This is a genomic window from Eubacterium sp. AF36-5BH (assembly GCF_003460505.1).
Classification (GTDB): Bacteria; Bacillota; Clostridia; order Lachnospirales; family Lachnospiraceae; genus Eubacterium_G.
The window spans coordinates 230,686-271,471 of the sequence record NZ_QTVG01000003.1 but is presented as its reverse complement, the minus strand read 5'-3'; the positions used below and the strand labels follow the sequence as shown (position 1 = coordinate 271,471).

At 32.1% G+C, this 40,786-nt stretch carries 40 protein-coding genes; all 40 read left to right on the top strand.

Features of this window, described 5'->3' with window-relative positions:
• Positions 1-465 precede the first annotated feature (465 nt).
• Positions 466-777: a hypothetical protein gene (locus tag DW006_RS04165; protein WP_117999174.1), complete on the top strand. Its 312-nt coding sequence runs from the start codon at positions 466-468 to the stop codon at positions 775-777.
• Positions 778-908: 131 nt separating this feature from the next.
• Positions 909-2,054: an aldo/keto reductase gene (locus DW006_RS04160; RefSeq protein WP_117999173.1), complete on the top strand. Its 1,146-nt coding sequence runs from the start codon at positions 909-911 to the stop codon at positions 2,052-2,054.
• Positions 2,055-2,086: 32 nt separating this feature from the next.
• A complete protein-coding gene (locus tag DW006_RS04155) occupies positions 2,087-2,845 on the top strand; it encodes an arginase family protein (RefSeq protein WP_117999172.1) in 759 nt (252 codons plus the stop codon).
• A 178-nt stretch (positions 2,846-3,023) separates the two neighbouring features.
• Positions 3,024-3,518, top strand: coding sequence for an N-acetyltransferase (locus DW006_RS04150; RefSeq protein WP_117999171.1), 495 nt, complete (start codon positions 3,024-3,026; stop codon positions 3,516-3,518).
• Between the two features lie 122 nt (positions 3,519-3,640).
• Positions 3,641-3,913, top strand: a complete 273-nt coding sequence (locus DW006_RS12410; RefSeq protein WP_117999170.1) for a hypothetical protein — start codon at positions 3,641-3,643, stop codon at positions 3,911-3,913.
• 245 nt (positions 3,914-4,158) lie between these two features.
• Positions 4,159-5,286 carry a tetratricopeptide repeat protein gene (locus DW006_RS04140; RefSeq protein ID WP_158561063.1) on the top strand — a complete coding sequence of 376 codons (1,128 nt, stop codon included), beginning with the start codon at positions 4,159-4,161 and terminating at the stop codon, positions 5,284-5,286.
• Positions 5,287-5,290: 4 nt separating this feature from the next.
• Entirely contained in the window at positions 5,291-6,394 is a 1,104-nt protein-coding gene (locus DW006_RS04135) for a hypothetical protein (protein ID WP_117999224.1), read from the top strand.
• Positions 6,395-6,499: 105 nt separating this feature from the next.
• Positions 6,500-8,035: a serine/threonine-protein kinase gene (locus DW006_RS04130; protein ID WP_117999168.1), complete on the top strand. Its 1,536-nt coding sequence runs from the start codon at positions 6,500-6,502 to the stop codon at positions 8,033-8,035.
• Positions 8,036-8,080: 45 nt separating this feature from the next.
• Positions 8,081-8,263, top strand: coding sequence for a hypothetical protein (locus tag DW006_RS04125; RefSeq protein WP_117999167.1), 183 nt, complete (start codon positions 8,081-8,083; stop codon positions 8,261-8,263).
• A gap of 379 nt (positions 8,264-8,642) precedes the next feature.
• A complete protein-coding gene (locus DW006_RS04120; RefSeq protein WP_117999166.1) occupies positions 8,643-9,719 on the top strand; it encodes an ATP-dependent 6-phosphofructokinase in 1,077 nt (358 codons plus the stop codon).
• A 53-nt stretch (positions 9,720-9,772) separates the two neighbouring features.
• Positions 9,773-11,848 (top strand): polyphosphate kinase 1, encoded by a 2,076-nt coding sequence (gene ppk1 / locus DW006_RS04115; RefSeq protein WP_243002574.1) that lies wholly within the window; start codon positions 9,773-9,775, stop codon positions 11,846-11,848.
• A gap of 397 nt (positions 11,849-12,245) precedes the next feature.
• Positions 12,246-12,800, top strand: a complete 555-nt coding sequence (locus DW006_RS04110; RefSeq protein WP_117999164.1) for a sigma-70 family RNA polymerase sigma factor — start codon at positions 12,246-12,248, stop codon at positions 12,798-12,800.
• Positions 12,797-13,780, top strand: coding sequence for a hypothetical protein (locus DW006_RS04105; protein WP_117999163.1), 984 nt, complete (start codon positions 12,797-12,799; stop codon positions 13,778-13,780). Before DW006_RS04110 ends, DW006_RS04105 begins: the two co-directional genes overlap by 4 nt.
• A gap of 146 nt (positions 13,781-13,926) precedes the next feature.
• On the top strand, positions 13,927-14,157 hold the full coding sequence (locus tag DW006_RS04100) for a hypothetical protein (RefSeq protein WP_022165933.1): 231 nt from the start codon (positions 13,927-13,929) through the stop codon (positions 14,155-14,157).
• Positions 14,158-14,241: 84 nt separating this feature from the next.
• The gene (locus DW006_RS04095; protein ID WP_147337634.1) at positions 14,242-14,505 is read left to right on the top strand and encodes a hypothetical protein; all 264 of its coding nucleotides are present in this window, start codon (positions 14,242-14,244) and stop codon (positions 14,503-14,505) included.
• Positions 14,506-14,546: 41 nt separating this feature from the next.
• A complete protein-coding gene (locus DW006_RS04090) occupies positions 14,547-15,347 on the top strand; it encodes an SDR family oxidoreductase (protein WP_117999161.1) in 801 nt (266 codons plus the stop codon).
• A gap of 148 nt (positions 15,348-15,495) precedes the next feature.
• Positions 15,496-16,356, top strand: coding sequence for a hypothetical protein (locus DW006_RS04085; protein ID WP_117999160.1), 861 nt, complete (start codon positions 15,496-15,498; stop codon positions 16,354-16,356).
• Between the two features lie 40 nt (positions 16,357-16,396).
• Positions 16,397-17,818, top strand: a complete 1,422-nt coding sequence (locus DW006_RS04080) for an MBOAT family protein (RefSeq protein ID WP_117999159.1) — start codon at positions 16,397-16,399, stop codon at positions 17,816-17,818.
• 11 nt (positions 17,819-17,829) lie between these two features.
• Positions 17,830-19,233 carry a hypothetical protein gene (locus tag DW006_RS04075; protein ID WP_117999158.1) on the top strand — a complete coding sequence of 468 codons (1,404 nt, stop codon included), beginning with the start codon at positions 17,830-17,832 and terminating at the stop codon, positions 19,231-19,233.
• An 84-nt stretch (positions 19,234-19,317) separates the two neighbouring features.
• Positions 19,318-19,872: a hypothetical protein gene (locus tag DW006_RS04070; protein WP_117999157.1), complete on the top strand. Its 555-nt coding sequence runs from the start codon at positions 19,318-19,320 to the stop codon at positions 19,870-19,872.
• Positions 19,873-20,172: 300 nt separating this feature from the next.
• Positions 20,173-20,541, top strand: coding sequence for a GntR family transcriptional regulator (locus DW006_RS04065; protein WP_117999156.1), 369 nt, complete (start codon positions 20,173-20,175; stop codon positions 20,539-20,541).
• Between the two features lie 36 nt (positions 20,542-20,577).
• On the top strand, positions 20,578-21,474 hold the full coding sequence (locus tag DW006_RS04060; RefSeq protein ID WP_117999155.1) for an ABC transporter ATP-binding protein: 897 nt from the start codon (positions 20,578-20,580) through the stop codon (positions 21,472-21,474).
• A complete protein-coding gene (locus tag DW006_RS04055) occupies positions 21,462-22,760 on the top strand; it encodes a hypothetical protein (RefSeq protein ID WP_117999154.1) in 1,299 nt (432 codons plus the stop codon). The genes DW006_RS04060 and DW006_RS04055 overlap by 13 nt, the downstream gene beginning before the upstream one ends.
• Positions 22,761-22,877: 117 nt before the next feature.
• Positions 22,878-24,215, top strand: coding sequence for an N-acetylmuramoyl-L-alanine amidase (locus tag DW006_RS04050; RefSeq protein ID WP_117999153.1), 1,338 nt, complete (start codon positions 22,878-22,880; stop codon positions 24,213-24,215).
• Positions 24,216-24,228: 13 nt separating this feature from the next.
• Positions 24,229-25,044, top strand: coding sequence for a Cof-type HAD-IIB family hydrolase (locus tag DW006_RS04045; protein ID WP_117999152.1), 816 nt, complete (start codon positions 24,229-24,231; stop codon positions 25,042-25,044).
• A 238-nt stretch (positions 25,045-25,282) separates the two neighbouring features.
• Positions 25,283-26,389, top strand: coding sequence for an SEC-C metal-binding domain-containing protein (locus DW006_RS04040; RefSeq protein WP_117999151.1), 1,107 nt, complete (start codon positions 25,283-25,285; stop codon positions 26,387-26,389).
• Between the two features lie 134 nt (positions 26,390-26,523).
• Positions 26,524-27,693 (top strand): FprA family A-type flavoprotein, encoded by a 1,170-nt coding sequence (locus DW006_RS04035; protein WP_117999150.1) that lies wholly within the window; start codon positions 26,524-26,526, stop codon positions 27,691-27,693.
• A complete protein-coding gene (locus DW006_RS04030) occupies positions 27,668-28,246 on the top strand; it encodes an NUDIX domain-containing protein (RefSeq protein ID WP_347475043.1) in 579 nt (192 codons plus the stop codon). The genes DW006_RS04035 and DW006_RS04030 overlap by 26 nt, the downstream gene beginning before the upstream one ends.
• Positions 28,247-28,356: 110 nt before the next feature.
• Positions 28,357-29,109, top strand: a complete 753-nt coding sequence (locus tag DW006_RS04025) for a tRNA threonylcarbamoyladenosine dehydratase (RefSeq protein ID WP_117999149.1) — start codon at positions 28,357-28,359, stop codon at positions 29,107-29,109.
• A 148-nt stretch (positions 29,110-29,257) separates the two neighbouring features.
• A complete protein-coding gene (locus tag DW006_RS04020; protein WP_022165427.1) occupies positions 29,258-30,385 on the top strand; it encodes an ATP-binding protein in 1,128 nt (375 codons plus the stop codon).
• Between the two features lie 172 nt (positions 30,386-30,557).
• Entirely contained in the window at positions 30,558-31,460 is a 903-nt protein-coding gene (locus DW006_RS04010) for a LysR family transcriptional regulator (protein WP_117999222.1), read from the top strand.
• A gap of 269 nt (positions 31,461-31,729) precedes the next feature.
• On the top strand, positions 31,730-32,845 hold the full coding sequence (locus DW006_RS04005; RefSeq protein ID WP_117999147.1) for a 5-methyltetrahydropteroyltriglutamate--homocysteine S-methyltransferase: 1,116 nt from the start codon (positions 31,730-31,732) through the stop codon (positions 32,843-32,845).
• A gap of 243 nt (positions 32,846-33,088) precedes the next feature.
• A complete protein-coding gene (locus DW006_RS04000; protein ID WP_022165423.1) occupies positions 33,089-33,418 on the top strand; it encodes a helix-turn-helix transcriptional regulator in 330 nt (109 codons plus the stop codon).
• A gap of 130 nt (positions 33,419-33,548) precedes the next feature.
• Positions 33,549-34,289 carry a response regulator gene (locus DW006_RS03995; RefSeq protein ID WP_022165422.1) on the top strand — a complete coding sequence of 247 codons (741 nt, stop codon included), beginning with the start codon at positions 33,549-33,551 and terminating at the stop codon, positions 34,287-34,289.
• A gap of 73 nt (positions 34,290-34,362) precedes the next feature.
• Complete coding sequence (locus DW006_RS03990) at positions 34,363-35,004, top strand: HAD family phosphatase (RefSeq protein ID WP_022165421.1); 642 nt, start codon at positions 34,363-34,365, stop codon at positions 35,002-35,004.
• 113 nt (positions 35,005-35,117) lie between these two features.
• The gene (trkA, locus tag DW006_RS03985; RefSeq protein ID WP_117999146.1) at positions 35,118-36,476 is read left to right on the top strand and encodes a Trk system potassium transporter TrkA; all 1,359 of its coding nucleotides are present in this window, start codon (positions 35,118-35,120) and stop codon (positions 36,474-36,476) included.
• 13 nt (positions 36,477-36,489) lie between these two features.
• Positions 36,490-37,947, top strand: a complete 1,458-nt coding sequence (locus tag DW006_RS03980; RefSeq protein ID WP_117999145.1) for a TrkH family potassium uptake protein — start codon at positions 36,490-36,492, stop codon at positions 37,945-37,947.
• Position 37,948: 1 nt separating this feature from the next.
• Positions 37,949-39,289: a potassium transporter TrkG gene (locus DW006_RS03975; protein WP_117999144.1), complete on the top strand. Its 1,341-nt coding sequence runs from the start codon at positions 37,949-37,951 to the stop codon at positions 39,287-39,289.
• Between the two features lie 114 nt (positions 39,290-39,403).
• Positions 39,404-40,051, top strand: a complete 648-nt coding sequence (locus tag DW006_RS03970; RefSeq protein ID WP_117999143.1) for a TrkA family potassium uptake protein — start codon at positions 39,404-39,406, stop codon at positions 40,049-40,051.
• A gap of 18 nt (positions 40,052-40,069) precedes the next feature.
• Entirely contained in the window at positions 40,070-40,675 is a 606-nt protein-coding gene (locus tag DW006_RS03965; protein ID WP_117999142.1) for a phosphoribosylanthranilate isomerase, read from the top strand.
• Positions 40,676-40,786: the final 111 nt, after the last annotated feature.

Below are 40,786 nucleotides of genomic sequence, written 5' to 3'. Positions count from 1 at the left end.
TGAAATTGAAAAAATAAAGATGATTCTCCAAAAGTACACCCCTTTTAGCAAAAAACAAGCAAAAGGGATGTATTTTTCCAAGCAGAAAATTGAAAAAATAAAGATAATTCCCCAAAAGTACACCCCTTTTAGCAAAAAACAAGCAAAAGGGATGTATTTTTCCAAGTATGAAATTAACAAAACAAAGATAATTCCCCAAAAGTACACCCCTTTTAGCAAAAAATAAGCAAAAGGGATGTATTTTTCCAAGTATGAAATTAACAAAACAAAGATAATTCCCCAAAAGTACACCCCTTTTAGCAAAAAACAAGCAAAAGGGATGTATTTTCCCAAGTATGAAATTAACAAAACTAAGATGATTCCTCATAATACATCCCTTTTGACAAAAAATAGGTCAAAGGGATGTATTTTTCCATAATAATAAATATAGAACAGAAGATGTATTGAATAATAAGCATAAGTCCATTGACAGAAACTAACAAACCACTTCAGGAACATGGAAAAATTAAGACAAAAGATGTGGATATGGCATCTACTTCTTTTGCGATGACTGTGCATTCTATGATGGATTATCAATTAGATTGTGCCGGAATGGAACAAATAAAGAATTCGGCAGAAGATGTTAGTCAGAATTATGATGAAGTTAAATATGCTAGAGAACAAAAAATGTGTGGCATGTTAGAAAATTATATAAAGTGGTTTTGCAGTGAATTTGGAGGAGATGGAAATGAAAAGAAAATCTCACATACAAAACAAGATTATCACTGCACAATATAAATTACGCAACTAACACAGTCTCCAAACAAAGTTGACGATTAATTCTTTCTAATGTAAATTAACTATAGGATTAAGTATTACATATTAACGTGAAGACAAATTTCAATTTATATGAAAGTGAGAGTGATAAAATGAAAACACGTAAGTTAGGTAAGACAGGACTTGACGTAAGTGAAATCGGGTTTGGTGGTGAATGGTTAGAACGACACCCAGAAGAAGAGGGAATCGGATTAATTAAATATGCATCTTCTAAAGGAATTAATATTCTTGACTGCTGGATGGCAGATCCAAAATCAAGAGACATTATTGGAAAAGGTATCAAGGATAATAGAAGTGATTGGTTTATTCAGGGACATATTGGTTCTACCTGGAAAGATGAACAGTATTTTAGAACAAGAGACATGAAATATGTTCGACCAGCTTTTGAAGATTTACTTAAAAGACTTCAAACAGATTATATTGATATTGGCATGATACATTACATAGATTCAGAAGAAGAATGGGAACAGATTCAGCATTCAGATTATATGGATTATGTAATGGAGTTAAAAGAAAAGAACATAATACATCACATTGGCATGAGTTCCCATAACCCAAAAGTTGCCATAAAAGCAGCACAGTCAGGGTATGTTGAGATGATTTTATTTAGTATAAATCCGGCATTTGACATGTTACCTGCAAGCGAAGATATTGACACAATGTTTGCAGAAAAATTTGATAACAACCTTAAAGGAATTGACCCTGAGCGTGCAAAGTTATACAAAATATGTGAACAGAATAATGTTGGAATCACAGTTATGAAAGGTTACGCAGGCGGTAGACTATTTGACGAAAAACGTTCTCCTTTTGGAGTAAGTTTAACACCTGTTCAGTGTATTCATTATGCATTAACCAGACCTGCAACAGCATCTATTATGTGCGGCTATGACACAAAAGAACAGGTAGATGATGCTTTGGCATATGAAACAGCTACAGAGCAGGAAAAAGACTATGCATCAGTAATCGCCAATGCTCCGTTCCATTCATACAAAGGAGAATGTACATACTGTGGACATTGCAAGCCTTGTGTGGCGAATTTAGATATTGCAATGATTAACAAATTCTATGATTTGGCGACAATGCAACCTGAGGTGCCTGCAACAGTACAATCACATTATGAACTTCTTGAACATAAAGCATCTGAATGTATTGCTTGTCATGCTTGTGAAGTACGTTGTCCATTTGGAGTAAAAATCGCAGAAAGAATGGAGAAAACAGCAAAACTATTTGGTTGCTAGAATCACATTTGCTTGTAAGGGGGCGTTTAACATTGATTAGAAGCAAAAATTACATTTTAGATTTTACACATGTATATATTGATGAGGACATACAACAAGAAAGTGGTATAAGCCTAATTGATTGTTCGGACATTGAAGGCTGTGACCTTTATTGCTCCAAGGCTGCTGAAATAGAAATAAAGAAAAGAACAGAGCAGTATGGAATTCATGGGATACATTTTATTGATTCAGGTAATTTTCATTACATAACAAAAATAAATATAGACAGAATAATGAAGCCCTTTTCATTAGTTCTATATGATCATCATACCGATATGCAGGAACCGATGATTAACAAAATGACCAGTTGTGGAGACTGGGCAGCGCAGATTATTAATGAAAATAAAAATCTTGTTCAATTGATTTTGATAGGTGCAACTGAAAATGACATAGAGCAAATTCATATTAAGAATCGCGAGAAACTTATAACTTTTTCAGCAGAAGAACTTAGGAGCGGCATAGGAAAAGATAAGCTTAGCAAAATAATGACAGATGTACCTTTTTACATTTCAATTGATAAAGATATTCTGGATAAAAATTATATTGAAACAAATTGGAGTCAGGGCCACATGCCACTTGATATGCTTGAGCATCTTTTACAGTTTTTTATTAAAGACAAAAAGATTATTGGAATTGATATATGTGGAGAATGCCAGAGCGGGTTGCCTTTTCCTGAATACATAGAGGCAGAGGAGAAAAATTCAAAAACTAATATCGAGCTATACGAATACATTAGAAAATATAGAAAATAAAACTTATTTGATATGTCGCAATTAAAGTGGTAAAACAGTTGAAAATAATAATTAAAATTTAGGTTGGAGAAAAACTGTATTATATATTTTGATAAAATGAGCAGAAAAGCTTGCAACATAGATTGTGACTTAAGAGTTAAAAATGATGACATTCATTTTGAGTTAGGAGGCAGAACAAATGAACATACTCATAAGAGAATATAATCAGAATGATTTAGAAGCAATGATTGAAATTTGGAATCAGGTTGTAGAAGATGGAATTGCATTTCCACAGGAAGAATTATTAAATAACGATACAGGAAAAGAATTTTTTGACTTGCAGACTTACAGTGCAGTGGCTGAGGATAAGGATACAGGAAAAGTGTATGGCTTGTATATTTTGCATCCTAATAATGTGGGACGTTGTGGACATATCTGTAATGCCAGCTATGCTGTTAGTAAAGAATCAAGAGGGCTACATATAGGGGAAAAGCTGGTGCTTGATTGTTTGAAGCAGGGTAAGAATAAGGGCTATGGAGTGTTACAGTTTAACGCTGTTGTTGCAACTAATACCCATGCAAGACATTTATATGAAAGACTTGGTTTTACTCAGTTAGGTATAATACCAAAAGGTTTTAGAATGAAGGATGGACATTACGAGGATATTTGCCCATATTATCACGAACTTGTTTAGATAATTTAATGAAAAATTACAGTTAGTTGCTAAATGCAAAGAATGTACATGGACTGAGAAAATATTGCAATATAGCAATATTGGTTATGTTAGAAATTAGGAGAAATATATAGGTATGGTATATGTTAAAGATTTACTTCAGTTGGAATCTTTATGGTAAGAACAATGTTTCTGTCTGTAGCATTATGTGGAATAGCAGACTATTTTCAGGTAGCATGTTTAATGTGGTATTTGACTATGTGTTTATGTTCCCTATGAATTTAGGCTTTACGGGAGTTGCGTTAGCAACGGCACTTAGCCCGATTGTTACCATGAGTATATGCACAACACATTATTTAGGAAAAAGTAATCAGGTAGAATTTTTTATGGTTTGGCCCAGGGCAGTCAGCCGTTAATTAGTCAGTGTTACGGTAGAAAAGAAACTAAAATATTAAACAACTTTTGAAATGGAGTGTGGATATCATTTCTGTCATCAGAAGTGATTACATTTACAGCGGTTATGATTGTGGCAAAGACTAACTTGAAATTCCGTAAATAAAGGTCAGTTTGTGAAAAAAAGCAATAAGTGCATGTGTTATAATACTTTAGAATTGCTGGTAGTATGTCAATAAATATTTGCATAAAGATAAGAGGAAGCAATATGGAATTTCAATATCTTCTAGAACAGAAAACAATGGATTATATTCAAAATAAAAACTTAGAATTAGTGGAAAAAAGTATGTGGAATAGTGGTGCTATTGTATATACTGTAAAGAAATCCGGCGATAACTTTGCCGGATTCTATTCACTGATAGCTATTTATTTGGAAGAAAAAGATTTTAAATTACAGGCAGAAATTTATAATTTATATAATGATAGCAGATTTAATGAAGATTTAATTCAGTGTGAAACAATTGAAGAAGAAATAGTTGATAATGGGAAATTAATCTATATAATTACAGAGAATGTTAATTCAATTATTGACATGATTTTAGATGGAAAAATAATTCTTTCTAACAAGACAGAAGAACAGAAAAAGATATGTTTATTTAATTTGCTTGCTGACATTTGCGATACCATAGTGTATGTGAAAAATAAATACAGCAATTTAAATATATACATCAATAATGAAGAATTATGTATTAACGAAAACGGTAAAGGAAAGCTCTTGTTATTTGATTTGGTAAAAAATCAAATGGCAACTAATAATGAAGCTTATGAACTTGCATATATTGGAAAAAATATTGCAAAAGGTTTAAATATTGATGTTAATATTCCGTTATTGGAAGAAAATATAGAAATGTTTAGACAGTTTTGTCTAAGGGAAATTAAATCTTGTGAAAAAGAAGAAGAAAAAAATAAAAACAAATATGAGAATAATTTAAAGAAAGCCAAAAAGGGTGATAAAAAGGCGCAATATATTGTTGGCTATATGTACGAACATGGAAAAGCTGTACCAAGAAGTATGAGTAAAGCAAAATACTGGTATGAAAAATCAGCCACAAAAAAATATACGAAAGCACTTAATAATATGGCGTATTTTTATCAAAAGGGAATACAGGTAGATAAGAGTATTGAAAAGGCAGAAGAACTTTTGAAAATCTCAGCAAAACAAAAAGATAGTGTGGCATGCTTAAATCTTGCAATAATGTACCAAACAGGAAAAAAAGGCAAAGTCGATATAGAACAGGCATTGTATTGGTATAAAAAAGCTATGAAATACGGGGATAAAGTAGCAGAAAGAATGTACAAACGTTTAATTATGCAAAAAGCAAATGAAAAAGGGTGACAAAATGGAACATATAAATACTACTGAGATGTACTATAAAGTTATAAATTGTGAAGAAGTAGATGAGTTAAAAGAAATATTAAATGCATACAGTCCATACTATTCAAAATGGAGAGATTATATAAATAATATAATGTTATCAAGGGGATTGTCTTATGAAAAGTTAGGAAAAAAATGTGGCTTTAGTAAAAATACAATAAAATCCTGGATAAAAAATAATAAAGTGCCAAAATCAAGGGAAAGCTTCATAAAACTTGGCATGGGGTTAAGGTTTAATTTACAGGAAATTAATTATATGTTACAGCGATATGGAAAATATCCTAGACTATATTCAAAATCATTAGAAGATGCTATATGTATTTATGTAATTTCACACTATCCAAAAGAAGAGAGAATTAATCCCTATGAATATTGCACTACGCTTAAGGGAAAATTTTTAGATATTTTAAAAACAAAAAACAGAAGAAAGTATTTGGCTAATTCTCAAAATGAAACCTTTGAAGTAGAAGAAAAATTAGTAAGTCTGAAAAATGAGAATGAGCTGGTCTCATTTATAAGGGAAAATGAAGTTGAATATATTAACAGTTATTACAAGTTGGTGGACTACATTGAAGCATATATAAAGGCTGAAAATTTTGGCGGTTCCTATCATAGCCTTGTAAAAGCCGAAAATCTGGATAAGGGATTTGAAAAAATGATTTCTAATTTGAAGAATTGGGGGGAAGTACCTAACAGACAAAGGTTAATTGCATTAGGAATAAAACTTAATATGTCTTATGTTGAAATCAATCAGTTACTTGATTATGCAAATATGGAAAAACTATGCCCAAAGGACAAGATAGAGTGTATAATACTTTATGTACTATCTAACATAGATATTTCTAATCCTGAATATCAGACAAATCATATGTCGTTAGTTACCAGTTACAGCAATAACCCACAAATTAAGGAACAGTGTTCACATCTTTTAAAAGAATTAACAGGGTTAAAAAATTCAGATGAAATTGAAAAAGATATGCAGTATTACATAAGTGATACTTTAAGAAACCTTGAAATGGATAAGGAAGATTATGGAATTTTAAAATTGTTTATTGGTAAAGACAATTAAAATTTATATGGAAATTAATAAGGTATTTTGTGATTAGAATATTTATAAATAAAAAATATGAGATAGTACAGCAATTACGATAAAAAATAAAAATGGGAGACAATAATGGATTCTATTTTAGGCAGAACAATATTAGGATACAATGTAATAGAAAAAATAGGTTCAGGTGGATTTGGCGATGTATATAAAGTTGAGAGAAGCAACATTGTAGGAAAGACTACAAGAGCTTTAAAAGTAATTACATTACCAAAAGATGATGAATACCTTGAAATATTAAACTCCATGGGTGGAGACAAAAACAAGACAAATGCATATTTTGAAAAAGAACTTAATCGTGTAGTTAATGAGATAAGAGTTTTTTCACTTATATCGGAGAAGGACAATCATAATATCGTTTCATATTATGAAAACGACGTAGAACAAATAGGTGAGTATAGGTATAACATATATATTTTAATGGAACTTCTTACACCGCTTAATAAATGGCTACAGCAAAATAATATTACTGTAGAGGATGGACTTAATATTGGGATTGGTATAGCAAACGGACTTGCTATTTGTCATAAGAACAATATTGTTCACAGGGATATTAAGCTAAGTAACATATTTGTTTCTAAGGATGGAGCGTTTAAACTAGGTGATTTTGGGGTATCAAAAAACATTACTAACACAACAATGGCACATACCATAAAAGGAACACCTAATTATATTGCTCCTGAAATTTATATTGGCAAAAGTAAATATGACAATACTGTAGATATATATTCGTTAGGAATTTTAATGTATTATCTATTTAACAAAAAGCGTTTTCCATATTATCCTGAGTACCCAAAGGAATATACAAGGGAAGATGAAGATAAGGCGTTTTACAAAAGAATGCAGTATGATAAACTCCCAAATCCATTGGAGGCTCCGGATAGCATTGCAAAGATAATAAAAAAAGCTGTTTCAAAATCTGACGAAAGATATCAAAGTGCAGTTGCCATTGAAAAGGACTTAATTGTGGCAAAATCAAAATTAAGCGAAAAACAGTTGAGTAGACAAATTGGTTTTGAGCCGGTTTTTGCTGATAATAACAAAATCGAAAACGAAAAGGAACATCTGTTAGTTCAGAACTTAATGGGAAAAGACTATAACAGCATCAGTTTTCAGGAGCAGGGCTTAACCATGGATGAAAGCGTTATAATATCTAAAAAGAATAACAAAAGAAAATGGTTAATTATAGCTGGTGTTATCGGTGTGGCAATATTGTTGTTTTTAATTGTGTATCTTAGCAGTTGTACAAATTCTAAAAATACTTCTGAGAAAAATATAGCCATAACAACTACTGAGAAATCAATAGTAATAAAAGAGAGTATAGTTATGGAATCTTCTGCAAAAGATACAGAATCAAATACTGAGACTACAAAAGTAAGCCAGACAACAGAAGTACAGAAAACTACTAAGAAAAAACGAAAGAAGAAAAGTCAGGTAGCTTCAGAGAAGACAACACAAGAAGTAACAACCTTGCCTTCAACAAAATCAAATAATGCATACATAAATAAGTCAGCGCAACCGTCATCAAAGAAAGTTAATACAACAAATAAACCAGCCGGTCAGAAAAAAGACAGTGCAATTGACTTTGAAAATGTGGTAGAGTAAAGATATTATTTATGATTTAGATTACTCTGAATTAGGAGGGTTACAATGAAGAAAAGTTTAACAATAGTAATTATGATAGCATTAGCCATGGCTTTAATATGGGCAGTTGTTTTTGCAATTGTTTTAAAAAGTTTAATTGTGGGATTAGCCTTCGGTTTGGCATTTGGTTGCTCAATGGCAATTGTAGCTTATGCTATAGTTAGCTCAAGTAGGAAAAATGATAAGTAATAAGTAAGGTATGTTTTTGCAGACAAGAACATATACATAATAAAAAACGATAACTCGTAAGCGATATATGCGTCGGGGTATCGTTTTTTTTAGTGTAATAGGAAATTCTTTCAGAATTTCCTATTACATTTAAAACGTTCCACCAGGGATGCACACTCGCGCAAAAGGAAAAATGTTGCTAAAGCAACATGCACTTGGTGCGTAGAATGTAATTATTTTAGAATGTTTATTAATAATATGAATAGAATAATCAATAGACAGTTTACACTTAACGTGAAATTTACTTTAAATGACACAAATATTTACAGAGAAAAAATACAATTAAAACAATGTATTAATAATACAAAATATTTGTGAAAAGAAATATTAAGGAGGAGAAGTGATGAGGGTAGGAATACTTACAAGTGGTGGTGATTGCCAGGGCTTAAATGGTGCAATGTATGGCTTGGTAAAAGCTCTTAATTTCAATTGCAAGGAGAAATTAGAGATATACGGAATTTTAGAAGGCTATACAGGCTTGATTAATGGTGATTACAAAAAAATGAAACATGAGGAATTTGAAGGAATTCTTAATATGGGTGGGTCCATACTTGGCAACTCAAGACAGCCATTTAAAAGAATAAATGATGCAGATGAAAATGGCGTTACAAAGGTACAGTCCATGATTAAAAATTATAAAAATATGGATTTAGATTGCCTTGTTGTGTTAGGTGGAAATGGTTCCCACAAAACAGCAAATCTTTTAAGTGAGCAGGGGTTAAACGTGGTGACTTTACCAAAAACAATTGATAATGACATTAACGGGACAGAAATGACTTTTGGTTTTCAGTCAGCAATTGATATAGCAACCAGAACGCTTGAAGAACTGCATACAACAGCCAAGTCACACAAGAGAATTATCATTGACGAAATAATGGGAAACAAAGCAGGCTTTTTAACTCTTTATTCAGGAATTGCCGGGGAAGCAGACATTATTTTGATACCTGAGATTCCTTATTCAATTGATAAAATAGTTGATTTTATCAATAAGAAATTAGACGAGGGAAGACGCCACATTATTATTGCGGCAGCAGAGGGAATTATATCAAAAGAAGAAAGTAAACTAACTAAGAAAGAGTTGAAGCAGAAACGTGCTACAGAGAACTATACATCAGCAGCAGTATATTTGGAGAAAAAATTAAGTGAAAAAGTCCACAGAGAAATTAGAGCAGTAGTTCCCGGTCACATTCAAAGAGGTGGCAGTCCATGTGCCTATGACAAAGTTCTAACATCAAGACTAGGGGCAAAGGGCGCAGAACTTATTTTAAATAAAGAATACGGAAGAATGGTAGCTGTTGTAAATAATGAAATTTCCAGTGTGCCATTAAGTGTAGCTGTGGAAAAGCCGAAGAGAGTTAATCCAAATGATGAAATTGTAAAACAAGTGAGAATGATGGGAATATGCTTAGGAGATTAATTGAAAAAAATTTCAAAATAAAAATTATTATAAAAAGTGAAAGAAGAAGTAATATGAAAGAAAACAAGAATACAGTGCTTCCATGTTATGACAATAGAGAGTTATCATGGTTAAAATTCAACGAAAGAGTTTTAGAGGAAGCAGAAGATGAAAGAGTACCTTTATGTGAAAGATTAACTTTTGTTAATATATTTTCAACTAACCTGGATGAGTTTTTCAGAGTAAGAGTTGGCTCAATTTATGATCAGATGCTAATTTCTGACAAGAAAAGAGAAAACAAAACTTACATGACCTCCAGTGAACAATTAGAAAGTATTTATAAAAATACAAAAGAACTTTTAAAGAAAAAGGATAGAGTTTACGATAAGCTTATTGATAAATTAAAACTATATAATATTCAGATTGTAGGTTTTGATAAGTTAAGAAAAGAAGAAACACAGTATATGGAATACTATTTTAGAACTAATGTAATGCCTTTACTTTCTCCACAAATAATCGGAAAGAAACATCCTTTTCCTTTTTTAAATAATCAGGAGATTTACGCAGTAGCCTTAGTTTCAAACAAAAACAGAGAAAAAATATGTATTGTACCATGTGGTGGTTCAATGTTTAGCAGATTAATACAGGTGTTCCCAAACAAAAACAAATACATGCTAATAGAAGAAGTTATTCTGCACTTTATGCCACAGATTTTCGAAAACTATAATGTGGAAAGTAAGTCTTTAATAAGAATAACAAGAAACGCAGATATTGATATTGATATTGATGAAATTTTTGCAGACGAAGACATTAGTTATAGAGAGTCAATGGAAGAATTAATTAGGATGAGAAAGAAACTTTGTCCTATAAGAATGGAATATTCAAGAGTTTTAGATGAAAAGGTTATTAAAAGTCTGTGTAAGGAATTAGGCTTAAACAAAAAGCAGACATTTTATTCCAAGGCACCACTTGATTTATCTTTTGTATTTAAAATACAGGATATTCTCAGAAATAATCGTGAACTGTTTTTCAAAAGAAGAGTGCCACAGATTTCTAAAAACATAGATGAAAATAAGTCGATGATGGAACAAATTGAAAACAAGGACATTCTTTTAAGTTATCCCTTTGAGAGTATGACATCTTTTATTAATTTGCTAAAAGAGGTTGCCCATAACGAAAATGTAGCTTCCATCAAAATGACATTATACAGAGTGGCTAAAAACTCACAGGTAGTAGAAGCACTGATTGATGCCGCAGAACATGGCAAAGAAGTTGTTGTAATGGTTGAGTTGCGAGCAAGATTTGATGAGCAAAACAACATAGAGTGGTCAAGAAGAATGGAGGATGCAGGTTGTCGAATTATCTATGGAATTGACCACACAAAAGTACATTCAAAAATATGCCTGATTACTTACACAAAAGACAACAAGGTAAAACATATTAGTCAGATTGGAACAGGCAATTATAACGAAAAAACTTCAAAACTTTATACAGATTTATCATTAATGACAGCCAATGAAGAAATAGCAAAAGAAGTTGGCAAAGTGTTTAACAAAATCTGTATGGAAGAGGTTATGGAAAAAACAAAACATCTTCTTGTATCTCCTAAATGCATGCAAAATAAAATTGCAGATTTAATTGATGGAGAAATTAAAAAAGTTGAAGAGGGCAAAACCGGATATATTGGCATGAAGTTTAATTCCTTAACAGACAAAGTTCTGATTGAAAAGTTAATTGAAGCATCACAGAAAGGTGTAAAAATCGACTTGGTTATTAGAGGCATCTGTTGCTTAATTGCAGGAGTTAAGGAATATACAGAAAATGTAACTGTAAAAAGTATTGTTGGCAGATACTTAGAACATTCAAGAATATATATTTTTGGAACTGAAGATGACAGAAAAATATACATTTCATCAGCAGACTTAATGACAAGAAACACTGTCAGACGTGTTGAAGTGGCAGCTCCAATTTATGATGAAAACATAAAAAAGAGAGTTAGCAAAATGTTTGACATAATGCTTCAGGACAATATTAAAGGCAGATATATGAAATCTGATGGTAAATACTATAGACCTGAAATCGCAGAAGGTGAAACATTAATAGATTCTCAAGAGTATTTCTTTGAGGAAGCTTATGGTAAAATAGAATAATTTTTTGAAATATTATATTTTTTAATTATTATATTGTTTTTTATTATATAAATAATTTTGTGATTAAGTAAAGCAAATAGTTTTGAACAAAAATGTAGCTGTGTTATAAGAATTCACAAAAAAGTTAGAACAAAAAATTTAGCTTTTTTGGGGGGATGAAGTTGTAACATGGCTATATTTTTTTTTGAAAAATTCTATTATACAAGGAACGTAAACCTGTTAAGTTGTTGATTCAAAGAGAGAAACATTATATCAAAATATGCAAATATGGAAAAATTATATAATAAGTTTTATGTTATAATTGACAATTAGAAATCCAATACCAATGGTATAATATTTTAAAATCAAGTGTAATAATACAGATCAATTTCGTAGTATAAGGTGAAGGAGGTAAAAAGTGAAAGATGAAAGAATAATTAAAGAGCTTTTTAACAGGTCAGAAGATGTTTTAAAAGTTCTAAAGGAAAAATACGAGAAGCCTTGTATGAACATTGCTATGAAATTAGTAAGTAAAGAAGATGCAGAAGAATGCGTTAATGATACCTTTCTTGCAGTGTGGAATCAGATTCCACCAAACAAGCCGGATCCTTTATGCGCATATATTTTTAGAATTACAAAAAATCTTGCCCTGAAAAAATATCACACTAATACAGCAAAAAAAAGAAATAATTATTATGATTTGGTGTTAGATGAGTTAGCAATGTGTATTCCTGACAAGGCAAATGTGGAAAGCGAGATTTTAGCAAAAGAACTGGAAAAATACATAAACAGTTTTATTGAAAGTTTAGCTGATATCGATAGGGTGATATTTGTAAAGCGATATTATTTCCTAAAGGAAATACCTGAAATTGCAATGGAAACAGGTAGAAGCAAAAATTACGTTACAGTTCATTTGCACAGACTAAGGACAAGGTTAAAGAAATATTTGTCTGAGAAAGGATGGATATTATGAGAAAAGAAGATGAAAAATTAATAAGAAAAAAACAAATGGCAGAGCACATGCTTAATTCTATTGATGCTAAATATATTAAGCAGGCAGCAGACTACAGGCCTAAAAATAATAGGAACACTGAAAGTGTTAGAAAGGTAGGAAAAACTGAAAGTGTCGGTAATGCCGAAAGCATAGGAATTGTTAAAAGTGTTAGATATGCCGGAATTGCAAAAGTAGCAATTGCAGCCTGCATAATTGTCGCATTAGTTTTATTTATAGGAAGAAATAATTTTAACAACAATAAAAATAATAATAGTTATAATGAAGTGGCACAAAGCCAATCAGTGGAAATTAAGGAAAACAACAGACTTCATTTATCAGTAGGTAAAAATGAAGAAAAGCTGCTAACAAAAGGCATGAAAGTAAATGTTGGGAAATATGAATTTTCAGTAGAATCAAGTCAGCCGGGAATTCCCATCATAGCAACTGATTCGCAGAATGGAAATTCCAAAATAACTGTAAAGTCAGACAGTGGAATTATAAGAGTGGAAAAAGATGGTGCTTACGAGACTATAGAAAAACAAACTACAATAACAAGTGGGCAGACAATTTTCTGGAGTCCAAGTCCTGGAAATGAAACAACAGCCGAGGTTGTTATATGCTTGTTTGAAAATGAAAAAATAGTTAGTGGTGTAGTTGTAAACATAATACCCTATAAAAACTCCACTTACATTGTTAAATATGTTGATGATGTGGATATTATTAATCAATATGAAGAGGTAAAAGGAAAGCTGGAAGCAGTTAAAGCATCCCAGTATGATATTGAAAAAGATTTACAAAGAGGTGCTGTGCCTGAAAACAAAATAAAGGCGGCGAAGAGTAAAAACAATAAATACAAAGGGTTTATTAAGAAGTATGAAAAGAAAATAAATGAAATGAAAAACAATCAAAAACTAGTTGATGAGTTTTTGGAAGACTACAATAAAATTACAGAAAAATAAAGAAATTTTGGAATCGTTTTCTTCTTTTACAGGATAAAGTAAAAAAGAAAACGATTTTATGTTATATATGTGCTTATATTACATTTACAGACGGGAAAAAGGAGAGTATACTGTAGCAGTAGGAATTAAAGAAGAAGGAAGGACTTATGGCAGGATATTTAATTAAAGATACAACAAAGGAAGAGAGAAGAAAAATTGTAGAGGAATCTCTTGGTAACATTGAGGCTAATTGCGATGGCTGTATGTCAGGGTTGGCTGAAATGTATGAGGATTACATTGATGGAAAAAGAGAAATAAGAGATATTAACATGGAATTTAACAGTAGATATGTTAAAGGAAATATGGATAGAGAAGATAGTAGAAGCTGTCCAATGTAAATAAATCGAGCAGTCTCAGGAAAATGTAATCATATTAATAATGAAAACAAAAGAATTTGAGTATAACAAGTAATTTGAGAAAAATTGAAAGGAGAGATAGCATTTATTGCTATTGTGAGTATTATGAACCCATTAGAAATGATGAAAATGAAAAATAAAATGACTGAATTCACAAACAGACATCCTATGTTGCCTAAATTTTTTAACAGAGCAGCTATGGAAATTAAAGAGGATACAGTTATAGACCTTGTAATAACACCAAAAGATGGAACGCCTATTAAGACTAACATCAAAGTTACAAAAGAAGATTTAGAGTTGTTAGAAACTTTAAAGAATATGAAGAATTAGTCAATAAATGATATTTATTTCAAAAGAGAGGAGATGTTAATATGGGATTTTTTAAAGACAAGACAGTAATTATTACAGGTGGTGGAAGAGCTGTTTTAAGTGATGGCAGTTGTGGATCAATTGGTTATGGCATAGCTACAGCCTATGCAAAAGAAGGTGCAAATCTTGTACTTACTGGTCGTAATGTTAAAAAGCTTGAAGATGCAAAGGAAGAGTTAGAGCGTTTATATAGTATAAAAGTTCTACCGGTTCAGGCGGACATAAGTGCATCAGCAGATAATGAGGCGGTGGTAAAGAGCGTGGTTGATAAAGCAATTAAAGAATTTGGACATATAGATGTTTTAATAAATAATGCTCAGGCTTCAGCATCAGGCGTAACATTGGCAGATCACACAAAGGACCAGTTTGACTTGGCAGTTTACTCAGGCTTATATGCAGCATTTTATTACATGAAGGAATGTTATCCTTACTTAAAAGAAACAAAAGGTTCTGTAATTAATTTTGCATCAGGTGCAGGTCTTTTTGGTAATTATGGTCAGTGTGCTTATGCAGCAGCCAAGGAAGGAATTCGTGGACTTACAAGAGTTGCAGCTACTGAATGGGGACCTGACGGCATTAATGTAAATGTTGTTTGTCCTTTAGCTTGGACAGCACAGTTAGAGAATTTTGAAAAAGCATATCCTGACGCATTTAAGGCAAACGTTAAGATGCCACCAATGGGACATTATGGAAATGTTGAAACAGAAATCGGTAGAGTCTGCATACAGCTGGCATCGCCTGATTTTAAATTTATGACAGGTGAAACAATAACTCTTGAAGGTGGACTTGGACAGAGACCATAGAGGGTTTTAAATAATATAATTATAAATACAGAAAAGGAAGAAGTATGTGGCATTTCTACTATACATCATATGCAAGAATGCTGGGAGTATATTCTGTATATAACAGGTATCCTGTTTTATAAATAAATTGAAAGGAAAAAAGGAAAAAATGAAAGGAAAAATGAAAGGAAAAAAACAAATTGCACTATTAATGTCTTTATGCCTGAGCATTGGCATGTTGAACATTACATTGGCTAACGTAAAAAATAATAATGCAGGTGTAGTAACAAAAAACGTTCAGACTTTAAGTGCAAACAAAAAAACAAAGGCTAAAAAAGTAAGCAAAAAGAAAAAAGGAAAAACAGGTTTTGTAACAAAAGAAGGTAAGAAGTATTATCTAAAATCAGGTAAAAAGCTAAAAAGCATAATTCTTGAAACAAAGAAGTACAAATATTTACTTGATAAAAACGGTGTGGTAGTTACCGGCTGGAAACAGTACAAAGGAAAATACTATTATTTTGACAGAACAAGTGGCAAAATGGCAATTAAGAAAAAAATAGATGGTATTTCTTTGGACAAGTATGGAAGGGCAAAGAAAAACAAATTAAATGCTGCCAAAATTAACACAATGATAAAGGCAAGAAAAACTGTAAACAAAGTTTGCAAAGTAAGTGACACAAAAGATCAGAAGTTAAGAAAATGTTTTGACTATATTGCAAAGGTCCCTTACAGAAGATACAGATTTTTAAAACCTATTTATCACAAAAAAGGTTGGGAGTCTACATTTGCAGATGACGTTTTTGACAAGGGTAGCGGCTGTTGTGTATCAATGTCAGCAGCATTAGCTTTTATGCTTCATGAGTGTGGTTATAGCACAGTTTATGTTGTACATGATTCAGAACACGCCTGGGTGGAATTAAACGGCAGAGTGTATGATGCTCTTTTTGCAAGAGCAAAAGATTATAATAAATATTATAATTTGTCATATGGCAATTTTAGTTGCCATCCTGTAGATAAAAGAAAAATTTAATAAATTACAAAAATAGATAAAATACAGACGGGAGAAAATTATGGTTTTTAGTTCGGCAATTTTTCTTTTTGTATTTTTACCGGTTGTATGTGCGTTGTATTTTATACTACCGGGTATGAAAACAAAAAATATATTGCTGATTATAGCAAGTTTAATATTCTATGCTTTTGGAGAGCCGGTTTATGTATTGCTTATGATTGCCTCAATCATATTTAATTATATATTTGGGCTTTTTGAAGGAAAGTTTAGTGACAGTGGAAGTATTGTTGGAAAAAGAATAGTTTTAGTGTTAGCAGTAATTGTTAATATTGGTATGTTGTGTGTGTTTAAATACACATCATTTATATTAGAGAATGTTAATTACATAGGTAACTTAAAAATCAAAATTCCTGCAATTGCACTTCCAATTGGTATATCATTTTTTACATTTCAGGCTTTATCGTATGTAATTGATGTATACAGAAATCCTGAATTAATGCAGAAGAATTTATTTAATCTAATGCTGTATGTTTCATTTTTTCCACAGCTTATTGCAGGTCCCATTATCAGATATAATGAAATTGCAAATCAGATTAATAAGCGTGAAAGTACAATTGACAAAACAGCAGAGGGGATTAGAAGATTTATCATAGGTTTAACAAAGAAACTTATTATTGCCAACGCGACAGGTTATGTTGCAGATGCAATCTTTAAACTAGATATCAGTGATTATAATTTTATTGTGGCATGGGTAGGAGCAATTACCTATACACTTCAGATTTACTATGATTTTAGTGGTTATTCTGACATGGCAATAGGTATGGCAAAAATCTTCGGTTTTGAATTTAGGGAAAACTTTAATCACCCTTATTCAGCCAAGGGTATAAAAGACTTTTGGAGAAGATGGCATATTTCCTTATCAACCTGGTTTAAAGAATATGTATATATACCTTTAGGCGGTAACAGAAAAGGTAAGTTTAGAACTGAATTAAACAAAATGATAGTATTCTTTTTAACAGGTATATGGCATGGAGCAAATTGGACATTTGTAATATGGGGCTTAATTCATGGTGTTGCAAATGTAATTGAAGATACAATTGGACAGGTAATCAAAATCAAAAACAAAATAGTAAGCAACATTATTACGTGGATTGTTGTAATTTGTGCCTTTGTTATGTTTAGGGCAGATAGTGTTATGATTGGTCTTAAGATGTTAAAGACAATGTTTACAGGATTTAATATGGGGCTAAAATCAATAAGCTATGTTGGTCAGTTACTAAGTCCATATTATGTATTTATAATATTGTTAGCAATTGCTTTTGCTTATCCCTTAAGAGAAAAAATTGTTAATGTAATCAAAAATAAATGTGGTGAGAATACATCAGGAACATTAATCTATGTTGCAGACATTTTATTTTTACTAATATGTGTTGTGGCACTTGCAACAGCAACCTACAATCCATTTATTTATTTTAGATTTTAACAGGAGAGAACATGAAGAAAAAGATATTTATAGCAATATTTTTTATTATGATATGTTTACCATCACTTGGAATGTTCTTTTATAAAACTGATATAAGTGCAGAAAAAAGAGAAGTTCAGACTTTCCCAAAAGTAAAAGAAAATGGAAAAGTAAATATGGATTTCTTTAATCAGTTAAGTGATTATTTTTCGGATAATTTCGCATTTCGTCAACAACTTATTGAGACTGATGCAGTAATAAAAAAGAATGTTTTCAAGGAGTCAGGAAACAGTGAAGTAATAGTGGGAAATAAAGGTTATTTGTTTTTTAGCGAAACCCTTAATGATTATTTAGGTCAGAACGTGTTGTCCCACAGACAAATATATGCCTGTGGAAGAGTTTTATCTCTGTTACAGGAGCATGTAGAAAACAATAATGGTAAATTTTTGTTTGTGGTAGCACCTAATAAGAATTCATTATATCCTGAATTTATGCCTGGCAGATTTGCAAAGATATCAGATAAAAACAACTATTATTACCTAAAGAAACAGCTTAAGGAACAGAAAATTAATACTGTTGATTTAAAAGGAAAATTCCTTAAATCGGGTAAGAAAGTATATCATAAACTTGACAGCCATTGGAATAATGAAGGTGCATCAATGGCGTGTGATTTTATGCTTAATAATTTAGGAAAGAAGCATTATAATTATTCAGATGAAAAGTACAGCGTAACAAAAGATTTTTCGGGAGATTTGTATGAAATGCTGTTTCCTAAAGGTAGTGAGAAGGATTACAATGTTAAGTATGATAAAAAGCATACTTATGAAGTAACATCTCACTTTAAGAAAGTAACAGATATATCAATGGCAACTGAAAACAAGGAAAAGAAAGGCTCTATTGTTATGTATAGAGATTCTTTTGGAAATGCGTTAATTCCGTTTGTAGCTGATGAATATGGAAGTGGCTATTTTACAAAGGCTGTTCCTTATGACATAAATTTGCAAAGTGAAAATAATGCTGAGGCAGTTGTAATTGAGTTAGTCGAAAGACATATACCTTCATTAATTGAGGAAGCTCCATACATGGCAGCCCCTACAAGAATTTTAAATGGAGAAGTTGTAGAAAAAGAAAATTCAGGTACTGTAAATATTGGTGACATGGAAGATTATCTCCCAATAAGCGGTCAGGTTGACGAGAAGTACATTGATGACAATGGCAAGATTTTGATTAGACTTAAGAGCAATGATAAACAGTATGTTTTTGAAGCTTTTCCTGCACCAATTAACAGTAAAATAAAAAATAAAGGTTATAATTATGGTATGTATTTGGACACTTCTTTAATAGATGGTGGCACATACGATATTGATGTTATAACTACAAAGAACAATCAGTATTATAGTTCAGGTGTGAAAACACAGCTAGAACTTGAGGAGTAAAATAACAGATTTATTTACCTCTAAGGGGAGTTTGTAATATGAGTTTGTGTAAATAAAAACTAAAGATTTAAGAGGAGAGAGAAAATGAGAAAAATTTGTGCAATGGTAACAGTAATTGCCACAATGGTATTTATGACTGCATGTGGAGGGAACAAAGAAGAAGCTACAACTGCTGTAACAACAACACAGGAAACAACAACAGTGGCACCTACAACACAGGAGCAGACAACAGTTCAGGAAACTACAAAAAAGAAGAAAAAGAAAAAAGTAAAAGAAACAACAACAGAAGAAACAACAACTGAGGCACCTACAACAACAGTGGCACCTACAACAACAGCTAAAGCAGAAAAGCAGACAACAAAGAAAGTTGCTAAAAAGAAAACAGTTGTAAAGAAAAAAACAACTACAAAGACAACAAAGAAAGCTAAAAACGAAGGTAGCTCAAACAAAAGCATTGCTAAAAAGTATGTTGGTAAGTCACTTGATTCATTAACAGCAAAAGTAGGAAACTACAAGAAAATGGAAAAATACAAGAGCTGTCTTGACGAAGGAGAATACGATGGTTTATTCTACTTTGACGGTTTTATTGTTTCTGCATCAACTAAAAATGGCAAGTGGATTATTTCAGGTGTAGAATAAAACAAATAACAGTTAATGTTTTCTTTATAGGAAATAGTATTTAACTAAAAACTGAATATTATAGGTAATGTGCAGACGTTATCTAGCATTAAAAGAAGCATTGTAAACTTTTGATTCTTAAGGAAATAGAGTTTATAAGGCTTCTTTTTTATGTAATAAGAAATCCTTTGAGAATTTCTTATTACATAAAATACGTTCCAATAGGGGCACTCGCTTGAAAGGAAATTTTTTCCTTGACAATATACAACAATACAACTACACTACATTATATCGGTAATGTGGTAGAGAGGAGGAGAAAGCTTGAAAATTGATGAAAACAGCATGATTCCCATTTATGTACAAATCGCTGATGGTATAGAAGATGACATTCTAACAGGCAGGATAGAAGAAGGTGGCACATGTTATTCCCAGGTAACCTTAGCTAAGGAACTACGTGTTAATCCGGCTACGGCTGCCAAAGGAATTAACCTTTTAGTAAATCGTGGAATTTTAATAAAACATAGGGGGCAGGCTATGACTGTGTCAGAAAATGCAATTGAAATGATTACAAAGCGTAAGCGACATGAAGAAATCGACCTGGTAGTTGACAATTTAATAAAACTTGGAAAGAAATTGTCGTTATCAAAGGATGAATTAATAGAAATCATAACAAGAAAATATGAAGACTAATTAGAAAATCAAATTATGTAGAAGGAGAAGTGAATAATGGAAATAAAAATTGAAAACATATCCTTTTGGTATATGTCAAAAAGAAGAAAAGTATTAGAAGATTTTTCGCTACAATTACAGCCGGATAATATTATTGGTTTAATTGGCAGAAACGGTCAGGGAAAAACAACATTAATGAAATTGTTGGCTGGAAAGAATCTACCTGATAAGGGAACAATATTATATGATGGCGAAGAAATAAATAAAATAAATGTAATAAACAAAATAGTTTATGCTTCAGATGAATTAGGTTATATAAATAGAAAATTAGAAAGTATAGTTAAAGATTATAAATTAATGTATAAAAATTTCGACTTGGAATTTGCAGAAAAATTATTGGAATTATTTCAATTAAATAAAAAGGTAAGAATTAAACAGTTGTCTAAAGGTCAGAAAAGTTTATTTAATTTTTGTCTGGCAATGGCAACAAGATCAGAACTTACAATTTTAGATGAACCGGTTGCGGGAGTGGATGCAGTAAGCAGAAGAAAAGTTTATGATGTGATTTTAAGAGATTACATTGAGCACCCAAGAACGATTTTAGTTTCAAGTCATATGTTAGGGGAAATGGAAAATATGTTATCCCATATTGTGATTTTGGATAATAACAATATTGTATATGATGGGGACCTTGATGAAATAAGAAACAAGGCATACAAAGTTACCGGGGAGAAAGAAAAAGTTGAGAATTACATAGTAGGAAAAAATGTATTATACAAAAACATCGGGGCTTTAAATTCAATGGCAGTAGTTGAAGAAGAAATAACTGATAACATAAGGGAAGCATTAGTTAAAGAAGAGTTAGCTTTTGAAAATCTTACAGCAGAAGAATATTACGTGTTTAAGACAACAAAAACGGATAGTGAAAATATGGAGGAATTATGGAAAAATTAGAATTAAGAAATATAAAGGATTTATACAAATTAAGAATAAGACAATTATCAGGTTACATTAAAGGTCTGGCAGTAATAACCATAGGTATGCTTATTTTGAATTTTTGGGAAATAGTATTAATGATGAAAAATACTTCAAATCACTGTTATGCAGTGGAATTTCCGAAAGGGGTATTTGTTTTCGCAGCCTTAATATTAATGATTGTGTTTTCATATAATACAAATATTTTTAAGGAATCAACTGGCATGTATCCACAAAACAGAGTAACAAGATATGTTGCAAGCTGGTTAAGCGATATTACTGTTTTAGGAATTTTTTCATTGCTTGAAGTTGTGTGCGTACTAATTATAAAATTTGTTATATTTATTATTTGCGCTACTACAGACTTTTCTGTTTTCACAAAAATAAATGCAAAATTTATCTTAGGTATAACAGTTTACATTTTAGCTGGCTTCCTGCTCTTAACAGCGGTGATTAAACTTACAGCAACCATTGCAAGAAAGAGCATATTAGTATTGCTGGCAATAGTTATGGGAATACTACTTTTAATAAGAAACGGGGTTATAGTATTGTCAGATTCAGATGCCCAATTTAATGTGGCGGGAAAAGACATTTTAGAAATTTTAATTATATGTGTAATCTTTTTCGTAATTGGTTTTTTACTTGAAAAATACATAAAAGACAGCAAGTTTACAATTAACTACGGAAACATTCTCATGGGTATTGTAATTGCAATGATGATTATGTTACTTGCAGTGACACCACTCCTTTATGTATCATCAGGAACAGAAGAGATGGAAGATTATGTTAAGGGAAATAAAGAAAAAGCTGAAAAGGTGGAATATAGTATTAATATACCGGCAGGCATGAAAGTAGTAGAGGGGAGTTACGGACATAGCGACATGGATGCCATTGGAGTTGAAAATGTAGAAATAAGACAGGGAGATAAAGCAAAAGTAGTTGTTAGAAAATATATCCCAACTACTAAAAGTTCTTTGATAGATGATATTTTTGCTGATTCAGACATTAATGTTTCTGTAGAAAACAATAAATTCGTTATAACTAATAAATCTTTAAATAAGAAATATATAGCATTAAATGTTTATGGATTCCAAAATGCAGATATACAGAGATTCATGGGAAATAAAGTTAAAGATTCTGATGATGACTTGGACGATTTTAAAGAAATGATAAGCAGATATACAACATCTTATCGTGTTGTAATTTATATTCCAAAGGCAAATACATCTGAGAATATAAACTCAAAGTTTATAAAAATTAAATAAATAAGAAACATTTGTGTTATAATGTTTCCTGTAGCTTGATTGAAAGTGATAAAAGTAAGACTGTAGAATGTATTGTTTAAATATATTCTACAGTTTTTAAGAATACAGGAGATAATTATGAGAAAATTAAAAAGAACATTTTATATAGGAACAACTACATTCTTATTAGGTTTGGGAATTGTTTTTTCTAACAATGTTTTAGCCGCAGTGGAACAGGAAACTACAACACAGGTAGAAACAACAACTGTGGAAGAGACTACACCAAATGAAACAACAACCCCGGAACAGACAACACCCGCTGAAACTACGAAACCGCAGGAAACAACAACTGTGGAAAAATACACAGAGTCTAATCTATCACCTGTTAAGTCCAAAATAATTTTGTTAGATCCGGGACATTGCAAAATACATATAGGAGCTCATGGTAATGGCTTAAAGGAAGAAATAATCACATTGGATATTGGACTTGCCTGCAGGGACTATCTTAATAAGTTTGGTGACGTGACAGTTTACATGACAAGAACAAATGGTAATTGTTTATCAACTGCAAGTCTTGCAGGTTGTCTTGTAGCAAGAAATAATATGGCAAAAAGACTAGACGCAGATTTTTTAGTAAGTCTTCACATTAATTCAGACCCAAGCCCAAGCAGAACAGGAGCACTTTTGCTTTCTGCATATAATTCGGGTTACAGAACTTCTGTAGGTATAAAAACAACGGAATTAGGAAAAATAATTTTGGATAATCTTCAGCTGGCAGGGGTGTATAACGGTGGTTTCCTTTTAAGAAAGTCCGATGATTATTATCCAAACAAAGCTAGAGCAGATTACTATTCAATTGTACGAGAAGGCATTTATAACAAGATACCTAGTATTATTGTTGAACATGGATTTATTACCAACAAAAGTGACTGCAAAAAGTTTTTGAAAACAACTGCAAAACGAAAAAAATTAGGTGTAGCAGACGCAAAAGGTATAGTTGCTTATTATAATTTAAGTAAAAAGAACATTTCAGGCACCTTAAATAAAAAGGGAAAATCTACATATTACATTAACTCTAACGGTAAGAAGATTGCAGGCTGGGTTAAGGTAAATGGCAGCTGGTATCATTTTAACAGCAAAAATGCCAAAATGGATAAAGGTTTCATAACTGTAGGAAAAAATAAATTTTACCTTAATTCAAAAACAGGTGTTTTAAAAACAGGATGGTTCAAAGTTAAAAACAAAAAATATCTGGCAAAAGGCAATGGAGTTATATTAAGAAGTAAAATTTATAATGACGGTGTTAGCAGCTACTATTTTAACTCAAAGGGTTATAAGAAAAACGGTTGGGTAACCTACAAAAATGCTACTTACTATTTTTCAAAGAAAAAGGGCATGCTAAAAGGTAAAAAGAAAATAAAGAAAAAATATTATAGATTCAGCAAAAAGACAGGAAAGCTTTTAAGTAAAAGATAGAATGAGGTAGAAAATGGACAAAAAAGTTGTATTTTTAGATATAGATGGAACAATAGTTGATTTCTTTGGTAACATACCTGAATCAACCAAAACAGCTATTAGAAAAGCAAGAGAAAATGGACATTACATGGTTGTCTGCTCAGGTAGAAGTAAATTCCAGATAGCGAAGGAAGTTCTGGACTTAGGAATAGACGGTATAGTTGCAGCAGCAGGAGCGTATGTGGAATATGAAGGAAAAGTTGTTTATCACAAATGTATGACAAAAGAGCAGAGAGAAAAGTTAGGTCATTATTTAAAAGATAACAATTTTATTTTCAGTATTCAAACGGACACAAGACTTATTACAACGGAAAACTGCAAGGAAAAATTAACAGAAGGTTTTGTTAAGGCAGGTGCAAGTAAGAAACATATAGAAAATACTTTTGGTAAAATGGAAATAAGAGAAGATGTTTGGACCCCGGACAATCAGGAGAAAGCTGTTTATCAGACAGGACCTTTTCCGGGAGACAAGGTGGCAGCTGATTTGGCACCTGATTTTGAAAATACACCACTTAGTTATAACAATCAGAAAAACGGTGGTGAGATTACCATTGCAGGTGTTAATAAGGCTATAGGCATGAGAGAATTTTTAAAAGCCGCTCAGGTATCGGTTGTCAATTCAGTTGCAGTTGGTGACGGCCCAAATGATTTTGAAATGATTGAGTTTGCAGGAACAGGCATTGCAATGGGTAATGCAATTCCTGATTTAAAAGACAAAGCAGACATAGTAACAACAGACATAAACAACGATGGCATTTATAATGCTTTTGAAAAACTTGGTTTATTGTAAGAAGTATATTGTCAAAAGTGCAAAAACAAAGAGAAAAATACAGGAAAATCTATGAAAAATACTTAAAATTTTTTCAAACTTAAATTTTTTAGTTTACAATATAAAAAAATCAAAGTAATATAATGTGTGGATTGAAATTGTTTTATGGTGCATAGCACCTGATTTAGAAATTAAATATTTATGGTAAGAATACTTTAAATATAATTAATATACTAAAGTTAAGAGAAAAGGAGTTTATATGAAAGTTGCTAAGTCAGAAAATCGTAAGGAAATATTATTAAAAGATATTTTTGAAGATTTTAATAAAGATGATTTAAAAGATATTGCAAAAATGAAAGGCATTAAAGGCATATCTAAACTAAATAAAGGTCCATTAATTGAAACAATTATTGAAAAAATGTTAAGTGCTGAAGAAATGGTGAAATACTTCCAGTATATGACTGATGAGGAAATCGAAGCATTTAGAAATAGAGATAATAACGAAGAAGATGATACTACAAGCAAGATTTTATATAGTAAATTATATGGTGCTTCATACATGGGTAGAATTTCTGAAAAACAGTATACAGCACCGGCAGATGTAGTTAAAAGATATGAAGAAATTTCAGACGAAGAGTTTGAAGCAAAAAGAAAAATTAACAGTTTTCTTTTCTGTTGCTTAAAGACTTTAGGTTTTTTACACGGTATAGCACCTGTTTCAGTTATTCTTGATATGATGAAAAAAGGTGTTAAGTACGATGAAACAGAAGAACAGCTTATTGAGAGAATTGAAAGTATCCCTTATGAATTAAGTTTATACCAGGTTCACGATGGAAAAGTTTACTATAGTTTCTTTTATCCAAATGACAGAGGTTTAATAAAGGCACAGGGTGACAGAGCATATTATATTCCAACAAAGAAGGAAATTATGTCTCTTGGAACATACGGTATTTTACCTGAAACAATGGAAGCCCAGAACTTTGAAGATTATATGATTCGCAAGATGAACATGACAGAAGAACATGCAACTAACTTATGCCAGCGTGTACAGTCAGAGATTATGTCAGGGGCAGAAATTAGAGAAGTTTTTGAAATGATTAAAAACGAAGAGGGCGTTCATTTAGACAGTGACCTTCAGATTAGTGCCTTGGCACAGTATGTTCAGAATCTTTGGAACAACAGCAGAATGATTTTAAATCGTGGTTTTACACCACTTGAAGCACCAAGAAGAGTTGACTTGAATACACAGAGTAATCAGTCAAAACCAAAGAACACAGGTGTTATACATGGTAAGAAAATTTATCCTAACGATAAATGCCCATGTGGCTCAGGAAAGAAATACAAACAGTGTTGTGGAAGAAAATAAAAAATTAAAAAAATGAGGTTATGACAATGTCAGACCTCATTTTTTATGTAATAAAAATTGCTTCAGAATTTCTTTTCACATACATTATGACGTGATATACTATAAAATAGTTTTGAATTCAAAGGAGGAAGAAGATGAGCGATACATATATTTCAGATGCAATTAAGTACATAGGAGTTGATGACACAGACATAGACTTATTTGAAAGTCAGTATGTAGTTCCAAATGGTGTTTCATACAATTCTTATGTAATTATAGATGAGAAAACAGCAGTAATGGATACTGTTGATGAAAGAAAAACAAGTGAGTGGTTAGATAATCTATCTAATGCATTAGCAGGTAGAAAGGTAGATTATTTAATTGTTTCACATTTAGAGCCTGACCATTCAGGAAGTATTAAGGAATTTACAGAAAAATATCCTGAAGCAAAGATTGTACTCAGTGCAAAGGCATTGGCAATGTTGCCACAGTTTTTTGAAATTGAAAATTTACAGGCAAGAAGCATTGCTGTAAAAGAAGGTGAAGAGCTTAATTTAGGAACTCATACACTTAAATTTGTAATGGCACCAATGGTTCACTGGCCGGAAGTTATGGTGGAATACGAAGTGTCAGAGAAGGTACTTTTTTCAGCAGACGGATTTGGAAAGTTTGGTGCTTTATCAGCAGATGAAGATTGGGCATGTGAGGCAAGAAGATATTACTTTAATATTGTAGGTAAGTACGGTATGCCTGTTCAGACTTTACTTAAAAAAGCAGCAGCCCTTGAAATTAATACTATTTGTCCTCTTCATGGACCAATTTTAAAAGAGAATCTTTCATATTACATTGGCAAATACGCAACATGGAGTAGTTATGAACCAGAAGACAAAGGTGTTCTAATTGCATGTGCATCTATACATGGAAACACTCTTAAAGCCGGTGAAAAAATGGCTGAAATCTTAAAAGAGAAGGGTGTTGAAAAAGTTTCAGTTATGGATTTATCAAGAGATGACATGGCTGAAGCAATTGAAGATGCTTTCAGATATGACAGAATGATTCTTGCAGCAGCTACTTATGACGGCGGAGTTTTCCCGGTTATGGAAGATTTCTTAAACAGATTAGCTCATAAGAGTTACCAGAAGAGAACAGTAGGACTTATTGAAAATGGCTCCTGGGCTCCATTAGCCGGAAAAGTTATGAAGGGGCTGTTAGAGCCAATGAAGGATGTTAAAGTATGCGAGAATATGGTAACAGTTAAGTCTGTTATGAAGGAAGAAAACATAGAACAGATGGAAAAACTTGCAGAAGAAATTATCAATTGTTAATAACAAAAATGAGTTAGGAAAGGTTTATAAGCAAATGGAAAAATGGGATTTGTACACAAAGGACAGAATTAGAACAGGCAACACAATTAACAAAAACGAAGAGGTACCGGAAGGCTTTTACAGAACAGTGGTACATGTTTCTATTTTTAACAGTAAAGGTGAAATGCTTATTCAACAGAGACAGGAAGATAAGAAGTTGTGGCCAAATCTTTGGGATGTAAGTGTCGGTGGCAGTGTGATTGCAGGAGAGACAAGTAGTGAAGCTGCAAGCAGGGAAACTATGGAGGAACTTGGAATTGAGCTTGACTTAAGTGAAGTTAGACCGGCTTTTACAATTAATTTCCATGGAGGCTTTGATGATTGTTACTTAGTTGAAAAAGATGTAGACATTAAGGATGTAACAATTGCTCTAAGAGAAGTTAAAGCTGTAAGGTGGGCTACAAAAGAGGAAATTCTTGATTTAATTGAAAAAGATGAGTTTATTGCTTATCACAGAGCAAAAATTGAATTAATGTTCTTCTTGAGAGACCACGAAGGAACTCATTTAAAATAAAATGTTTGACAAAGATAATTACCACATTTATAATATTTACCTATATTATTACTAGGAATTATAACAATGCGGGTGCAGTGCATCCGCTGTTTATATGTAAGGAGAAAATAATGCTAACACAATTTTCAAGAACAGAATTATTACTGGGAAAAGAAGCAATGGAGAAGTTAAAAAACTCAAGAGTTGCTATTTTTGGAGTAGGTGGAGTAGGTGGCTACGTTGTAGAAGCTTTAGTTAGAAGTGGCGTAGGAACATTTGACTTAATAGATGACGATAAGGTTTGTTTAACTAATTTAAACAGACAGATTATAGCTACAAGAAAAACTGTAGGAAAATATAAGGTAGATGTTTGCAAGGAACGTATATTAGAAATTAATCCTGATGCAAAGGTAAACACTTATAAGTGTTTCTTTTTACCTGAAAATGCTGATGAGTTCCCTTTTGATGAATATGATTACATTGTAGATGCTGTAGATACTGTTACGGCAAAGATTTCATTAGTTATGAAAGCCCAGGAGAAAAATGTAAAAATCATCAGTAGCATGGGTGCGGGAAATAAACTTGATGCCAGTGCATTTAAGGTGGCTGATATATACAAGACAAAGGTATGTCCTTTAGCCAAGGTAATGAGAAGAGAGTTAAAGAAACGTGGTGTAAAAAAATTAAAGGTTGTATATTCAGAAGAGCCTGCGATGACACCGGTTGAAGATATGGCAATTAGCTGTAGGGCAGACTGCATTTGTCCACCGGGAGCAGAACACAAATGCACTGAAAGACGAGCAATTCCAGGCAGTGTGGCATTTGTACCATCAGTAGTTGGCTTGATTATTGCAGGTGAAGTTGTCAAAGATTTATCGGTATAATTTTGATGTAGGTTATTTAACACATGTTTTCTACAGAAAAATATTTTGGACAAAGTAAAAAAAATAATTACAAAAAAGTAGTTATAAAAATAATTATAAAAGATTATCAGTAATCAAATGATACTTATATAATATTTGGAGGAAAATTATGAACATTTCAGCAAAAGAAATGAAAGCATTGGATAAAGATTCATATCAGGTTATAGACATTAGAAGTGAATTGGATATTTCTTATGGTGCCATACCTGGTTCAATACATGTTTCCCCTGATAACATAGAGAATAATGAGAATATAGATTTTTCAAAAAAATTAATTATATGTTGTGCAAGAGGAAAAAACAGTTTAGAAATAGCAGAGAATCTTTGTGAAAAGGGCTATGATGCAGTGAATCTTGAAGGTGGTTACATTGCGTGGCTTATGGACACAATGAACGAAGAAATTGCAGAAAACAAAGCAAAGGATGTAGAGCAGAGTATTAGAAAAAAATATAAGAAAACTATCTGGTCTAAGTTTGCCAAGGCAATAAACACTTACGAACTGGTAAAACCGGGAGACAAAATTGCTGTCTGTATTTCAGGTGGTAAAGATTCAATGCTTATGGCAAAACTTTTTCAGGAATTAAAGAGACACAACAAATTTGATTTTGATGTGAAGTTTTTAGTTATGGATCCGGGTTATAGTCCTGAAAATAGAAAAGTCATTGAAGACAATGCAAAGAAACTAAACATCCCAATTGATATATATGAGTCAGATATTTTTGAGTCAGTATTTAATGTGGAAAAGTCACCATGTTATTTATGTGCAAGAATGAGAAGAGGCCATTTATATAGTTTCGCACAGGAATTAGGTTGCAACAAAATCGCATTAGGTCACCATTACGATGATGTTATTGAGACAATATTAATGGGTATGTTGTACGGTGCTCAGGTCCAAACAATGATGCCAAAACTTCACAGTACAAATTTCGAAGGCATGGAATTAATCAGACCGTTATATTTAATTCGTGAAGATGACATTAAGTCATGGAGAGACTATAACGACTTACATTTCATACAGTGTGCGTGCAAGTTTACAGACACTTGCACAACCTGTAACAATGAAGAAAACAGATCAAAGCGTGTGGAAATAAAAGAACTTATTAAAAACTTAAAACAGGTTAATCCTTATGTGGAGAGCAATATTTTCAAAAGCGTTGAAAATGTAAATTTAGATACAGTTATTTCATACAAGAAATCAGGGGAGAAACATCACTTCTTAGATGACTATGACAGATGAAACTTATGTTGTAAACTGTACTGTTAATGGCGAAACCAAAAGAGGTCGCAAAATAATGTTTTTTGCGGCTCTTTTTAGCTGGTGCTATTGGATGGTTGGTTCAGTAATTGGTGGTGTGGTTGGATATATGTTACAATTTCGTTTATAATTGAAAAAGAAAGGGTTTACAAATATGACTTTACAGCAGTTAAAATATGTGATAGCAGTTGCAGATACGGGAACTTTGACAAAAGCTGCAAAACAGTTGTTTATATCGCAGCCCAGTTTGACTAATTCCATACATGCCCTTGAAAAAGAAATGAACATTGAAATTTTCAGAAGAACCAATAAAGGCATTGTTATTTCAAAAGAGGGTGAGGAGTTTTTAGGCTATGCAAGACAGGTTTTAGAGCAGTCACAGCTTTTAGAGGAAAGATACAAGGGCACAAGTGGCAGAAAATTAAAGTTTTGTGTTTCTACACAGCATTATTCTTTTGCTGTAAATGCTTTTGTAGAACTTATTAAGGAATATGGAAAAGAAAAATATGATTTTAGTTTAAGGGAAACACAGACTTACGAAATCATAGAAGATGTGGCAAAAATGAAAAGTGAAATAGGCGTTCTTTATTTAAATAACTTTAATCAGGTGATTTTAAATAAGGAGTTGAAGTCAAATGAGCTAAAGTTTACTGAACTTTTAGTTGCAAAACCACATGTTTTTATAAGCAGTAAACATCCTTTGGCGAAAGAGAAAAAGGTTACTTTTAAAGATTTGGAAGAATATCCGTATTTGTCCTTTGAACAGGGTGAACATAACTCTTTTTATTATTCTGAAGAAATTTTTTCAAGTGAGGAAAAAAAGAAAAATATTCGTGTAAGAGACAGGGCTACTTTGTTTAATCTTTTGATTGGTCTTAATGGTTATACTGTTTGCAGTGGAGTAATTGATAAGGAATTAAATGGAGCAAACATTATCGCAGTACCGCTTGAGGGGAATGAAAACATGAGAATCGGATATATTACCCACAAAAAATCAGGTTTAAGCCCACTGGGAAAAATATATGTGGAAGCTTTGAAGAAATATATTGGTAAATAAGAAAATATATTTCAAAATAAGTAGTAAATAAATTAAAAAACAAAAATTTATTTCAAAGTGAGTAGTAAATAGATTAGAAAACAAAATTATATTTTAGATCAGGTAAGAAAGATATTAGAAAACATACATTGAAAAGTAGTAATTTAAATATCACAGCCATAGTTTAAAACTATAACCAAGTAAAAGAAAAATGTATTATACAATTTTTTTTATCGTTGATATATTAACATCATAGCAATTAGCAATATATAAACGAATAGGAGAAAAATATGTATAATAAAACACCATTTAGATACGACCACGTTGGTAGCTTTTTAAGACCTGAATATTTAAAAGAAGCAAGAAAGCAGTACGAACAGGGTGAGATTACAAAAGAACAGTTAACAGAAGTTGAAGACAAGGCAATTACTGAACTTGTAGTCAAGGAAAAAGAAATTGGCTTACATGCCATTACAGATGGAGAATTTAGAAGAGCCACATGGCATTTAGATTTCATGTGGGCTTTTGACGGTGTAGGTCACAGCAAGACAGAACATGGTCTTCCATTCCATGGAGAAGATGCTATGATTGATGACACTTATGTAGTTGGAAAAATCAAGTTAAGTGGCAAGCATCCTTTTATTGAACATTATGAATTTTTAAAACAGTTTGAAGATGAGAATACTGTAGCAAAGCTTACCATACCTGCACCGGCTCAGTTTTTAGAACAGATGATTATGCCTTTTGCATGGGAAAATACTAAAAAGTATTATGATAGCAAGGAAGAATTAGTAAAGGACATTGCAGATGGTTATAAGAAATTCATTAAAGATTTATATGACAAGGGCTGCAGAAATTTACAGTTAGATGACTGCTCATGGGGAATGGTTGTTGATCCAAATGCCTGTGCAATTTTTGATACAGATGAGGAAGGCTTAGAAAAAATCAAGAAACAGTTATTAGATATAAATAATTTAGCAATTGACTCAGCTCCGGAAGATTTGACAATAAATACTCATGTTTGCCGAGGAAATTTCCATTCAACTTACGCAAGCTCAGGAGCTTATGACAGTGTAGCTGAAACATTATTTGCAAAGGAAAATGTTAATGCATATTATTTAGAATATGATGATGAACGTTCAGGTGGATTCCAGCCACTTAAGTCAGTTGGTGAGGATAAGAAAGTTGTACTTGGATTAATTACAACAAAATCTCCTGAATTAGAAAACAAAACAACAGTAATAAACAGAATAAAGGAAGCATCTAAATATGTTTCTTTAGACAGATTATATTTAAGTCCACAGTGCGGCTACGCTTCTTGTGAAATTGGAAATAAATTAACAGAAGAACAGCAGTGGGCAAAGATAAAATTAGTAAAAGAAATTGCCGAAGAAGTTTGGGGATAATATTTCAAGTCCGGCTTTAATTTACAAAAGAATATAAAACATAAAAGATAGCATTTTTATAACCCTATTATATAGGATTATGGAAGTGCTATTTTTATTCTTCAAAAAGAGATAAAAACAAAACAATATTCTTGCCATAAAAGAAAAATACACACCCAAGGTATGCACTAAAACTACCAAGGGGTGTAGAATAAAACATTTAAACCATATAAAATTCATATAGAATAACTATGGAGATGACAAATGAAGAAAAAGGAAATAACGAAAGAAAATATTGAAATAGGTCAGCGTGTTAAGGCACTTAGAAGAGAGCATAATCTGTCTCAGGAAAAAATGGCATCAATATTGGGGATTGAGTCAGTTCCTTTTTATCAGAATATTGAAAAAGGTGAAAATGATTTACAAATAGACAGATGCATAAAACTTAGTAAGTATTTTGACGTTAGTACAGATTACATATTAAAAGGCGAGGTTAGCGACTGTAGGGAGTTTCAATTGTATTTTGAAAGCCTCAGTGGCAGAGAGAAGAAAAGAGAATTTGATATATTGTTAAACAAAACATTTAGTAAATAATTATAGCTAAATAACTAAATTGAAGCAATTCAATCAAAATGGCTAAGTTTAATAAATCAAAATAATTAAATTTGAAATTTTTAAAAGGAATAATTAACTAAAAAATAAGAAAAAGGGGATTGAAAAACAAATGCAATCAACAGATAAACAAATATTGATAGTGGAAGATAACAAGAGACACATGGATAGAGCCTGCGATATTTTAGAACAGCTTGAAGATGTTGTGATTTTTAAGGCAGATAATTGTGCTGATGCCTACAGATATGCCATGGAATATAGTATCGATTTATTTATTGTAGACATAATTTTGGAAAAAACAAAAAACGGTGATATGTCAGGTATGACTTTTGCTGATAATATAAGAGAAATAGAAAGGTACAAGGCAACGCCAATTATTTTTACAACATCGCTGGAGGATCCCAAACTACACGCCTATGCACATTTACATTGCTATCAGTATTTTGATAAATATTACAGAGAAGATGAATTCAAAGAAGCAGTTCAGTTTACTCTTAAAAATTACACAGCGAAAAAGGAAAGAGAATATATTTATTTTAAAACAAATGGTATTGTCTGCCCGGTAAAAATAAATGATATTGTTTACATAGATAACAAAATTTCTACATTGTCAATTTATTGCAAAGATGGAGAGATTGTAGAAGCACCTTACAAGTCGACAAAACAGTTAATTCTTGAATTAGGTTCAACGAAATTTCTGAAGTGTAACAAAAGTGAAATAGTTAATTGCGACTATGTTAAGTTTGCAGATTATTCCAATTATCTTATTAAATTAAAGGAAGATTTCGGAGAGTTAAAAATTGGCAGACGTATTTTGAAAAGTTTTAAAGAAGGCTTTGAAAATAGAATATAAAACCATTGAATAAAATAGGTCTTTAGTGTTAAAATAGTTGAACGCTAAGGACTTTTTTTGAAGGAGAAGATAAATGATTAAGGCAGTAATTTTTGATATGGATGGGCTCATGATTGACAGCGAGAGAGTTACTTATGAGTGGTATCGAAGATATTTACAAAAAAGAGGAGAAGACATGACAGTGGATTTTTACAAAAATCTACTGGGAAAAATACAACCTGTCTGCAAAAGTATTATAGCTAATGAATATGGCGAGGATTTCCCTTATGAGGAATGTATAGATTATGTTCATAAGGGAATGGCAGAAGAGTTTGAAACAAAGGGAGTGCCATTAAAAAAAGGAATTGTTCAGTTACTTAAATATCTTAAAGAAAACAATTACAAAACAATGGTTGCAACTTCCAGTAATAGAGACAGAGTTGATGTGATTTTAAAACAGGCAGGAATTGCACAGTATTTTGACGGCGAAATTTGTGGTGATGAGGTTGTTAATGGAAAACCTAATCCTGAGGTATTTTTAAAGGCATGTAAGAAGGTGAATGTACAGCCTGAGGAAGCACTTGTTTTAGAAGACTCAGAGGCAGGCATAAAAGCGGCTCATGACGGCGGAATTAAAGTTATATGTATACCTGACATGAAATATCCTGAGGAAGAATACAGAAAAATGACTGAAGAAATCTTTGAGGACTTGTCAAAGGTTGTAACTTATTTTTAAAAGTTGTAACTATTTTTTAACAGTTGTTGAGATTATAAATAATAGTGCTATACTATAGATGTTGCCATGAAGTTATTCATTGCATTAACGATAAGAATGTGGAGGAAAATCTCATGAAGATTATTATTGCTGGAGATGGAAAAGTAGGTGCAAATCTTACTAGGAAGTTATCAGCGGAAGGTTATGACATAACCTTAATAGACACTAATGGAGAAGTATTAGACGCAAGCTTGGAGAGATACGATGTTATGGCTGTTAATGGAAATTGTGCCTTAATGTCTGTTTTGTCTGAAGCAGGAGTTGACAGAGCTGATGTTTTAATTGCATCTACAAGTGCAGATGAAATTAATTTGCTTTGTTGCATGACAGCACATAAGATGAATCCTGAACTACATACTATTGCAAGAATCAGAAATCCTGAATACAGTGAACAAATATATACCATGCGCGATGCCTTTGGCTTATCTTTAACAGTTAATCCGGAAAAGCAGACAGCAGTGGAAATTGAAAGATTGTTAAAATATCCTGGATTTTTACAGAGAGATACTTTTGCAAAAGGAAGAGTGGAATTAGTAGAACTTAGAATAAATAGTGACAGCATTATAAAAGATGTTTCATTAAATGATCTTTATGGAATTGTAAAATGTAAGGTATTGGTTTGTGCCGTTAGAAGAAACGGCGAAGTGCATATTCCAAATGGTGATTTTATCTTAAAAGAAGGAGATAGAATTTACGTTACAGCACCATCACAGAACCTTACTATTTTATTGAAAAACTTAGGCTTTTTATCTCACAAGGTAAAACATGCAATTATTTGCGGTGGTGGAAAAGTAAGCTATTATCTGTCAAAGATATTAATTGACTTGGGAGTAGCCGTAGAGGTAATTGAAAAAGACGAAGATAGAGCAAGGGAGTTAGCTGAGCTTCTTCCTGAAGTTGCTGTAATTCATGGTGACGCAAGTAGAAAAACATTACTTGAAAGCCAGGGCATAAGTGACTGTGACGCTTTTATTACCTTAACAGGAATGGATGAGTTAAATATAATTATTTCTATGTATGCTAAGGCATGTGGCGTGGAGAAAGTTATTACAAAAGTAGGACATACTGACAGAAGCAGTATTCAGGACAGCCTTAATTTAGGTAGTGTAGTATGCCCAAAGGAATTATGTTGTAATACAATAGTCGGCTATGTTAGAGCCTTAGGGGCACAGACAGGAATGGCTATATCAGTTCATAATATTGCAGATGGACAGGCGGAAGCAGTAGAGTTCATTGCAGATGAGAAAACACAAAATTGTGGTGTTCCACTTAAAAACATGAAATTAGTAAATAATGTTATTATTGCATGTATAACACATAAAGGAAAAACAGAAATTCCAAATGGTGAATCATATTTCCAAAACGGAGATACTGTTATTGTTGTAGCAACAGGGGATATAGTATTACATCAATTAAATGATATATTTCAATGATTGAGAGGAAGTTATGAATTATAAAGTTGTAGGAAAATTTATATCACAGATTTTAGCTGTAGAAGCGGCATTTATGCTTCCGGCATTAATTATTAGTGCAGCATGTCAGAATTTGAATGCAGTTATAGGATTTATAGTTTCTATTGTAATTATATTAGGTATTGCTTCGTTGCTATATGTATTATGTAGAAAGGCAAATAAGCGATTTTTTGCAAAGGAAGGTTTGGTTTCAGTGGGTATAGGCTGGATTGTTCTTAGTATATTAGGCTGTTTACCATTTTTTATTTCAAGAGAAATTCCTTCATTTGTAGATGCATTATTTGAGACAGTATCAGGTTTTACAACAACAGGAGCCTCAATTTTAACAGATGTTGAAGCTATGTCAAAAGGCATGCTTTACTGGAGAAGTTTTAGTCATTGGCTTGGGGGGATGGGTGTCCTTGTATTTTTACTTGCCATTGCACCGGCTGATGGAAAAAGCAACAGATTCACAATGCATTTGTTAAGAGCAGAAAGTCCGGGACCAACAGTTGGTAAGCTGGCTCCAAGAATGAGAGATACAGCACTTATTTTGTATTTAATGTATATAGGACTTACGGGACTTAATTTTATATTTTTAATTATTGGGAAAATGCCTGTTTTTGATGCAGTCTGTACAGCATTTGGTACTGCAGGAACAGGTGGCTTTGGTATTAAAGGAGACAGTATGGCAGGCTACAGCCCATACATTCAGAACGTCTGTACCATCTTTATGCTGTTATTTGGCGTGAACTTCAGTTGTTATTATTTAGTATTATTAAGAAGATTCAAGTCAATAATAAAGGATAGTGAACTTAGAACATACGTTGTTCTTATTTTATCAAGCGTAGCTCTTATAACAATAAACATTTCAGGTATGTTTTCATCAGTAAGAGAAGCACTACATCATGCGGCATTTACAGTATCAAGTATTATTACCACAACAGGTTTTGCTACAGAAGATTTTAATATGTGGCCTAATTTTTCAAAAACAATAATACTTATGCTTATGTTTGTTGGTGCCTGCGGGGGAAGCACAGGCGGTGGTCTTAAATGTGGCCGTTTACTTATTATTTTAAAAAGTGTAAAAAGAAACATTAGAAAGACTTTAAATCCAAGAAAAGTTGAAGTTATCAGAATGGGTGGAAATGTTGTAAAAGAAGAAGTTGTTTCGGCGGTTAATAGTTACTTTGTTGCATACATAGTTATTGTTTTCTTAAGTTTCATTTTCATTTCCGTTGATGGTCACAGTATACTTACTAATTTTTCAAGTGTAGCATCATGCTTTAACAATATAGGACCGGGACTGGATATGGTTGGTCCGGCATCAAACTATTCAATGTTTAGCGATTGGTCTAAACTGGTTTTAATAGGTGACATGCTTGCAGGAAGATTGGAAATATTCCCAATATTAATTTTATTGTCAAAAACCACATGGAGTAGAAAAAGATAACATGAAGAAGAGTAGACATATATCAACATCAAGATTTATATTTTTCGGGTTTTTAGGCGTTATAGTTTTAGGAACCTTTATTTTGACGCTTCCAATTTCAAGTAGCTCAGGAGAATTTACATCTGTAGTGGATGCCTTATTTACAGCAACATCAGCTACATGTGTAACAGGACTTGTAGTTCACGATACGGCTACTTACTGGTCAGCCTTTGGTCAAGGTGTTATTATAGTTTTAATTCAAATTGGCGGCATGGGTGTTATAACAATAGCACTACTGTTAACAAGAATGTCAGGTAGAAAAATAGGTTTAAGGCAGAGAACACTTATGCAGGAGGCAATATCAGCACATAAAATGGGTGGTATAGTAAGACTAACAGGTTTTATTGTGAAGATGATGCTTATTTTTGAATTGGCAGGCGCAGTGTTAATGTATCCTGAATTTGCAAAACAGTTTGGCATTATAAAAGGTATATGGTATTCATTATTTCATTCAATATCAGCCTTTTGTAACGCAGGTTTTGATTTAATGGGTGTAAGAGAGCATTATTCTTCACTAACAACATTTTCATCTTCAGTTTTAATTAATGTTGTAATAATGCTTTTAATTATAATTGGCGGTATTGGCTTTGTTACATGGGATGACATAAAAAAGCACAAACTTCATTTTGGAAGATACAGAATGCAAAGTAAAGTTATTCTTGGAGTAACATCAATATTAATAATTGTACCGGTGCTATATTTTTATTTTTTTGAATTTGGAAAATCAACTTGGAATTTCGATTCAGAAAAAGACAGGGTTTTGGCATCTTTATTTCAGACCGTGTCACCTAGAACAGCAGGCTTTAACACAGTAGATTTAAACCAATTATCAGGTGTGGGACAGTTAATTACTATTATTTTAATGCTTATAGGTGCAGCACCCGGTTCAACAGCCGGTGGTATGAAAGTTACTACAGTGGCAGTATTATTTTCAACAGTCGTAGCAGTTTTTAGGAAAAGGCAGGATGCAAATTTATTTAAAAGAAGACTGTCCAATGAAGTGGCAAGGTCAGCTTCGGCAACACTGTTAATGTACACATTTTTGTTTATGTTTGGTGGTATTGTTATTAGTATTGCAGATAACATTCCTATAATGAAATCTTTGTTTGAAACAGCATCGGCAGTTGGAACAGTAGGTTTAAGCTTGGGAATTACACCATCTTTGTCCATGGTTTCCAAAATAGTATTAATTGTGTTAATGTTTTTAGGCAGAGTTGGTGGCTTAACAGTTATTTTTGCAACTTTATCAAATAAGAATTATAATGTATCTAGATTACCTCAAGAGAAAATTATGGTAGGATAAAGTAAAATAGTAAAGAATTATAATGCGTCATGATAAATGAAAAATCAGGAATGAAAATGAATGAGGCGTAAAAATACAAGAAATAGAAATGTATATAAATTGTATGGAGGGAAAATGAAGTCAGTTTTATTAATTGGATTAGGTAGATTTGGCAGACATATTGCTAAAACATTAGATGAATTAGGTCATCAGACAATGGCAATTGACGTAAAGGAAGACAGGGTTAATGCGGTATTACCTTACGTCACAAGTGCTCAAATAGGAGACTCGACAAATGAAGAATTTTTGGATACATTAGGTGTGGATAATTTTGATGTTTGTTTTGTGGCAATTGGAGACGATTTTCAAAATTCTTTAGAGACAACATCTTTGTTGAAAGAAAAAGGTGCCAAGATGGTTGTCTCAAGAGCTGCAAGAGATGTACACGCCAAGTTTTTGTTGAGAAATGGAGCAGACCAGGTAGTTTATCCTGAACGTGAACTTGCTAACTGGACAGCAATAAGATATACAGCTAATCATATTTCAGATTACATTGAGGTGGGAGAAGGCTGTTCAATAATTGAAGTTGAGATTCCAAAAGAGTGGATTGGAAAAGAAATACAGGATTTAGATTTAAGACGAAAATACAAAATAAATGTCTTGGCAATTAAGAAGGAAAATGATATGAATTTGCAGGTTATGCCTGATACTGTCCTGAAAGAAGGGGCTAACTTATTGGTACTTGGAAAAACACACGACATACAAAAGTGTTTCCATATTTAAATTAAAAGTAATAGGAATATGATAGTAAAAATTTGCGGTATTACAGATGTTGAAGAAACAGAATATTTAAATGAAAATAATGTAGACATGGCTGGCATGGTTTTATATTTTCCAAAAAGTAAAAGAAATATAACTTTGGAGAAGGCAAAAGAAATCATGGCTTCTCTAAATGAAAATATAAAAAAAGTTGCAGTGGTTGTGTCGCCTAGCATTGAGCAGGTAAAAAGCATTGAAAATGCAGGATTTGACTTTGTGCAGATTCATAAAGACTTGCCGGATGGTTTGTTTAATGAAACATTAATTGATGTTTTAAAGGCTTTTAATGTAAACGATTTAGAAGAACTTGGAAAGTACAAAAACATAGAAAATATAAAAGGCTATGTTTTTGATGCCCCAACATACGGCAGTGGAGAAACTTTTGACTGGAGCTTATTAAATAACATTAAACGAGACGATAAGTTATTTATATTAGCCGGCGGACTTAACGGAGATAATGTAAGAGATGGCATAAAAGCAGTACAACCTGATGGCGTAGATGTTTCATCAGGAGTTGAAAACGACAACGGAGTTGGCAAAAGCAGAGAGAAAATCAGAGAATTTGTTATGGCTGCTAAAGTAATCTAATTATGTAGATAGTTGAGTAAAAATAAAGTTAAATTAATTGATAAAAAAATAGTTGAGGCAGAATTAGTATAAGAAAAAAGTAGTTATGCAAGAACCGGGGTAAGTAAAATT

Coding starts and splice junctions, on each gene's coding strand:
- DW006_RS04070 (WP_117999157.1), top strand. CDS start 19,318: ATGAGAAAAATTTGTGCAATGGTAACAGTAATTGCCACAATGGTATTT.
- DW006_RS04140 (WP_158561063.1), top strand. CDS start 4,159: ATGGAATTTCAATATCTTCTAGAACAGAAAACAATGGATTATATTCAA.
- DW006_RS03980 (WP_117999145.1), top strand. CDS start 36,490: ATGAATTATAAAGTTGTAGGAAAATTTATATCACAGATTTTAGCTGTA.
- DW006_RS04060 (WP_117999155.1), top strand. CDS start 20,578: ATGGAAATAAAAATTGAAAACATATCCTTTTGGTATATGTCAAAAAGA.
- DW006_RS04035 (WP_117999150.1), top strand. CDS start 26,524: ATGAGCGATACATATATTTCAGATGCAATTAAGTACATAGGAGTTGAT.
- DW006_RS04080 (WP_117999159.1), top strand. CDS start 16,397: ATGGTTTTTAGTTCGGCAATTTTTCTTTTTGTATTTTTACCGGTTGTA.
- trkA (WP_117999146.1), top strand. CDS start 35,118: ATGAAGATTATTATTGCTGGAGATGGAAAAGTAGGTGCAAATCTTACT.
- DW006_RS04045 (WP_117999152.1), top strand. CDS start 24,229: ATGGACAAAAAAGTTGTATTTTTAGATATAGATGGAACAATAGTTGAT.
- DW006_RS04020 (WP_022165427.1), top strand. CDS start 29,258: ATGAACATTTCAGCAAAAGAAATGAAAGCATTGGATAAAGATTCATAT.
- DW006_RS04050 (WP_117999153.1), top strand. CDS start 22,878: ATGAGAAAATTAAAAAGAACATTTTATATAGGAACAACTACATTCTTA.
- DW006_RS03995 (WP_022165422.1), top strand. CDS start 33,549: ATGCAATCAACAGATAAACAAATATTGATAGTGGAAGATAACAAGAGA.
- DW006_RS03965 (WP_117999142.1), top strand. CDS start 40,070: ATGATAGTAAAAATTTGCGGTATTACAGATGTTGAAGAAACAGAATAT.
- DW006_RS04130 (WP_117999168.1), top strand. CDS start 6,500: ATGGATTCTATTTTAGGCAGAACAATATTAGGATACAATGTAATAGAA.
- DW006_RS04105 (WP_117999163.1), top strand. CDS start 12,797: ATGAGAAAAGAAGATGAAAAATTAATAAGAAAAAAACAAATGGCAGAG.
- DW006_RS04025 (WP_117999149.1), top strand. CDS start 28,357: ATGCTAACACAATTTTCAAGAACAGAATTATTACTGGGAAAAGAAGCA.
- DW006_RS04160 (WP_117999173.1), top strand. CDS start 909: ATGAAAACACGTAAGTTAGGTAAGACAGGACTTGACGTAAGTGAAATC.
- ppk1 (WP_243002574.1), top strand. CDS start 9,773: ATGAAAGAAAACAAGAATACAGTGCTTCCATGTTATGACAATAGAGAG.
- DW006_RS04150 (WP_117999171.1), top strand. CDS start 3,024: ATGAACATACTCATAAGAGAATATAATCAGAATGATTTAGAAGCAATG.
- DW006_RS04075 (WP_117999158.1), top strand. CDS start 17,830: ATGAAGAAAAAGATATTTATAGCAATATTTTTTATTATGATATGTTTA.
- DW006_RS04005 (WP_117999147.1), top strand. CDS start 31,730: ATGTATAATAAAACACCATTTAGATACGACCACGTTGGTAGCTTTTTA.
- DW006_RS04000 (WP_022165423.1), top strand. CDS start 33,089: ATGAAGAAAAAGGAAATAACGAAAGAAAATATTGAAATAGGTCAGCGT.
- DW006_RS04040 (WP_117999151.1), top strand. CDS start 25,283: ATGAAAGTTGCTAAGTCAGAAAATCGTAAGGAAATATTATTAAAAGAT.
- DW006_RS04100 (WP_022165933.1), top strand. CDS start 13,927: ATGGCAGGATATTTAATTAAAGATACAACAAAGGAAGAGAGAAGAAAA.
- DW006_RS04055 (WP_117999154.1), top strand. CDS start 21,462: ATGGAAAAATTAGAATTAAGAAATATAAAGGATTTATACAAATTAAGA.
- DW006_RS04125 (WP_117999167.1), top strand. CDS start 8,081: ATGAAGAAAAGTTTAACAATAGTAATTATGATAGCATTAGCCATGGCT.
- DW006_RS03975 (WP_117999144.1), top strand. CDS start 37,949: ATGAAGAAGAGTAGACATATATCAACATCAAGATTTATATTTTTCGGG.
- DW006_RS03970 (WP_117999143.1), top strand. CDS start 39,404: ATGAAGTCAGTTTTATTAATTGGATTAGGTAGATTTGGCAGACATATT.
- DW006_RS04085 (WP_117999160.1), top strand. CDS start 15,496: ATGAAAGGAAAAATGAAAGGAAAAAAACAAATTGCACTATTAATGTCT.
- DW006_RS03990 (WP_022165421.1), top strand. CDS start 34,363: ATGATTAAGGCAGTAATTTTTGATATGGATGGGCTCATGATTGACAGC.
- DW006_RS12410 (WP_117999170.1), top strand. CDS start 3,641: ATGTTAAAGATTTACTTCAGTTGGAATCTTTATGGTAAGAACAATGTT.
- DW006_RS04090 (WP_117999161.1), top strand. CDS start 14,547: ATGGGATTTTTTAAAGACAAGACAGTAATTATTACAGGTGGTGGAAGA.
- DW006_RS04135 (WP_117999224.1), top strand. CDS start 5,291: ATGGAACATATAAATACTACTGAGATGTACTATAAAGTTATAAATTGT.
- DW006_RS04010 (WP_117999222.1), top strand. CDS start 30,558: ATGACTTTACAGCAGTTAAAATATGTGATAGCAGTTGCAGATACGGGA.